General features: G+C 59.3%; 56 protein-coding genes (1 of these 56 running past the window's edge). 23 read left to right on the forward strand and 33 right to left on the reverse strand.

Annotation, left to right across the window (positions count from 1 at the left end; genetic code table 11):
- Positions 1-26: 26 nt before the first annotated feature.
- A complete protein-coding gene (pyrC, locus tag RT21_RS10635; RefSeq protein ID WP_046162736.1) occupies positions 27-1,070 on the forward strand; it encodes a dihydroorotase in 1,044 nt (347 codons plus the stop codon).
- Positions 1,067-1,741, forward strand: coding sequence for a ribonuclease T (rnt, locus tag RT21_RS10640; RefSeq protein WP_045429386.1), 675 nt, complete (start codon positions 1,067-1,069; stop codon positions 1,739-1,741). The genes pyrC and rnt overlap by 4 nt, the downstream gene beginning before the upstream one ends.
- A gap of 67 nt (positions 1,742-1,808) precedes the next feature.
- On the opposite strand, the gene thrC is transcribed toward rnt, so the two are convergent.
- The 5 genes from thrC to xerD form a co-directional block, all read right to left on the reverse strand.
- Complete coding sequence (gene thrC, locus RT21_RS10645) at positions 1,809-3,218, reverse strand: threonine synthase (protein ID WP_046162737.1); 1,410 nt, start codon at positions 3,216-3,218, stop codon at positions 1,809-1,811.
- A gap of 58 nt (positions 3,219-3,276) precedes the next feature.
- Positions 3,277-4,581 carry a homoserine dehydrogenase gene (locus RT21_RS10650; protein ID WP_045429392.1) on the reverse strand — a complete coding sequence of 435 codons (1,305 nt, stop codon included), beginning with the start codon at positions 4,579-4,581 and terminating at the stop codon, positions 3,277-3,279.
- Positions 4,582-4,695: 114 nt separating this feature from the next.
- Positions 4,696-5,193: a GFA family protein gene (locus RT21_RS10655; RefSeq protein WP_046162738.1), complete on the reverse strand. Its 498-nt coding sequence runs from the start codon at positions 5,191-5,193 to the stop codon at positions 4,696-4,698.
- A gap of 108 nt (positions 5,194-5,301) precedes the next feature.
- Positions 5,302-6,027: a thioredoxin fold domain-containing protein gene (locus tag RT21_RS10660; protein WP_046162855.1), complete on the reverse strand. Its 726-nt coding sequence runs from the start codon at positions 6,025-6,027 to the stop codon at positions 5,302-5,304.
- 127 nt (positions 6,028-6,154) lie between these two features.
- Positions 6,155-7,051 carry a site-specific tyrosine recombinase XerD gene (gene xerD / locus RT21_RS10665; RefSeq protein WP_046162739.1) on the reverse strand — a complete coding sequence of 299 codons (897 nt, stop codon included), beginning with the start codon at positions 7,049-7,051 and terminating at the stop codon, positions 6,155-6,157.
- Between the two features lie 177 nt (positions 7,052-7,228).
- Between xerD and RT21_RS10670 the strand changes: the two genes are divergently transcribed.
- Positions 7,229-9,076 carry a cation:proton antiporter gene (locus tag RT21_RS10670; protein ID WP_046162740.1) on the forward strand — a complete coding sequence of 616 codons (1,848 nt, stop codon included), beginning with the start codon at positions 7,229-7,231 and terminating at the stop codon, positions 9,074-9,076.
- 161 nt (positions 9,077-9,237) lie between these two features.
- Here RT21_RS10670 and rplS read toward each other — a convergent pair whose 3' ends face one another.
- From rplS to ffh, 5 genes are all read right to left on the reverse strand, one after another.
- Entirely contained in the window at positions 9,238-9,588 is a 351-nt protein-coding gene (rplS, locus tag RT21_RS10675; protein ID WP_021208319.1) for a 50S ribosomal protein L19, read from the reverse strand.
- 44 nt (positions 9,589-9,632) lie between these two features.
- Positions 9,633-10,409 carry a tRNA (guanosine(37)-N1)-methyltransferase TrmD gene (gene trmD / locus RT21_RS10680; RefSeq protein WP_177327082.1) on the reverse strand — a complete coding sequence of 259 codons (777 nt, stop codon included), beginning with the start codon at positions 10,407-10,409 and terminating at the stop codon, positions 9,633-9,635.
- Complete coding sequence (rimM, locus tag RT21_RS10685; RefSeq protein ID WP_046162741.1) at positions 10,391-10,927, reverse strand: ribosome maturation factor RimM; 537 nt, start codon at positions 10,925-10,927, stop codon at positions 10,391-10,393. The genes trmD and rimM overlap by 19 nt, the downstream gene beginning before the upstream one ends.
- A gap of 5 nt (positions 10,928-10,932) precedes the next feature.
- The gene (rpsP, locus tag RT21_RS10690; protein WP_045429408.1) at positions 10,933-11,184 is read right to left on the reverse strand and encodes a 30S ribosomal protein S16; all 252 of its coding nucleotides are present in this window, start codon (positions 11,182-11,184) and stop codon (positions 10,933-10,935) included.
- A 187-nt stretch (positions 11,185-11,371) separates the two neighbouring features.
- Entirely contained in the window at positions 11,372-12,751 is a 1,380-nt protein-coding gene (ffh, locus tag RT21_RS10695; RefSeq protein ID WP_045429411.1) for a signal recognition particle protein, read from the reverse strand.
- A 243-nt stretch (positions 12,752-12,994) separates the two neighbouring features.
- Between ffh and RT21_RS10700 the strand changes: the two genes are divergently transcribed.
- Positions 12,995-13,795, forward strand: coding sequence for a cytochrome C assembly family protein (locus tag RT21_RS10700; protein WP_045429414.1), 801 nt, complete (start codon positions 12,995-12,997; stop codon positions 13,793-13,795).
- Between the two features lie 9 nt (positions 13,796-13,804).
- The gene (locus RT21_RS10705) at positions 13,805-15,091 is read left to right on the forward strand and encodes an HlyC/CorC family transporter (RefSeq protein ID WP_045429416.1); all 1,287 of its coding nucleotides are present in this window, start codon (positions 13,805-13,807) and stop codon (positions 15,089-15,091) included.
- 28 nt (positions 15,092-15,119) lie between these two features.
- Here the strand turns inward: RT21_RS10705 and purT are convergent, their stop codons facing one another.
- Genes purT through RT21_RS10725 form a run of 4 tightly spaced genes read right to left on the reverse strand, consistent with a single transcriptional unit; the run spans position 15,120 to position 17,688 of the window.
- A complete protein-coding gene (purT, locus tag RT21_RS10710; protein WP_046162742.1) occupies positions 15,120-16,301 on the reverse strand; it encodes a formate-dependent phosphoribosylglycinamide formyltransferase in 1,182 nt (393 codons plus the stop codon).
- Positions 16,302-16,358: 57 nt separating this feature from the next.
- Positions 16,359-16,550 (reverse strand): DUF1289 domain-containing protein, encoded by a 192-nt coding sequence (locus RT21_RS23265; RefSeq protein WP_046162743.1) that lies wholly within the window; start codon positions 16,548-16,550, stop codon positions 16,359-16,361.
- Positions 16,547-17,071, reverse strand: a complete 525-nt coding sequence (locus RT21_RS10720) for a gamma carbonic anhydrase family protein (protein WP_045429426.1) — start codon at positions 17,069-17,071, stop codon at positions 16,547-16,549. The genes RT21_RS23265 and RT21_RS10720 overlap by 4 nt, the downstream gene beginning before the upstream one ends.
- 2 nt (positions 17,072-17,073) lie before the next feature.
- Complete coding sequence (locus RT21_RS10725; RefSeq protein WP_045429429.1) at positions 17,074-17,688, reverse strand: CoA pyrophosphatase; 615 nt, start codon at positions 17,686-17,688, stop codon at positions 17,074-17,076.
- A gap of 219 nt (positions 17,689-17,907) precedes the next feature.
- Between RT21_RS10725 and RT21_RS10730 the strand changes: the two genes are divergently transcribed.
- The 4 genes from RT21_RS10730 to RT21_RS10745 all read left to right on the forward strand — a co-directional run bounded on the left by RT21_RS10730 (position 17,908) and on the right by RT21_RS10745 (position 20,065).
- A complete protein-coding gene (locus tag RT21_RS10730; protein ID WP_046162744.1) occupies positions 17,908-18,462 on the forward strand; it encodes an NUDIX hydrolase in 555 nt (184 codons plus the stop codon).
- Positions 18,463-18,489: 27 nt separating this feature from the next.
- The gene (locus RT21_RS10735; protein ID WP_046162745.1) at positions 18,490-18,990 is read left to right on the forward strand and encodes a L,D-transpeptidase family protein; all 501 of its coding nucleotides are present in this window, start codon (positions 18,490-18,492) and stop codon (positions 18,988-18,990) included.
- 73 nt (positions 18,991-19,063) lie between these two features.
- On the forward strand, positions 19,064-19,513 hold the full coding sequence (locus RT21_RS10740; protein ID WP_046162857.1) for a MarR family winged helix-turn-helix transcriptional regulator: 450 nt from the start codon (positions 19,064-19,066) through the stop codon (positions 19,511-19,513).
- A gap of 123 nt (positions 19,514-19,636) precedes the next feature.
- Positions 19,637-20,065 carry an organic hydroperoxide resistance protein gene (locus RT21_RS10745; protein ID WP_046162746.1) on the forward strand — a complete coding sequence of 143 codons (429 nt, stop codon included), beginning with the start codon at positions 19,637-19,639 and terminating at the stop codon, positions 20,063-20,065.
- Positions 20,066-20,131: 66 nt separating this feature from the next.
- On the opposite strand, the gene RT21_RS10750 is transcribed toward RT21_RS10745, so the two are convergent.
- The 6 genes from RT21_RS10750 to RT21_RS10775 form a co-directional block, all read right to left on the reverse strand.
- Positions 20,132-20,449: a YqfO family protein gene (locus RT21_RS10750; protein ID WP_046162747.1), complete on the reverse strand. Its 318-nt coding sequence runs from the start codon at positions 20,447-20,449 to the stop codon at positions 20,132-20,134.
- A 202-nt stretch (positions 20,450-20,651) separates the two neighbouring features.
- Entirely contained in the window at positions 20,652-24,548 is a 3,897-nt protein-coding gene (gene purL / locus RT21_RS10755; protein WP_046162748.1) for a phosphoribosylformylglycinamidine synthase, read from the reverse strand.
- A gap of 154 nt (positions 24,549-24,702) precedes the next feature.
- Positions 24,703-25,479, reverse strand: a complete 777-nt coding sequence (locus RT21_RS10760; RefSeq protein ID WP_045429444.1) for an amino acid ABC transporter ATP-binding protein — start codon at positions 25,477-25,479, stop codon at positions 24,703-24,705.
- Between the two features lie 10 nt (positions 25,480-25,489).
- Positions 25,490-26,587 carry an amino acid ABC transporter permease gene (locus RT21_RS10765; RefSeq protein ID WP_046162749.1) on the reverse strand — a complete coding sequence of 366 codons (1,098 nt, stop codon included), beginning with the start codon at positions 26,585-26,587 and terminating at the stop codon, positions 25,490-25,492.
- Positions 26,588-26,597: 10 nt separating this feature from the next.
- Positions 26,598-27,782 (reverse strand): amino acid ABC transporter permease, encoded by a 1,185-nt coding sequence (locus RT21_RS10770; RefSeq protein WP_045429450.1) that lies wholly within the window; start codon positions 27,780-27,782, stop codon positions 26,598-26,600.
- 88 nt (positions 27,783-27,870) lie between these two features.
- Positions 27,871-28,899, reverse strand: a complete 1,029-nt coding sequence (locus tag RT21_RS10775; RefSeq protein ID WP_045429453.1) for an amino acid ABC transporter substrate-binding protein — start codon at positions 28,897-28,899, stop codon at positions 27,871-27,873.
- A gap of 343 nt (positions 28,900-29,242) precedes the next feature.
- On the opposite strand from RT21_RS10775, the gene RT21_RS10780 reads away from it, so the two are divergent.
- The 3 genes from RT21_RS10780 (at position 29,243) to rhlB (ending at position 32,571) form a co-directional block, all read left to right on the forward strand.
- A complete protein-coding gene (locus tag RT21_RS10780; RefSeq protein ID WP_046162750.1) occupies positions 29,243-29,899 on the forward strand; it encodes an alpha/beta hydrolase in 657 nt (218 codons plus the stop codon).
- A gap of 218 nt (positions 29,900-30,117) precedes the next feature.
- A complete protein-coding gene (locus RT21_RS10785) occupies positions 30,118-31,053 on the forward strand; it encodes a GGDEF domain-containing protein (RefSeq protein WP_046162751.1) in 936 nt (311 codons plus the stop codon).
- A gap of 99 nt (positions 31,054-31,152) precedes the next feature.
- Positions 31,153-32,571 (forward strand): ATP-dependent RNA helicase RhlB, encoded by a 1,419-nt coding sequence (gene rhlB, locus RT21_RS10790; protein ID WP_046162858.1) that lies wholly within the window; start codon positions 31,153-31,155, stop codon positions 32,569-32,571.
- Positions 32,572-32,740: 169 nt separating this feature from the next.
- Here rhlB and moaE read toward each other — a convergent pair whose 3' ends face one another.
- The 5 genes from moaE to dmeF form a co-directional block, all read right to left on the reverse strand.
- The gene (gene moaE / locus RT21_RS10795; RefSeq protein ID WP_046162752.1) at positions 32,741-33,205 is read right to left on the reverse strand and encodes a molybdopterin synthase catalytic subunit MoaE; all 465 of its coding nucleotides are present in this window, start codon (positions 33,203-33,205) and stop codon (positions 32,741-32,743) included.
- Positions 33,206-33,207: 2 nt separating this feature from the next.
- Positions 33,208-33,456, reverse strand: coding sequence for a MoaD/ThiS family protein (locus RT21_RS10800; protein ID WP_046162753.1), 249 nt, complete (start codon positions 33,454-33,456; stop codon positions 33,208-33,210).
- Entirely contained in the window at positions 33,453-33,923 is a 471-nt protein-coding gene (gene moaC / locus RT21_RS10805; RefSeq protein ID WP_046162754.1) for a cyclic pyranopterin monophosphate synthase MoaC, read from the reverse strand. The genes RT21_RS10800 and moaC overlap by 4 nt, the downstream gene beginning before the upstream one ends.
- A gap of 136 nt (positions 33,924-34,059) precedes the next feature.
- Positions 34,060-35,448, reverse strand: coding sequence for a PhoH family protein (locus RT21_RS10810; RefSeq protein WP_045429469.1), 1,389 nt, complete (start codon positions 35,446-35,448; stop codon positions 34,060-34,062).
- Between the two features lie 266 nt (positions 35,449-35,714).
- Entirely contained in the window at positions 35,715-36,665 is a 951-nt protein-coding gene (gene dmeF, locus RT21_RS10815; protein ID WP_046162755.1) for a CDF family Co(II)/Ni(II) efflux transporter DmeF, read from the reverse strand.
- Positions 36,666-36,799: 134 nt separating this feature from the next.
- Here dmeF and yaaA point away from each other — a divergent pair, with 134 nt between their 5' ends.
- The 3 genes from yaaA to RT21_RS10830 all read left to right on the forward strand — a co-directional run bounded on the left by yaaA (position 36,800) and on the right by RT21_RS10830 (position 40,319).
- Positions 36,800-37,576, forward strand: a complete 777-nt coding sequence (yaaA, locus tag RT21_RS10820) for a peroxide stress protein YaaA (protein WP_046162756.1) — start codon at positions 36,800-36,802, stop codon at positions 37,574-37,576.
- A 719-nt stretch (positions 37,577-38,295) separates the two neighbouring features.
- On the forward strand, positions 38,296-39,741 hold the full coding sequence (locus RT21_RS10825; RefSeq protein WP_045429475.1) for a mannose-1-phosphate guanylyltransferase/mannose-6-phosphate isomerase: 1,446 nt from the start codon (positions 38,296-38,298) through the stop codon (positions 39,739-39,741).
- Positions 39,742-40,109: 368 nt separating this feature from the next.
- Complete coding sequence (locus RT21_RS10830; protein WP_045429477.1) at positions 40,110-40,319, forward strand: hypothetical protein; 210 nt, start codon at positions 40,110-40,112, stop codon at positions 40,317-40,319.
- Positions 40,320-40,396: 77 nt separating this feature from the next.
- Here the strand turns inward: RT21_RS10830 and RT21_RS10835 are convergent, their stop codons facing one another.
- Genes RT21_RS10835 through purU form a run of 3 tightly spaced genes read right to left on the reverse strand, consistent with a single transcriptional unit; the run spans position 40,397 to position 42,999 of the window.
- The gene (locus RT21_RS10835; RefSeq protein WP_046162757.1) at positions 40,397-41,863 is read right to left on the reverse strand and encodes a helicase HerA-like domain-containing protein; all 1,467 of its coding nucleotides are present in this window, start codon (positions 41,861-41,863) and stop codon (positions 40,397-40,399) included.
- A gap of 38 nt (positions 41,864-41,901) precedes the next feature.
- Positions 41,902-42,120, reverse strand: a complete 219-nt coding sequence (locus RT21_RS10840; protein WP_046162758.1) for a hypothetical protein — start codon at positions 42,118-42,120, stop codon at positions 41,902-41,904.
- A gap of 27 nt (positions 42,121-42,147) precedes the next feature.
- Positions 42,148-42,999, reverse strand: a complete 852-nt coding sequence (gene purU, locus RT21_RS10845) for a formyltetrahydrofolate deformylase (protein WP_045429484.1) — start codon at positions 42,997-42,999, stop codon at positions 42,148-42,150.
- 466 nt (positions 43,000-43,465) lie between these two features.
- Here purU and mvaT point away from each other — a divergent pair, with 466 nt between their 5' ends.
- The gene (gene mvaT / locus RT21_RS10850; RefSeq protein ID WP_045429487.1) at positions 43,466-43,843 is read left to right on the forward strand and encodes a histone-like nucleoid-structuring protein MvaT; all 378 of its coding nucleotides are present in this window, start codon (positions 43,466-43,468) and stop codon (positions 43,841-43,843) included.
- 76 nt (positions 43,844-43,919) lie between these two features.
- On the opposite strand, the gene sbcB is transcribed toward mvaT, so the two are convergent.
- Positions 43,920-45,344, reverse strand: a complete 1,425-nt coding sequence (sbcB, locus tag RT21_RS10855; RefSeq protein ID WP_046162759.1) for an exodeoxyribonuclease I — start codon at positions 45,342-45,344, stop codon at positions 43,920-43,922.
- A 252-nt stretch (positions 45,345-45,596) separates the two neighbouring features.
- Between sbcB and RT21_RS10860 the strand changes: the two genes are divergently transcribed.
- From RT21_RS10860 to RT21_RS10885, 6 genes are read left to right on the forward strand one after another with little or no spacing between them, the layout of a single operon-like run.
- Complete coding sequence (locus tag RT21_RS10860) at positions 45,597-46,307, forward strand: RDD family protein (protein ID WP_046162760.1); 711 nt, start codon at positions 45,597-45,599, stop codon at positions 46,305-46,307.
- Positions 46,304-47,287 carry a stage II sporulation protein M gene (locus RT21_RS10865; protein WP_046162761.1) on the forward strand — a complete coding sequence of 328 codons (984 nt, stop codon included), beginning with the start codon at positions 46,304-46,306 and terminating at the stop codon, positions 47,285-47,287. The genes RT21_RS10860 and RT21_RS10865 overlap by 4 nt, the downstream gene beginning before the upstream one ends.
- On the forward strand, positions 47,274-48,839 hold the full coding sequence (locus tag RT21_RS10870) for a DUF4129 domain-containing protein (protein ID WP_046162762.1): 1,566 nt from the start codon (positions 47,274-47,276) through the stop codon (positions 48,837-48,839). The genes RT21_RS10865 and RT21_RS10870 overlap by 14 nt, the downstream gene beginning before the upstream one ends.
- Positions 48,832-50,007: a DUF4350 domain-containing protein gene (locus tag RT21_RS10875; protein ID WP_046162763.1), complete on the forward strand. Its 1,176-nt coding sequence runs from the start codon at positions 48,832-48,834 to the stop codon at positions 50,005-50,007. Before RT21_RS10870 ends, RT21_RS10875 begins: the two co-directional genes overlap by 8 nt.
- Positions 50,004-51,017, forward strand: coding sequence for an AAA family ATPase (locus RT21_RS10880; RefSeq protein ID WP_046162764.1), 1,014 nt, complete (start codon positions 50,004-50,006; stop codon positions 51,015-51,017). The genes RT21_RS10875 and RT21_RS10880 overlap by 4 nt, the downstream gene beginning before the upstream one ends.
- 25 nt (positions 51,018-51,042) lie before the next feature.
- Entirely contained in the window at positions 51,043-52,374 is a 1,332-nt protein-coding gene (locus RT21_RS10885) for a DUF58 domain-containing protein (protein ID WP_046162765.1), read from the forward strand.
- Between the two features lie 69 nt (positions 52,375-52,443).
- On the opposite strand, the gene RT21_RS10890 is transcribed toward RT21_RS10885, so the two are convergent.
- Genes RT21_RS10890 through RT21_RS10900 form a run of 3 tightly spaced genes read right to left on the reverse strand, consistent with a single transcriptional unit; the run spans position 52,444 to position 53,769 of the window.
- On the reverse strand, positions 52,444-52,878 hold the full coding sequence (locus tag RT21_RS10890) for a PilZ domain-containing protein (protein WP_045429504.1): 435 nt from the start codon (positions 52,876-52,878) through the stop codon (positions 52,444-52,446).
- A gap of 50 nt (positions 52,879-52,928) precedes the next feature.
- Entirely contained in the window at positions 52,929-53,354 is a 426-nt protein-coding gene (locus tag RT21_RS10895; protein WP_046162766.1) for a DUF4124 domain-containing protein, read from the reverse strand.
- A 37-nt stretch (positions 53,355-53,391) separates the two neighbouring features.
- Entirely contained in the window at positions 53,392-53,769 is a 378-nt protein-coding gene (locus RT21_RS10900; protein WP_045429510.1) for a tetratricopeptide repeat protein, read from the reverse strand.
- A 177-nt stretch (positions 53,770-53,946) separates the two neighbouring features.
- Here RT21_RS10900 and pyk point away from each other — a divergent pair, with 177 nt between their 5' ends.
- Positions 53,947-55,398, forward strand: a complete 1,452-nt coding sequence (gene pyk, locus RT21_RS10905) for a pyruvate kinase (RefSeq protein ID WP_045429512.1) — start codon at positions 53,947-53,949, stop codon at positions 55,396-55,398.
- Between the two features lie 68 nt (positions 55,399-55,466).
- Here the strand turns inward: pyk and RT21_RS10910 are convergent, their stop codons facing one another.
- Positions 55,467-56,375, reverse strand: the 3' portion of a protein-coding gene (locus RT21_RS10910) for an iron-sulfur-binding ferredoxin reductase (RefSeq protein WP_046162767.1). 33 nt of this gene lie beyond the right edge of the window; the window shows 909 of its 942 coding nt (coding positions 34-942); its start codon lies off the right edge, out of view; its stop codon occupies positions 55,467-55,469.

Genomic DNA, 56,375 nt, shown 5'->3' on the forward strand with positions numbered 1-56,375 from the left:
GCACGTTTTACCGCCTGGAAATCCGCATGTCCGACCGACTGACACTACTGCGCCCCGACGATTGGCACATTCACCTGCGCGACGGCGCAGCGCTGCCGCACACCGTGGCGGACGCCGCACGCCAGTTCGCACGAGCGATCATCATGCCGAACCTTGTACCTCCGGTTCGCAATGCAGCAGAGGCGGATAGCTATCGCCAGCGCATTCTTGCTGCCCGGCCGGACGGCAACCCGTTCGAGCCTTTGATGGTGCTTTACCTCACTGACGGTACGCAGCCCGAAGACGTGCGCGCCGCCAAGGCCTGTGGCTACGTATTTGCCGCCAAGCTGTATCCAGCCGGTGCCACGACTAACTCGGCATCCGGCGTCACCCGCATCGACAACATATTTCCAGTGCTCGAGACGATGGCCGAGGTCGGCTTGCCGCTACTGGTGCATGGCGAAGTGACACGTTCAGAAATCGATATCTTCGATCGTGAAAAATACTTCATCGACGAACAGCTTAGCCGAGTCACCGAGCGCTTCCCCACGCTCAAGGTGGTGTTCGAGCACATCACCACCCGGGATGCCGTGCAGTTCGTCGAGGCTGCCAGCAGCAACGTCGGCGCCACCATCACGGCCCACCATTTGCTCTACAACCGCAACCACATGCTGGTGGGCGGAATTCGCCCGCACTTCTTCTGCCTGCCAATCCTTAAGCGCAACGTCCATCAGGAAGCGCTGCTTGATGCGGCTACCAGCGGCAATCCGAAGTTCTTTCTCGGCACTGACTCGGCACCGCACGCCCAGCACGCCAAGGAAAACGCTTGCGGTTGCGCCGGCTGTTATACGGCGTTCGCTGCGATCGAGCTCTATGCTGAGGCGTTCGAACAGCGCGGCGCGCTTGACCGCCTGGAGGCCTTTGCCAGTCACTTCGGCGCCGACTTCTACGGTTTGCCGCGCAACACCGAGCACATCACCCTGGTACGTGAATCCTGGAGTGTCCCGGCCAACTTGCCGTTCGGGGAGCACAACGTCGTGCCCCTACGTGCAGGCGAAACCCTGCAATGGCGGTTGGAGACCAACGCATGAGCGACGATCAGTTTGACGACGAGCTGGAAGGCAACCAGCCAGGCAAGCCGCGCTCGCCCATGGCGAGACGCTTTCGAGGCTTCCTGCCAGTCGTTGTTGATGTTGAGTGCGGCGGATTCAACTGCGCGACCGACGCGCTGCTGGAAATTGCTGCCGTGACCATCGGCATGGACGAGCAGGGTTTGCTCTACCCGCAAGACACGCTCTTCTTCCGAGTCGAACCCTTCGCTGGCGCCAATATCGAAGCAGCCGCGCTGGAGTTCACCGGCATCAAGCTCGACCACCCGCTGCGCATGGCCGTTCCCGAATCACAGGCGATGAATGAGATCATTCGCGGCGTGCGCAAAGCGGTGAAATCAGCCGGCTGCAAACGTGCCATTCTCGTCGGCCACAACAGCAGCTTTGATCTCGGGTTCCTGAACGCAGCAATTGCCCGCTGCGATATCAAGCGCAACCCATTCCACCCCTTCTCCAGCTTCGACACTGCGACGCTGGCAGGCCTCGCCTACGGCCAGACCGTCCTCGCAAAAGCCTGCCAGGCAGCCGATATCGACTTTGACGGACGCGAAGCACACTCTGCGCGCTACGACACGGAAAAGACTGCTGAGCTGTTCTGCGGCATCGTCAATCGCTGGAGAGAAATGGGCGGCTGGGAAGAGTTCGACGAATAAGCTCAGGTCCTCCCTCAAACGAAAAAGGCCAGTCGTGAAACTGGCCTTTTTCGTTATTGATGGTCGCTTACAGCGGCTTACCTCTATTGCCATGCTCGCTGACAAACGCCTGCATCGCCTTGAGATCGTTCTTCAAAACAGTGCATCGCTCCGGGCGTTCAAACAAGTCCGCCAGATGCGCCGGCAACTCCAGCGCCTTGCCAACCCCGGCCTTTTCCACAGCCTCGGGGAATTTCACAGGATGGGCGGTACCCAGCGTTACCATCGGCGTAGCCAGACTGCGGCGGCACTCGCGTGCGGCATAAACCCCGATCGCCGTGTGCGGATCGAGCAACTCACCGGTCGCACTGAAGACATCAGCAATCGTCTTGCAGGTCTGCTCATCGTCTACGGCCAGCGAGTCGAAAAGCTTGCGTGCCTCAGTCCAGCGCTCCTCCTCGACCGACAGCTTGCCGCTGGCCTTGAATGCGCTCATCAATTCGGCAACCGCCGCGCCGTTGCGGCCATGCAGATCGAACAGCAACCGTTCGAAGTTGGACGACACCATGATGTCCATGGAGGGCGACAGCGACGGGTGCAGCGTGTCCTTGTCGTAACGGTTGCCACTCATGAATCGGTGCAGAATGTCGTTTCGGTTGGTTGCAACCACCAGCTGGCTGATTGGCAGGCCCATGTTGCGCGCCAAGTAACCCGCGAAAATGTCCCCAAAATTCCCTGTCGGTACGGAAAACGCCACCGAACGGGCCGGGCCGCCCAGCTGCAGCGCAGCATGGAAGTAGTACACGATCTGGGCCATGATCCGCGCCCAGTTGATCGAGTTGACCGCCACCAGCCGGGTGCCTTTAAGGAAACCCTGGTCGGCGAAGCTATCCTTCACCATCTCCTGACAGTCATCGAAGTTGCCTTCGATGGCCAGGTTGTGAATGTTGTCGCCGAAGATGGTGGTCATCTGCCGACGCTGAACTTCCGACACCCGGTTATGCGGGTGCAGGATGAAGATGTCGACGTTATCGCAGCGGCGGCAGCCTTCGATTGCTGCCGAGCCGGTATCGCCGGACGTCGCACCGATGATCACCACGCGCTCACCGCGCTTGGCCAGCACATAGTCAAGAAGCCGACCCAGCAGCTGCAAAGCGAAGTCTTTGAACGCCAGGGTCGGACCATGGAAGAGCTCGAGCACCCACTCGTTGCTGTCCAGCTGACGCAGCGGCGCCACTGCGCTGTGAGCAAACACGCCGTAGGTGTCCTGCAGAATCTGCTTGAAGTCAGCGTCTGGGATGCTCCCGGCCACAAAAGGACGCATTACCTTGAATGCCAGCTCGTGGTACGGCAGGCCGGACCAGGACGCGATTTCTTCAACGGTGAAGCGCGGCAGGTTTTCCGGAACGTATAGACCACCATCGCTGGCCAATCCGGCAAGCAGCACGTCTTCGAAATTCAGGGCGGGCGCCTGGCCACGGGTACTGATGTAGCGCATTGTTCAAACCTATGTTGGACGCTGACTGCGGGCCACTAGAGCAACCCGGCGTTGCTGGTTAGATCAGTTGCTCGACACGAATCCGCACGACGTTGCCCACCACGTCAGCAAGCGCTTCGAGTGCGGCGATGGCATCGTCGATCCTCTGCTCGACCACACGATGCGTGACCAGGATGACCGGCACCAAACCGTCTTGCTCCTCGGCTTCCTTCTGCATGATCGATTCGATATTGATTCCGCGCTCCGACAGGATAGTGGCGACCTGAGCCAATACGCCCGGACGGTCCTTGGCCTGGATGCGCAGGTAATAGGCGCTTTCGCAAGCGCCGATCGGCAAGATTGGATGAGCGGAGAGGGAGTCGGGCTGGAAAGCCAGGTGCGGTACCCGATTGTTCGGATCCGTCGTCAGCGCACGGGCCACATCCACGAGGTCCGCCACCACAGCCGAAGCCGTTGGCTCCATGCCTGCACCAGCACCGTAATAAAGAGTCGAGCCGACGGCGTCGCCGTTGACCATGACCGCATTCATCACGCCATTGACGTTAGCAATCAGGCGGTCCGCCGGAATCAGTGTCGGGTGCACTCGCAGCTCGATACCCGAAGCGGTGCTGCGGGCGACACCCAGGTGCTTGATGCGGTAGCCCAGCGCCTCGGCGTAGTTAACGTCAGCCGTGGTCAGCTTGGAGATGCCTTCGGTGTAGGCCTTGTCGAACTGCAGCGGCACGCCGAAGGCAATGGAAGCAAGGATGGTCAGCTTATGGGCGGCGTCTATGCCCTCAACGTCGAAGGTCGGATCGGTCTCGGCGTAGCCAAGCTCCTGAGCCTCCTTCAGCACATCCTCGAAGGTACGTCCCTTTTCCCGCATCTCGGTGAGAATGAAGTTACCGGTTCCGTTGATTATCCCCGCGAGCCAGTTGATCTGGTTGCCGGCCAGCCCCTCGCGAATGGCCTTGATGATCGGGATACCGCCGGCAACAGAGGCTTCGAAGGCGACGATAACGCCCTTCTCGCGCGCCTTGGCGAAGATTTCATTTCCGTGCACCGCGATCAGCGCCTTGTTGGCCGTAACCACATGCTTGCCGTTATCGATGGCTTTGAGCACCAGCTCGCGGGCTAAGGTGTACCCCCCAATCAGTTCGACCACAATGTCGATCTCAGGGTTGTTGGCGACATCGAAGATATCGTCAGTAATCGGGGTATCACCGGTGTTGCACTTGGGGTTCGCATGACGAGCCGCAATCTGTGCGACCTCAATTCCGCGCCCTGCACGGCGCGCGATTTCCGCAGCGTTGCGCTCGAGCACATTGAAGGTACCGCCACCGACGGTTCCCAGCCCACAGATGCCAACTTTCACCGGTTTCAAGTTGCACTCCCCATTGCCAACGAACGGCCCTGCACAGCGGCCGAACAAAAGAGTCGCACATTACGAAGCGCGCGAGCTTTAGTCAAATCGGCAGCGGCAAGGAGGAGCCCGCTGCTAGCTGGGCTTGCTCTGCAACCCCAGGCGCTGGTGCCACTGAGCGAGCGATTCATCCGGATACTCATCGAAGCAGCGATCATCAGGGCCCAACTGGGGCTCTACCCATGACGCCTTTGAAGCCAGCATGAGATGTGTCGACTCTGGCGGGCTTGGCAGCTCGTTATCGATTGCCGACGCATGCGGGTGCACAAGATCCGGCCAATTTGGGTCCCACAACCACAGTGCGCTGCCGCACAGCTTGCAGAAGTGACGCAGGCCATCGCTAATACGCACCGCGCCCGTTTCAGCATCGACCATCCTGGCTTGGTAGATACTGAGGTTCTCGCGACCCTCGACCGTCAGCGTCCGATGATCTCCGCCCAGGTTGATCGCATAACCACCCGCCCCGGCCGTTTTGCGACAGATCGAACAGTAACAGCGCATGAACGGAAAGGGCTCGGCCGATTCCAGAGAAAAACGAACGGCCTGGCAATGACAGGAACCTTCTAGCTTCATTTTTTCGCCTCCTCGATATGCCTTTTGGCTTTGAACACGAGGGGTGGAACAGTTCAGCCGCGGCCCAAACGGGCAGCCTCTTCGTGACCGAAGGCGCTGCCCCAGCGACTACTTGGCTTTTAGGGCAAGTTCGGCGAGCTGCGGAGCCGGCTGATAACCGGGGATGATCTGCCCGTCCGCGAGAATGATTGCCGGAGTGCCCTGAACACCGATCATCTGGCCTAACTCGTACTGCTCAGCGACCGGGTTCTCGCAGCTCGCGGCTGGCACTTCTTCACGCGCCTTGGCCTTGTTCATCGCCGCCTGCCGATCCTTCGCACACCATACGCTGGTCAGGGTGTTGGCTCCGTGGCTGCCCATACCCTGCCGCGGAAAAGCCATATAACGAACCTCGACGCCAAGACGGTTCAGCTCAGGCACTTCGCTGTGCAGCTTCTGGCAGTAGCCGCAGTCGGTGTCGGTAAACACGGTGATATGGGTCTTCGGTTTTTCAGGTGAGAAAACCACCATCTTACTGGTAGGGATCGCGTCGATTGTCTTCGCAACAGACCTGCTCTGGGCTTGCTCGGTCAGGTTCGTCGCCTGGCCGTCCTTGAACTGATACATATAGCCCTGAATCAGGAACTGACCGTCAGCGCTCGCGTAGAGCTGACGCCCACCCTTGAGTTGAACCTGATAAACACCGTTCATGGGGCTTTCCGCAATTGCCTCGATGGGCATATCGGGCTGGAGGGCATTAAGCGACTCACGGATCGCCTGTTCAGCGTCAGCGGCCAGGACAACGGAGCTGGCGAAACCGAGGGCTACGGCAGCGAAGATACGATTCACGCGCATGAAATCTCCTGGCGACTTCGATCGAGGGAAGGCCGGCAGATTACCATAGCCCCTGTCATCCAGTGCAGACGACGGGCCTTCGCTCATCGGCTTTGTGGCCTGCAGCGCATCTTCTAACGCCATCCGTTCAACCACGCGGATGATGCTGCGCGTGGAGTTCCTGCAGCCGCGCGCGGGCGATGTGCGTGTAGATCTGCGTAGTGGATAGATCACTGTGTCCGAGCAGCATTTGTACAGTTCGAAGATCCGCACCATGGTTGAGCAAGTGCGTAGCAAATGCATGACGCAGCGTGTGCGGCGAGATCGATGCAGCTATTCCTGCCTGCCGGGCATGCAGCTTGATTCGGTGCCAGAACGTCTGCCTTGTCATCTGGTCGCCACGCCGACTCGGAAAGACCACATCGCTGGCCTTGCCGGAGAGCAGCGCGTCGCGAGCCTCGCGAAGATAGCGCACCACCCAGTGCATGGACTCCTCGCCCAACGGCACCAGACGCTCCTTGTTACCCTTACCGAAAGTGCGCAAGACGCCCTGCCGAAGATTGATCTGCTCAAGACCCAGGCCGACCAGTTCGGTGACGCGCAAGCCAGTCGCGTAAAGAACTTCCAGCATCGCCCGGTCACGCAACCCCAGCGGATCGCCGACATCCGGCGCTGACAACAGCGCCTCCACATCCGCCTCGGACAACGCCTTGGGTAGTGGTCGTCCCAACTGCGGCAGATCGACTCGCAGCGTTGGATCGATCGTGATCACGCCTTCGCGCAGCAGGAAGCGATAAAACCCGCGAAGCCCTGACAACAACCGCGCGGTAGAACGAGCCTTGTAGCCATTAGCCAGACGCCAGCCAAGGTGATCGAGGATGGCGTCCCGACCTGCATCGACCAGTCGCACATCGCGCTCGTCCAACCAGCCGTTGAACAGCGCCAGATCACTGCGATAAGCGTCGCGGGTGTTGTCAGAAAGCCCTTTTTCGAGCCAAAGGGCATCAAGGAACCGATCGATAATGGGGTCGTATTGAGCCGACATGCAGGGGAACACTGGAAAGAAAGGCGGCCAGTGTTCCATAGACGGCTTATACCGGCCAGCCGCCTTGGTCACGCCGAACAGACCTGATTGGCCTGAGCAATGTCAGACTAGCCAGTAGATCCCACAACGAGCCCGCCGGAGCGGAAGCCCGGCCGCCACCCTGACCGCTTGGTAAACATGACCGAACAAGACATCCTTATCTCCGTCGCTGCGCTCGGCATTGCCTCGCTCGCCAGCCAATGGCTGGCATGGCGGTTACGACTGCCAGCAATTCTTTTCCTCCTGCTGAGTGGAATCCTCGCCGGCCCTGTGCTCGGCTGGCTGGATCCGACTCAGCTGTTCGGCCCCTTGCTCTTCCCTTTGGTTTCATTGGCAGTCGCGTTGATACTGTTCGAAGGCAGCCTGACATTGCGCGTCTCTGAGCTGCCTGGAATCGGCACGGTGGTGCGCCGCCTAATTGGCATCGGCGCGCTGACGACTTGGGGCGTGATCACCCTCTCCGCTCATTGGCTGCTTGGCTTCGATTGGGATCTGGCGTTGCTCTTAGGGAGCTTGACGCTTGTTACGGGCCCGACTGTGATCGTACCGATGCTGCGTGTGGTGCGACCCAACGCGGCGGTTGCCAATATCCTGCGCTGGGAAGGCATCATCATCGACCCAATCGGCGCTTTGCTTGCAGTAGTGGTTTACAGCTTCATCATTACGCGAGGCACCGAGGCCGCCTGGACTCAGAGCGTGCAGACGTTTGGCGGAGTTCTTCTGTGCGGAACTGTGCTTGGCATAGCAGGAGGATGGACCCTCGGCCAACTTGTGAAACGGCACTGGCTGCCGGAATATTTGCAGAACCTGGCGACACTGGCTTCAGTGCTCGGCATTTTCGTCACTGCCAATACCCTGGTCCATGAATCCGGCCTACTGGCCGTCACGCTGATGGGGATCTGGCTCGCCAACATGCGGGATGTCGACGTCCGGGACATCCTCCACTTCAAGGAGAACCTGAGCATTCTGCTCATCTCGGGACTCTTTATCCTGCTAGCAGCGATGCTCGACCTGACAGCACTGCTGGAGCTAGGGCCCGCAGTGTTGGTTCTTTTGCTAATTGTGCAATTCGTGGCCCGACCACTGGCGATCGCCCTGTGCACCTGGGGATCGCAGCTGAACTGGCGGGAGCGGCTGCTGCTCGCCTGGATTGCACCCCGCGGAATCGTTGCGGCTGCGGTCTCGGCAATCTTTGCCGTTCGCCTGGACGAAACGGGACACGAGGACGCCCTGCTGCTCGTGCCACTGACGTTCGCGATCATCATTGGCACCGTCGTACTGCAAAGCGCAACCGCACGCCCTTTAGCGAGGCTGCTAAAAGTCGCAGAACCGCCGCCCAGCGGTTTTCTGATTATTGGCGCAAATCCTGTCGCTCGTGCACTTGGATGCGCGCTGAGCGAGCAAGGCATCAGAGTGATGCTGACCGATTCCAGCTGGGACAACATTCACGCGGCAAGAATGGAAAATTTACCCACCTATTACGGAAATCCGGCCTCGCAGCACGCTGAAAACCACCTTGACCTAGTCGGTCTTGGCCATTTGCTGGCGCTGTCGCCTGTTGGCGAAATGAATACCCTCGCCGCGATGCGTTTTCGTCATGACTTCGGCGGCGATCGCCTGTTCAATCTGGCCAGTACTCAGGAGAGTCGACGCAGCGACAAACATCGGCCAAGTGACGAACACCGTGGCCGCCCACTAGGCACGCCCACGTTGACCTACTCGCAACTGGCCGGACGCCTGGCTCGTGGTGACTCAATCAAAAGCAACAAGCTGACCGAAACCTTTGGCTGGCCGGAATACCAGGCCCTGCATGGCTCGGGCGCTATCCTGTATTTCGCCATAGACAACCACGGGCATACCCATGTGTTTCACCCGGACGCACGGATCAAACCAGACGCGGGCTGGACATTGATTGCCTTGACCGAAGGCGCGGACAGCCACGCAACCGTGAACAAACCCGAACCTCGCCATTCTCCCTTACCTTGAGGGCAACGTTTCCAGCCATACGAGCAGCCCCGACGGCGAGCAAGACAAGACGCCGTGCACCTTTTGGACTACGACGGTTCGTACACCTCGAAAGTCTAGAAGCCAGACAATCCCCATAAAAAAAGCAGCCCGTAGGCTGCTTTTTCTTAAGGAAGCTTTCCTCAGGAAAGCTTTTCCTTGATGCGGGCTGCCTTGCCGGACAACGCGCGGAGGTAATACAGCTTGGCTTTGCGGACATCGCCACGGCGCTTAACGCTGAGGCTGTCGACCATCGGGCTGTAATACTGGAACGTACGCTCAACACCAACACCGTTGGAGATCTTGCGAACGGTGAAAGCGCTGTTCAGGCCACGGTTACGCTTGCCGATTACGACACCTTCAAATGCCTGCAGACGCTCACGCTCGCCTTCCTTCACCTTCACCTGGACAACCACGGTGTCACCAGGGGCGAACGGCGGCAGCTCTTTGGTCATCTGCTCTGCTTCGAGCGCCTGGATAATCTTGTTAGTCATGCTGTGCTCCTAAGACAGGCCGTCATGGCGTGCCATCGATACGTTTAACTATCGTCCCGCTGACGGATGTATTCCGTCAGCAGCTTTTGTTCTTCCCCAGAAAGCGAGCGGCTATCCAGAAGATCAGCGCGGCGTTCCCAGGTCCTTCCGAGGGACTGCTGCAAACGCCAGCGCCGGATGTGTTCGTGGTTGCCGCTGAGCAGCACCTCAGGAACACGTTTATCCGCATACACCTCCGGTCGCGTGTAATGCGGGCAGTCGAGCAGGCCGTCAGTAAACGAATCCTCCTCGGCCGAATCAGCATGACCCAATGCCCCAGGGAGCAGACGGGTCACTGCATCGATCAGCACCATGGCCGGCAATTCACCACCGGACAACACGTAATCGCCAATCGACCATTCTTCATCCACATGCGTTTCGATGAAACGCTCATCGATGCCTTCGTAGCGGCCAGCGATGAGGATAAGTCCACTCTCGTTCGCGAGATCACGAACATCAGCCTGCTTCAGCTGACGCCCCTGCGGCGACAGGTATATCACCTTCGCCTTTTCCCCAGCGGCCTGCCTGGCATCGGCCAGTGCGAGCTCCAAGGGCTTGATCTTCATCACCATGCCGGGGCCACCCCCAAAAGGGCGATCGTCGACTGTCTGATGGCGATTTTCCGTATAGCTCCGGGGATTCCAGCATTGCAGCTGCAATAGCCCCTGCTTCACCGCACGGCTAGTGATGCCGTATTCACCGATAGCAGCGAACATATCGGGGAACAGAGTAATCACATCGACACGCAAGCTGGATATGTTGCTCAGAAGTCCGCGTCCCATTCGACACGCATCTCGCCTGCGTCCAAATCGACCTTCAACACACAGGGGTCGGTATAGGGCAGCAAGCGCTCACGATCATCCAGACTGCCGTCGAACGGCTTGACCACCAGCACGTCGTTGGCGCCGGTTTCGAGCAGATGATCAACCCGACCGAGCACTTGCCCGAGCTGATTGATGACCGTCAGGCCCTGAAGCTGGAACCAGTAATAATCCTCACCGGTCAACGAAGGCAATTCGCTGCGGGGGATGCAGATCTCGAAATCGGCGTAGGTACGCGCCTCTTCACGATCAGCCAGCCCCTTCAGCGTCGCCACCAGTATCTTACCTTGCAGGCGACCCTTGACCAGTTCAACTTGCTTGACTTCTTCGCCTCGCCTCAGCGTCCAGCGACGATAGTCCAGCAGATTGTCAATCGGATCGGTAAAGGAGTAGATCTTTACGTCACCACGCACGCCATGCACCGAAACGATTTTGCCGATAACGATCAGGTCTTCGGCCGGGGCTGACGTGGCGTTCATGTGTTTCAGGCAGCAGCCTTGCCAGCTTCCTTCAGCAGCTGAGCAACACGCTCAGACGGCTGTGCGCCCTGGCTCAACCAATAGGCAGCACGCTCCTGGTTTACAGAGAGCTTCACTTCCGCACCCGAGGCGATCGGATTGAAGAAGCCGATACGCTCAACGAAGCGACCATCGCGCGGGTTGCGGCTGTTGGTCACGGTCAGGTGGTAGAAAGGGCGCTTCTTGGAGCCGCCACGGGCGAGACGAATAGTTACCATGTGAACATCGTTCCTGTAGTCGGTACAGCAAATCTGAATGCAGGGCTCAAGGCCCGAAAGGCCGCATATTCTAAGGATTATCCGGACTTTTGCAAATGGCTTTTTCAAAAACAATCTCAAGCCTCGACAGCAGGCCTGTCCAGCCTCAGCAGGCCCCGACGAAGAACCCGCTGAAACGCTCGAAACTTTAGAACTTGGGCATTCCGCCGCCGCCTGGAAACATGCCGCCCATGCCGCGCATCATCTTCGCCATGCCGCCTTTGCCGCTGACCTTTTTCATCATTTTCTGCATCTGCTTGTGCTGCTTGATCAGACGACCAATATCTTGCACTTGTGTGCCGGAACCCATGGCGATGCGTCGCTTGCGCGAACCGCTGATGATGTCCGGGTTGCGCCGCTCAACAGGCGTCATCGAGTTGATGATGGCCTCCATCTGCTTGAACTGCTTCTCCGCCGCGCCCTGCGCATTACCCATTTGCGACAGATTCACACCGCCGATCGATGGCAGCTTATCCATCAAGCCGCCTAGACCACCCATGTTTTTCATTTGCTGAAGCTGATCACGGAAATCTTCCAGATCGAAACCTTTGCCCTTCTTCAGCTTCTTGGTGAGCTTCTCGGCCTTTTCCCGGTCGAGCGTTTGCTCAGCCTGCTCGATCAGGCTGAGCACATCGCCCATGCCCAGGATTCGGGAGGCGATCCGGTCCGGATGAAACGGCTCGAGCGCGTCACTCTTCTCACCCATGCCGAGAAACTTGATCGGCTTACCTGTGATATGTCGCACCGACAGGGCAGCGCCACCGCGTGCGTCACCGTCAACCTTGGTCAGCACCACGCCGGTCAAAGGGAGCGCCTCACCGAACGCCTTAGCAGTGTTCGCAGCGTCCTGACCCGTCATGGCGTCAACCACGAACAATGTCTCGGCCGGCTTGATCGCCGCATGAACGGCCTGGATTTCGGCCATCATTTCAGCATCGATGGCCAGCCGGCCGGCCGTATCGACGAGCACTACATCGATGTATTTGAGCTTGGCCTCACGAATCGCCGCCAGTGCGATTTCCACGGGCTTCTGGCTGGTATCGGAAGGAAAAAAAGTCACCCCTACTTCCGTCGCGAGCATCTCCAGCTGTTTGATCGCTGCTGGGCGATAGACGTCGGCTGAAACCACCAGCACCGACTTCTTCTTGCGCTCTTTGAGGAACCTTGCCAGCTTGCCGACCGTCGTCGTCTTACCCGCACCCTGGAGGCCAGCCATCAGCACTACCGCAGGCGGCACCACACTAAGATCGAGGTCTTCGTTGGCCGCGCCCATCAGCTCTTCCAGCTCGGCGCGAACGATCTTCACAAAAGCCTGACCAGGCGTCAGGCTCTTGGAGACCTCCGTACCGACTGCCCTGTCCTTGACCCTGGCGACGAACTCCTTGACCACGGGTAGCGCGACATCGGCTTCTAGCAATGCCATGCGAACTTCGCGCAAGGTGTCCTTGATATTGTCCTCGGTCAGTTTGGCCTTGCCGGTAACATGGCGAAGCGTCTGCGAGAGGCGGTCGGTTAGGTTTTCAAACATGTGCCGTTTTCCACGCTGGGTGTGGTTAAGGCGCCGATTATAGAAGCTGCATGCCCCAGGCCGGTACCCCGCCACCCGTGCTTTTCATCGAGCAGGACAAATCCATACCTACCAGGGGCACCGCCACCTGTCGGTTGTCCGCCCATTGACCCGCACCACGGCAGTAACGGCAGCCAACCGTGTACTTTTGCGTACCCGGTGTTTATGCCACACTCAGCGCCTTTCGAGCCTACTAACAGACCTATGCACCCTTTGCTCCCGAGCCTAGCTGCCGCCTGCCTTTACGCCGGCGTCACCGGATACCAGGGCCTGCGCCTGGCGCAACGCACCGTGCCGGACAAGCGTCTGCTTCTTATCCTGGGCGCCTTGGCGCTCGTTGCACACGGGGTGAGTCTATTCATCCAGTTGTTGTCACCGAGCGGCCTGCACCTGGACTTCTTCACCGCCTCGAGCCTGATTGCTGCGGCCGTAATTCTGCTGATCCTGCTCGCGCTTTACCGAATGCCTGTCGAAAATCTGCTGCTGCTGCTCTTCCCCCTCGGCTGCCTGACGGTGCTGTTCGCCCAGTTTGCACCGTCCGGCACGGCACCCGCCATCGCCGAGCAACCGGGGATACTGGCGCACATTCTGTTTTCCATCCTTGCCTACGGGATGCTCACGATCGCCGTGTTTCAATCGTTGCTATTGCTGCTGCAGGATCATCATCTCAAGCACAAGCACCCGTCCGGCCTGATCAAGAACTTCCCTCCGCTGCAGACCATGGAAAGCCTGCTGTTCGGCTTCCTGCTAGCCGGCTGGCTACTGTTGTCAGCATCGCTCATTTCCGGCTGGATCTTCCTCGATAACCTGTTTGCCCAGCATCTGGTACACAAAACGCTGCTGTCGGTGGTCGCCTGGGTGGTCTTCGGCCTGCTGCTATGGGGCCGCCATCAGCTAGGCTGGCGCGGCTACAAGGCCATCCGCTGGACACTGGCAGGCTTCTGCTTGCTGATGCTGGCTTACTTCGGCAGCAAGCTGGTCCGCGAATTCATTCTGCACATCTAGGACCACTACGTGGAAAATCTACACCCCGGGTTTCTGCTCGGCATGCTGGTCTTCCTGCTGTTGTGCTCGGCTTTCTTTTCCAGCTCTGAAACCGGAATGCTCAGTCTCAACCGCTATCGCCTGCGCCACCAGGCCAAGGAAGGACACCGCGGAGCAAAACGAGCTAGCGCCCTGCTTGAGCGGCCAGACAGGCTGCTCGGGACCATCCTGGTCGGCAACAACTTCGTCAACATCCTCGCTTCTGCCATTGCCACCGTCCTAGCCATCAAGCTGTGGGGGGAGGCCGGGATTGCGATCGCAACCATCGGCCTGACGATAGTCCTACTGATTTTCGGGGAAATAACACCAAAAACCCTCGCAGCCCTGCGACCTGAAGCAGTTGCCTACCCCGTCAGCCTCCCGCTGCTGATGCTGCAAAAGGTACTGTATCCGCTGGTGGCGTTGCTCAACTGGATCAGCAATGGATTACTTAGGCTGCTCGGTGTTGATCTGACCAACAAAGGTAGTGACAGCCTGTCCACGGAAGAACTGCGTAGCGTGGTCCATGAATCGGGAAGTGACATGCCGATGAAACGGCAAAGCATGCTGCTCGGTATCCTCGACCTGGAACGGGTGACCGTCGACGACATCATGATTCCGCGTAACGAGGTCGCCGGCATAGACCTGGAAGATGACCTCGAAACCATCGTGACTCAATTGCGCACAACACCTCATACCCGCCTTCCCGTGTTTCGCAAGGACATCAACCAGATCGAAGGCATCGTGCACATGCGTCAGATCGCGCGCCTGCTCAGCCATGATCAGCTGACCCGAGAAAGCCTGCTGGAAGCATGCAACGACCCTTACTTCATTCCGGAGAACACCCCCCTCTCCACCCAATTGGTCAACTTCCAGAAGCAAAAACGCCGGATCGGCATCGTCGTCGACGAGTATGGTGATGTGCTGGGAATCGTGACCCTGGAAGACATTCTCGAAGAGATCGTCGGCGAGTTCAGCAATCAGGACGCGCTGCGCAGCCCGGACATACACCCGCAGGACGACGGCACCCTGGTAATCGACGGCGCCGCCTATTTGCGTGAAGTCAACCGCGCCCTGGGTTGGCAGCTACCCTGCGATGGCCCCAAGACGCTAAACGGGTTGATTACAGAGGCACTCGAACACATCCCGGATAGTGGGATATGCCTGCAGATCAACCAGTACCGACTCGAGATCCTGCAGGCTGCGGACAACCGCGTGAAAAGCGTGCGCGCCTGGGTAATCGAGGCGCCTGAGGAATCAAAAAGCGACACTCAATAGTCGGCGCCTCAATGGCGAGCCAGGGTAACTAAAGCTTTGCATCAATCGCCGAGGCCGCCCGCAACGCCTTACCACGCGCCGCTTCTATCGATGCGTCACGAGCCAGCGCAACACCCATACGCCGCTGCCCACTGACGCCCGGCTTGCCGAACAACCGCAGCGCGGTATCCGGCTCGGCCAACGCAGTAGCCAGATTGCCGAAGCTCACCTGATCGGATTCGCCCTCCACCAGCACCACGGCGGAGGCAGACGGGCCGAACTGGCGGATCGCCGGAATTGGCAGTCCAAGGATCGCTCGCGCATGCAAGGCGAACTCGGACAGGTCCTGTGATATCAGGGTTACCAGGCCCGTATCATGCGGTCTTGGTGAAACCTCGCAGAACCAGACCTGGTCGCCCTTGATAAACAGCTCGACACCAAAGATGCCGCGCCCGCCCAATGCGCCAGTGACCGCCAGGGCAATTCGCTCGGCCTCGACCATCGCTGCAGCCGTCATAGGTTGCGGCTGCCACGATTCCTGATAGTCACCCCTTTCCTGCCGATGTCCCACCGCAGGACAGAAGGTGGTCCCGCCCGCATGCCGAACGGTCAGCAGCGTAATTTCATAATCGAAATCGATGAAGCCTTCGACGATCACGCGCCCCTTCCCCGCTCGGCCACCGGCCTGGGCATATTCCCAGGCCTTGCGGAGATCAGCCTCACTGCGCAGAACCGATTGCCCCTTGCCCGAGGAGCTCATCACAGGCTTGATCAGACAGGGAAAGCCGAGCGCAGAGACCGCTGAACGGCACTCCTCCAGCGAATCAGCGAAACGGTATGGCGAGGTTGGTAGCGCGAGTTCCTCAGCGGCCAGCCGGCGGATACCTTCCCGGTTCATGGTGAGCTGTGCGGCCCGCGCCGTAGGAATAACGGTATAGCCTTCACGCTCCAGATCCACTAGCGTCGCAGTGGCGATCGCCTCGATTTCAGGAACGATAAAGTGCGGCTTTTCCTGTTCGATGACACCCCGCAACGCTGCACCATCGAGCATGTCGATCACATAGTGACGGTGCGCAACCTGCATGGCTGGGGCGTTGGCGTAACGGTCTACCGCGATGACCTCCACACCCAGACGTTGAAGCTCGATCGCCAGCTCCTTGCCGAGCTCACCAGAACCACAGAGCATCACGCGGGTAGCGCTGGCCGATAACGGCGTACCAATTCGGGGCATGACATTCCTCGTTGTACAAAAAGAAAAAGACGATCAGCAAGGTGCTGTGCTTCAGCGCTAGAACAGCAGACCACTTTGGAGCGCGCGCTCGTGACAACGCAGCAGTACCTGTCGCCGCTCGGGATTATCCATCCGCCCCCAGCGACGAATCTCGTCGATACTGCGCTGGCAGCCCGTGCAGATATCGTCGTCGTTCAATGCACAAACACTTACACAGGGTGATGCAACCGGCTTTTCGTCTGCAGTCAATCGTCCTGCTCCGCCAGATCACGCGCATAGCGCTGGGCGTTATGTACATAATGCGCCGCGCTCGCTTCTAGCATTTTCTTCTGCTGGTCGGTCAATTCACGCACCACCTTGCCTGGCGAACCAACCACCAAGGAACCGTCCGGAATTTCCTTGCCTTCAGCGATCAAGGTATTAGCGCCGATGATGCAATACTTGCCGATCTTCGCGCCGTTGAGGATAACGGCGTTGATCCCCACCAGGCTGTAGTCGCCGACGGTGCAGCCGTGCAGCATGGCGTTATGGCCGACGGTAACGCCGGTCCCCAGCGTCAGCGGATAGCCCATGTCGGTATGCATGACACTGCCGTCCTGCACGTTGCTGTTTTCACCGATATGGATCAGCTCGTTGTCACCCCGCAGCACCGCACCAAACCAGACGTTGGCACCAGCCTCCAGGCGAATCTTGCCGACCAGCGTTGCATTTGGCGCTACCCAGCTCTGCGGATGGGTTTCAACGAGGGAATCACCCAAGCGATATTTCACGGTTATGACCTCTTCTGACTCAGATCGATATAGGACGCGGGAGGCCGACGCATTTCGATCCCGGCGTCATATATCAGGTTGACCAACTCGACGATCATAATCGCTGTCAGCCCCCAGATTTTGTATTCGCCATATCGGTAAGACGGGACGTACCAAGCACCGCCCTGATAGTCGATCCGGTGGGTCACTTCACGCGCATCCTGGCAGAAGAAATCCAGCGGCACGGAGAACACGGAGGCAATCTCCGCATCATTGGCGCGATATTCGACGTAGTCCGGCACGATGCCGACAAAAGGCGTGACATGAATACCGTGCAGTGAAACCAGGCTGCTGAGAGGCCCAACGATTTCCACTATTCCAGGCGCTAGCCCAACCTCTTCTTCAGCTTCGCGCAGCGCGGTGTGGATCAGGTCACGATCCTCTGGGTCGCGCCGCCCTCCGGGGAACGCCACCTCGCCACCATGAGTAGAAAGACCACTGGCTCGCAGCGTCAGCACCAGTTCCGGCGAGCCACTGCGGGTAATGGGCATCAGTACGGCCGCCTCGGGCATCCTGCCCTCCGGCTCCAGAAGATGCGGAGAGTAATCACGCACCCGTTGGAGAATCTTGTCCAGCATGGAACTTCTCTTTCTGTCTTTGACTGGCATCATGGCATGAATCACCGAGGCGCCCAAGACAGGCCGAGCCAAAATCCAGCCGCCCTGGCGCAGCGAAAGTGGACAGGTTCGACCAAGCCAATCGTTGCTGGCAAACTTTTCGCAACAGGCCGGCTCTCAGCAATAGCCAGCTCGCTGATCGAACCGGGCCGAACGAAATACGCAAACGAAGGAGTCGTGATGAAATTCTGCAGCCAGTGCGGAGACTCGGTCATTGAGCGGGTGCCCGACGGAGACAACAGGTTGCGATTCGTCTGTGCGTCCTGCGATACGATTCACTACCAAAACCCACGCATCGTTGCTGGCTGCCTGCCCGTCTGGGATGAACATGTACTGCTTTGCCGACGCGCAATCGAACCACGACGCGGATACTGGACCCTGCCTGCAGGCTTCATGGAAAATGGCGAAACCGTTCAGCAGGCAGCAGCGCGGGAAACACTTGAGGAAGCCTGCGCCCGGGTCACCGATCTGCAGCTGTATACGCTGTTCGACTTGCCGCACATCAACCAGGTCTACATGTTCTTCCGCGCAGAGCTGGTCGACGAGCGATTTTCTCCAGGAGACGAAAGTCTGGAAGTCAGGCTTTTCCGACAAGCCGACATCCCTTGGTCAGAGCTGGCTTTTCCGACCGTGGGCCGTACCCTAGAATACTTCTTCGCCGACCGGGTGCAGCAGACCTTCCCGGTGCGCAACGAAGCCATCGAGGCAATGCGGGTGGCGCGCAGACAGGTCTGATGCAGTTTGGATTCAGGATTCGCCCCAATGCGCTGGCTGTTAGCGATTGTCTGCTTTAGTTTCGCCACCCTTTCCTTTGCAAACGCGGCCCCTGCCCTTGACGAGCCTTTCATCGACAAGGTCTTGGTGGTCAAGTCCGAGCGCAAGCTTCATTTGATCAGCCGCGGCGTCAGCATGAAGAGCTACCGCGTCTCCCTCGGCAAGCAAGCCGGGCCCAAACAACGCGAAGGTGACCAGCGTACCCCCGAAGGCCTTTACTGGATCGACTGGCGCAAAGCCTCTGACAAGTACAACCTGGCAATGCACATTTCCTACCCGAACGCGAAGGATCTGGCACGCGCGAGCAGCGAAGGCGCGAAACCGGGCAGCATGATCATGTTGCACGGCACACCGGTCGATGAGGAGTATCCCGAATGGTACTTCCACACGCTCGACTGGACTGAGGGCTGCATCGCCCTGAAGAACGATGACATGCGCGAAATCTGGAATCTGGTGAAAGACGGCACCCTGATAGAGATTCGTCCCTGAACGAGCGCCGAGCTTGGCAGCAAGCAAGGCTGCGCGTTACCGTGAAAGCCATTTCCTTGCCACTCGACCACCCATGACGAAGCCCTCTTCAGACGAGCAATTGCAGCTGGACCATCAGCTGTGTTTCGCCCTGTATTCTGCCTCGCTGCAGATGACCAAAGCCTACAAGCCGCTGCTACAAAGCATCGGCCTGACCTACCCGCAGTACCTGGCCATGCTCGTTCTCTGGGAGCGCGACGGCCTCACGGTCAGCGAGATCAGTGCTCGCCTCATGACGGAGCCGGGTTCCCTGACTCCGCTGCTCAAACGTTTGGAAGCAGAAGGCCTCATCAGCCGGACCCGCAGCAGCCGCGACGAGCGAGTGGTCGAATTGCGTCTCACGGATACTGGATGGGCCATGAAGGAGCAGGCTCGTGAGTTTCCCGCCTGCATGCTCGAATGCACCGGGCAATCACACGAAGCGTTGCTAGCACTTCGCGATCAACTCGTTTCCCTTCGAAGCGCATTATTAACACGCGACTGACGGCTATGGCCTTACCCTTCTGATGCCAGCCGCATAACAGCGAGAGACGCGGATATTTACCTTGCGCGCTAAATATTATCGCTATAAGTTAATCAGCCTACCCGTTCTCGAAGGAAGCGAATCATGCAAAGCATCAAGGCGCTCTATACAGCCACTGCCACCGCAACCGGAGGTCGCGACGGCCGAGCTGCGTCGTCCGACGGCCTGCTCGACGTGAAACTGTCCACTCCCCGCGAGCTCGGCGGACAAGGCGGCGATGGCACCAACCCAGAGCAACTCTTCGCCGCAGGATATTCGGCTTGCTTCATTGGCGCACTCAAGTTTGCCGCGAGCCAGCTAAAGCAACCGCTTCCCGCCGATACGTCAGTCGCAGCCCAGGTTGGCATAGGCCAGATTCCTGGAGGTTTCGGGCTTGAAGTAGAGCTGAACGTCAGCCTGCCAGGCCTGGAGCAGTCCACAGCCGAGCAGCTGGCCGAAGCCGCGCATAAGGTCTGCCCGTACTCCAACGCTACACGCGGGAACATCGAGGTTCGCCTCAACGTTAGCGTCTGATCGACCCCATGAAGCAAAAAAGCCGAGTCACTCATGGCGACTCGGCTTTCTTTGGACATCATTCAATCAGAACTGTAAATCGGATAGTCGCCACACCTCGAAGGCAGGCGTCTCATATGGATGAGTGTGCTTGAGCGCCTTGACGCTATCGTGGATCAGCTCATCAGCGACCACCAGCTCAACCTTCCACTCGGATACCGATTGAACCTGGCCATGCTGCCCTAGAAACGGCGTGCTGCCCTCCAGCGGGCGATACTGCCCGTGCCCTAGCACCTGCCAGCAACAACTATCGTAAGCGCCAATACGCCCGGCGCCCGCTGCGAAAACCGCTTTCTTGACTGCATCCAGATGGCTTTCTGGAACATAGAAACACAGCTTGTACATCAACATCTCCGCACAGAAACGGTTGGCGGAGCATGCGCTCCACCGAGTGGATTGTGTTCAGGTCCAGAGCGTATTGGGTGCCCCAGGTCAAGATCAGACGTTGGCGTCGTTGCTTGGTTCAGCAATGGCGGGGCGGCTCGTCTTCGGGCAAGAAAAAGCCCGAAACGCTTGCACGCTTCGGGCTCTCTACCCTAGTCCAACCTCAGTCTACCCAGACCCGGGCATTACGGAACATGCGCATCCAGCCGCCATCCTCCTGCCACTCGTCAGGACGCCAGGAGTTGGTCACGGCACGGAATACACGCTCCGGATGCGGCATCATGATCGTCACGCGTCCGTCCCGCGTGGTGAGCCCCGTAATGCCGCGCGGCGAGCCGCCAGGGTTGGCCGGGTAACGCTCGGTGACCTTGCCATGATTGTCGATGTAGCGCAGCGCTACCGTCCCAGACAAGTCCGCTTCAAGCAGCGCTTCTTCGCTTTCGAATTCCGCGTGACCCTCGCCGTGGGCAATGGCAATCGGCAGGCGCGACCCGGCCATTCCCTGAAGGAAGATCGACGGGGAATCCTGAATCTGTACCATCGCCACACGCGCTTCGAACTGCTCGGAACGGTTACGCACGAAGTGCGGCCAGGACTCGCTGCCGGGTACCAGTTCGTGAAGGTTCGACAACATCTGGCACCCGTTGCAGACGCCAAGGGCAAAGCTGTCCTTGCGTTCAAAGAACGCACTGAAATCTTCGCGAGCGCGGCCATTGAACAGAATCGATTTGGCCCAGCCTTCGCCAGCGCCTAACACGTCGCCGTAGGAGAAACCGCCACACGCAACCAGCCCCTTGAATCGCTCCAGACTGATGCGTCCCGACAGGATATCGCTCATGTGCACGTCGACGGCGGCGAAACCTGCACGGTCGAACGCAGCCGCCATTTCAGTCTGCCCATTGACGCCCTGCTCACGCAGTATCGCCACCTCGGGCCGCACGCCACGCTTGATGTACGGCGCGGCGATATTGTCGTTCACGTCGAAACCTAGGGTAACGCTCAAGCCAGGGTTGTCTTCTTCAAGCAGTGCGTCGAACTCCTGATCGGCACAGTCGACATTGTCCCGAAGACGCTGGATCTGATAGCTCGTCTCGGACCACTGCCGCTGAAGCAAGCGGCGATCACCAGCGAAAACCTCTGCGCCTTCAAACTTGATCGCCACATGGCTGTTGTTGACCGGCTGCCCGATGACCGAAACGCAATCCGCAAGGCCTGCCGCGCTGAACTGTGCGAGGACGATTTCCGTATCACCCTGGCGAACCTGGATCAGCGCACCCAACTCTTCGTTGAACAACGCTGCCGGGATGTGAGCGGCCGCTTCAACAAGGGAATCGAGATTGAGGTTGAGTCCGCAATGGCCGGCGAACGCCATTTCCAGCGCAGTGGTCAGCAAACCGCCGTCGGAACGGTCGTGGTAAGCCAACAACAACCCGTCTGCGTTCAACCCCTGGATTACGGCGAAGAAGGCTTGCAAATCCTCCGCATCGTCGACATCCGGCGCCTGACGCGCCATATGGCTGTAGACCTGCGCCAGGATGGACGCGCCCATACGGTTCTGGCCGCGACCCAGGTCGATGAGGATCAAATCAGTTTCGCCCTTGTCCAGACGCAGCTGCGGCGTCAGGGTCTGGCGGACATCAACAACCGGGGCAAAGCCGGACACAACCAGCGAGAGCGGCGAGGTCACGCACTTGTCTACGCCCTCTTCGGTCCAGCGGGTCTTCATCGACATGGAGTCCTTGCCGACCGGAATGGTGATGCCCAACTCCGGACACAGCTCCATGCCAACCGCCTTGACTGTGTCGAACAGGCGCGCATCCTCACCCGGATGCCCAGCAGCGGCCATCCAGTTGGCGGAAAGTTTGATGTTGGAAATCTTCTCGATACGTGCTGCAGCGAGGTTGGTCAGTGTTTCGCCGATGGCCATGCGGCCCGACGCGGGCGCATCGAGCAGAGCCAGCGGTGTACGCTCGCCCATGGCCATGGCTTCGCCGGTGTATACGTCATAGCTGGTAGCCGTGACTGCGCAATCAGCCACCGGGACCTGCCACGGCCCGACCATTTGATCACGCGCGACCATGCCGGTGATGCTGCGATCGCCGATGGTGATCAGGAAGCTCTTGCTGGCGACTGCTGGATGGTGAAGTACGCGATCGATCGCCTCGGACAGGTCGACCTGATCAGGCGAAAAGTCATCCCCCAGCTCGGCCTCGCGAACAGCGCTGCGATGCATGCGCGGCGCTTTGCCGAGCAGGACGTTGAGCGGCATATCAACCGGATTGTTGCCGAAATGGCTGTCAGCTACCGTCAGGTGCGGCTCAGCCGTGGCTTCGCCGACTACGGCGAAGGGGCAGCGCTCGCGCTTGCAGATGCCCTCGAAACGCTCCAGGTCCGCTGCATCGACTGACAGTACATATCGCTCTTGGGATTCGTTGCACCAGATCTCATGGGGCGCCATGCCAGGCTCATCGTTAGGCACGTTGCGCAGTTCGAAACGACCGCCACGACCGCCGTCATTGACCAGCTCCGGGAAGGCGTTGGACAGGCCGCCGGCACCGACGTCGTGAATGAACTTGATCGGGTTCTTGTCGCCGAGTTGCCAGCAGCGATCGATCACTTCCTGGCAGCGACGCTCCATCTCAGGGTTGTCACGCTGCACCGATGCGAAGTCGAGATCGGCCGAGCTGCTGCCGGTCGCCATGGATGAGGCTGCGCCGCCACCCAAACCGATGAGCATCGCCGGGCCACCGAGCACGATCAGTTTTCCGCCAACCGAGATCTCGGCTTTCTGAACATGATCTTCACGGATGTTGCCCATGCCGCCAGCCAGCATGATCGGCTTGTGGTAACCCCGCACTTCTTCGCCTCGCGGGGTGCTGATTGTCTGCTCGAAGGTCCGAAAATAACCGTTCAGGGCCGGACGGCCGAATTCGTTGTTGAACGCTGCGCCACCCAGCGGCCCCTCGATCATGATGTCGAGCGGCGTCACGATGCGCTCGGGTTTGCCGTACGGCACTTCCCAAGGCTGCTCGAAGCCAGGAATGTTGAGGTTGGAGACGGTGAATCCTGTGAGGCCGGCCTTGGGCTTGGCGCCGCGCCCGGTAGCGCCCTCGTCCCGGATCTCGCCACCCGAGCCAGTGGCCGCGCCTGGGAACGGCGCGATTGCGGTCGGATGGTTGTGCGTTTCCACTTTCATCAGGATGTGCACGGGCTGCTGGTTTGCCGCGTACTCGCCCGTTTCCGCGTCCGGGTAGAAACGTCCGGCCACGTTACCCACGATGACCGCGGCGTTGTCCTTGTAAGCGGACAGCACGCCTTCGCCGTGCATCTGAAAGGTGTTCTTGATCATGCCGAACAGCGACTTCTCCTGGCTTTCACCATCGATGTCCCAGCTGGCATTGAAAATCTTGTGACGGCAATGCTCCGAGTTGGCCTGCGCAAACATCATCAGCTCGATGTCGTGCGGGTTACGCCCAAGGCCGTTGAAACTGGTAACAAGGTAATCGATCTCGTCTTCGGCCAAAGCCAGACCCAACTCCACATTGGCCTGTTCCAGCGCGGCACGGCCGCCGCCCAGTACATCGATCGCGCGCAGCGGTTTGGGTTGTGCGTGGCTAAACAGATCCGCCGCACCCTCGAACTGCTCGAGCACCAGCTGGGTCATCCGGTCGTGCAGAGCCGCTGCGACCAAGCCAGCATCGGCCTCCGAGAAATCGCCTTCGACGTAGTAGGCAATGCCGCGCTCAATGCGCTGAATCTTTTCGAGGCCGCAGTTGCGCGCAATGTCGCTGGCCTTACTCGACCATGGCGAGATGGTGCCGAAGCGTGGAATGACCAGAAACAGCCTTCCTGCAGGTTCCTGAACCGGAACGCTTGGGCCGTACTTCAACAGCCGGGCCAGTACTTGCTGCTCATCCGCACCAAGCGTGCCGGATACCTCGGCGAAATGAGCAAACTCGGCGTACAACCCGCTGACAGCGGGGACCTTATCGGTCAATTGGGCCAGGAGCTTACCGTGACGGAAGGCGGAAAGAGCGGGGGCGCCGCGCAGGATCAACATCGTCGGAACAGCCTCGGAGGGGGGAGCAGTCGGGCCGCGTATTCTAGCCCATGACGACGTCCGAGGCTAAGGGGACGCCGCCGATTTAAGCTCAGTGACGGAACGTGAGCGTTCAGTCCGAGCTGATGACTCACGCCCCCTATGTAACGCTGAATCAGTGGAGGATCTGGCTGAGGAATAGCTTGGTGCGCTCGTTGTTCGGATTAGTGAAGAAGGTCTCGGGTTCCGCTTCCTCAACGATCTCCCCCTTGTCCATGAAGATCACCCGGTCAGCGACGGTGCGTGCAAAGCCCATCTCGTGGGTCACGCAGAGCATCGTCATGCCGCTTTCGGCGAGGCCAACCATGGTATCCAGCACTTCCTTGACCATCTCCGGGTCCAGCGCCGACGTGGGCTCGTCGAACAGCATGATCTTCGGCTTCATGCACAACGCCCGGGCAATCGCAACGCGCTGTTGTTGGCCCCCGGAAAGCTGCCCCGGAAACTTGTCAGCCTGCTCCGGAATCCGTACGCGTTCCAGATAGTGCATGGCCACTTCTTCGGCCTGGCGACGCGGCATCTTGCGCACCCACATGGGTGCCAGCGTGCAGTTCTGCAGCACGGTGAGGTGCGGGAACAAGTTGAAGTGCTGAAATACCATGCCCACTTCGCTGCGGATCGCTTCGATCTGCTTAAGATCGTTGGTCAGCTCAACACCATTGATCACGATGCGCCCTTGCTGGTGTTCCTCAAGGCGGTTGAGACAACGAATGGTCGTAGACTTTCCCGATCCCGAGGGCCCGCACAATACGATGCGCTCGCCTTGGGTCACGTTGAGATTGATGTCCTTGAGCACATGGAACTGGCCGAACCATTTGTGTACACCCTGCATTTGAATGACCGGTTCACCGGCCTGCTCAGGCTGTTCGGGTTGCAGAGATGTGTCGTTCATGTTGCCACTCCTAATTTCGATGACCGGTGTCGAGCTTGCGTTCCAGGTGCATGGAATAGCGCGACATGCCAAAACAGAAAATCCAGTAGACCAGCGCCGCAAATACGTAACCCTCAGTCGACATGCCTAGCCAGGCAGGGTCCGAGGTGGCGCGCTTGATGCTGTTAAGGAAATCGAACAGACCGATGATGATCACCAGACTGGTGTCCTTGAACAGAGCGATGAAGGTATTGACGATGCCGGGTATGACCATCTTCAGCGCTTGCGGCAGGATGACCAGAATCATGCTGCGCCAGTAACCCAAGCCCATCGCCGCGGCCGCTTCGTACTGTCCCTTGGGGATCGCCTGCAGGCCTCCACGAACCACTTCGGCGATATAAGCCGCCTCGAAGAACACCACCATCACCATGGCACGCATCAGCTTGTCGAGGTTCATGCCCTCGGGCAGGAACAACGGCAACATCACTGAGGACATGAACAGCACGGTGATCAGCGGCACGCCGCGCCAGAACTCGATGAAGGTGATGCACAGAACGCGGATGGCTGGCATATCCGAACGCCGACCCAGCGCCAGCAGAATCCCGAGCGGCAGTGCGCCGGCGATACCGACTGCGGCAATGACGATGGTCAGCATCAAACCACCCCAGCGGCTGGTCGGAACCGTCTCAAGGCCCAGAAAGCCGCCATGCAACAGCCAATAGGCAAGCAGTGGATAGATCACCAGAAAAGCGATGCCGTAGCTTGCCTTGTGTCGCATCTGCCGCAAGAACAGCGGCGCGGCACCAATGATGGCGAGCCAGGCCGTAGCATCCACCCGCCAACGCAGCTCCGGTGGGTAGAAGCCGTACATGAACTGGCTGAAACGCGTCTGCACGAACACCCAGCACGCGCCCTCACGCGAACAGTCCGCCCGGGTTTCGCCAGTCCAGTCGGCCTTGATGATCGCCCATTCGATGATGGGAGGCACTATCAACCAGATCAGATACAGGCCGACCAGGGTCAGCAACGTATTGATCCAGCTGGAGAACAGATTGGCCCGCATCCAGCCCACCACACCAATATTGGTAGAAGGCGCCGGCAGGTCCGGTTTGAAAGTATGGATCGTCATGCGCTCGTCCTTACCGCTCGATCAGCGCAATGCGCTTGTTGTACCAGTTCATCAGCAGCGAAATGCTGATGCTGATGGCGAGGTACACACTCATGGTGATGGCCATGGTTTCGATCGCCTGACCGGTCTGGTTGAGCACCGTCCCTGCAAACAGCGAAACCATGTCGGGATAACCGATCGCAGCCGCTAGCGAAGAGTTTTTCGCCAGGTTGAGGTATTGGCTGGTGAGTGGCGGAATGATCACCCGCATGGCCTGGGGGATAATCACCAGACGCAACACACGTCCCGGACGAAGGCCCAACGAAGCGGCCGCTTCAGTCTGCCCATGGCTGACCGACTGGATACCTGCACGGACTGTCTCACCGATAAAAGCCGCGGTGTAGATCGATAACGCAAGCACAATCGACACCAGCTCGGGGATCACAACCCAGCCGCCGCGAATATTGAAACGCTGAAGCTCGGGCACTTCCCAAAGAAAAGGCGCCCCCATCACCAGCGAGCAGATCGAAGGGATTGCGATAAACAATGCCAGGCTGGCTGAAAAGATGGGAAACGTCTGGCCGGTGGCATGACGCCGAGCACGTGCCCAGCGATTGAGCATGACGATCGCCACCAGCGCGACGAACATCGCCACCCAAAACGACCAGAAGCCTTCCCCAGCACTGGGCGCGGGCATCTGTACGCCTCGGTTGTTGATGAACACCACATCCCAAAGGCTCAGGCTTTCTCGCGGTCCTGGCAGCGGGCTGAGCACTGCGAAGTAGACGAAGAAAATTTGCAGCAATGGCGGGATGTTGCGAAACGTCTCTATATAGACAGTCGCGATCTTGCGTATCAGCCAATTGGGCGAAAGCCGCGCCACCCCGAGAATGAACCCGATAATAGTGGCCAGGATGATCCCTATGATGCTGACCAGCAGCGTATTGAGCAGGCCAACCCAGAAGACACGACCATAAGAGTCGCTCTCGCTGTAGTCGATCAGATGCTGGGAAATGCCGAAACCGGCAGCGTTATCGAGAAAACCGAAGCCTGACGTAATGCCTCGGTGGGCGAGGTTGGTCTGAGTGTTGTGAAACAGAAACCAGCCGATCGCTACTACTGTTATTACGGCGATGACTTGAAACAGAAAGGCACGCGCCTGCGGGTCCGTGAGCAACGAGCCGCGGGCGGCTCCTGCTTTGGCAATGGTTCGCATCAAGAAACCTCATACGGCGCTGCCGGTGCACAGGCACCGGCAGCGCTCATCCTTGAAACAAGGTCGGCAGAGCGCCGACCCAGCTCGGTCAACGCACTGGGGGTGCGTACTGCAGACCTCCATTGGTCCAAAGCGCGTTCAGGCCGCGCTCGATCTTCAGCTCGCTACCTGAACCGATATTGCGCTCGAACACTTCGCCATAGTTGCCGACTTGCTTGACGATCTGAACCGCCCAATCCTTAGGTAATTTCAGATCCTTGCCGTATTCACCTTCGGCGCCCAAGAGACGAGCCACGTCAGGATTCTTGGTGTTCTTCGCCTTCTCTTCGACATTGGCCGAAGTGATACCCAGCTCCTCCGCATTGATCATCCCGAACAATGCCCAGCGAACGATATCGAACCATTCTTCATCGCCTTGACGCACGGCCGGGCCGAGTGGCTCTTTGGAGATGACCTCAGGCAATACGATGTAGTCGTCCGGCTTGGCCAGCTTGATGCGCTGGGCATAGAGCTGGGACTGGTCAGAAGTGAGCACGTCGCAACGTCCGGACTCTAGCGACTTGGCGCTTTCATCGGAAGTGTCGTAGGTGATCGGGGTGTATTTGAGGTTGTTAGCGCGGAAGTAGTCGGAGAGGTTCAGTTCGGTGGTAGTGCCCGCCTGGATGCAGACGGTCGCGCCGTCGAGTTCCTTGGCGCTGGAAACACCGACCGCTTTGTTGACCAGAAAACCCTGCCCGTCGTAGTAGGTCACGCCGGTGAAGTTCAGCCCCATTGCAGCATCACGCGAACTGGTCCAGGTCGTGTTACGCGACAGCATGTCGACTTCACCGGACTGCAGCGCCGTGAAGCGCTCCTTGGCGGTCAGAGGGCTGTACTTGACCTTACTCGCATCGCCGAACACCGCAGCCGCAACGGCACGGCAGATATCCACGTCGATTCCCTTGTACTCACCCTTGGCATCGGTGTAGGAAAAGCCAGGTAGCCCGTCGCTGACGCCGCATTGCACAAAACCCTTGCTCTTCACCGCGTCCAGAGTCGCCCCTGCCTGAGCCAAGCCGCTTGCGCCCAAAAGTGTCGCGGCACCAAGCACGGCCAGCGTGGATTTAACCCTTATCATCGAAACCTCCAGTTTGCTTTTATTCTTGTGGTCAGAGTCTTCCGCCTGGATCACAGGCTGCCGCTCGATACCTTTCGAGGGGGCGAAGAAGAAACTGACCTCAGTCTAGCCGCCGTTTGATTATCAGCAACTCCTCCCTACACGCAGTTTGCAGAAGTGCCGTGACTTCCGGCGCATTGGGCAAATCAGACAAAGCAAGCGGCGTACCAGAACTCTGAAAGCCCCCCGGGCGCTTCCGTGCCCTTCATTGCCAAGCTCGGTACAGGTAACCTCGCCGCAGATTGCTGCATTTTTTCTCTGCGCCCGCACCAACCTGGCGCGTGCCGCCCGAACGGAGCCCAACATGAGTGACCCGCTGATCATCGAACCCGCAACTACCGCCGACGCATGCGTCATCTGGTTGCACGGCCTCGGCGCCGACCGCTACGACTTCCAGCCAGTCGCCGAAGCGTTACAGCAACGGCTGACGACGACACGCTTCGTGCTACCCCAGGCACCGACTCGCGCGGTCACTATTAACGGTGGCTGGGCCATGCCGAGCTGGTATGACATCCTCGCGATGAGCCCCGCTCGCGCCGTCGACCAGGCGCAACTGGAACGGTCAGCGCAAAGCGTGATCGACTTGATCGAGGCACAGCGCGACAGTGGCATCGATCCCGCTCGCATTTTTCTGGCCGGCTTCTCCCAAGGCGGTGCAGTCGTCTACCACACAGCCTTCCTGCGCTGGCCCGGCCCTCTGGGTGGCGTCATCGCCCTGTCCACCTACGCACCGACCTTCAATCCGGACCTGAAGCTGTCGCCATTGCAGGCCGCGCTTCCGGTACTGGCGCTACACGGTGCGAGGGATGATGTCGTGCTGCCGGCAATGGGGCGTGCCGCCTATGACTGCCTAATACAGAACCATGTGCAGGCACAATGGAAGGACTACCCGATGGCCCACGAGGTGGTGCTCGAGGAAATTCGTGATATCGGCGAATGGCTGGCCGCTCGGCTGGATTGATGTCCTCAGCGATAGTTGACCGACTGCAAAGAAAAAATGTGACGCTGCGCGCCTGTCTTGATTGGTGATTACAGCTACGCTTGGCATGGGTAGAACAAAACTCGATGCGCCTGCCGTTGTAGCGTTGCATCGCGGCCAGCAGAAGCCGACCTAGCCAGCCTTGAAGGGATGCGTGCGATAGTCATGACGAGGATGTCATCCGAGCGGATTGTGCAGCCATGAACCCGGCCAGCTGGCGGGTAGAAATGCAGCACCTCAGACAGGCGCGCCTGCTAGACCGAGTGGACGAACCCTGTCTGCGCCTGTTGCAGGAAGTCTTCGAGCCATGCACGGCCTTACCTGGCGAAATTCTGCTATCGCCGCACGTACATAACCACTATCTCTATCTGGTTCTTGGCGGCGAGCTAGCGGTCCATCTGGATTCGCTCGAAGGCAGCCCGGTTCGCTCAATCGGTCCCGGCGACTGCGCTGGTGAAATCAGCTTCATGGACGATCTGCCCCCATCGGCCTACGTACTGGCACTGGCGGATTCGGTCCTGCTGCGCGTGCATCGACGTTCGATGCAGTTGCTGACTCGCTCGCCACAGCTGATGCAGAACCTGGCCGAACTGCTTTGCCAGCGCGTGCGCCTGAGCGACCGCCTGATCATCAATAGCGAACAGAATGCCAATATCGACAAGCTGACCGGCTCGTTCAATCGCCGCTGGCTGGAGCATATCTACGGTCGCGAGAGCGCCCGTTGCGCGCTGGGCGGCCAACCACTCTCGCTCCTGATGCTCGACGTCGATCGCTTCAAAGAATACAACGACAAACTTGGGCATCTGGCGGGCGATCATGCGCTCTGCCTGGTGGTCAACACACTCGGCAAACTGCTGCGCCCAGCCGACAGCCTGGTGCGCTATGGTGGCGAAGAATTCGTGGTGCTGCTGCCCGAGATGACCATCGTAGATGCGCGAAACGTTGCAGAACGGCTACGTCGCAGCCTTGAAGATGTCGCCTCGTTCCATTCGCCCATCGGCTTACTGCCGGGTGTGACCATCTCGATTGGCGTTGCTCCGATGCGATTGAACGATGATCTGGACAGCCTCATCAACGTGGCTGATCGCGCGCTCTACCGAGCTAAGGAACAGGGCCGAAATCGCGTCTGCGGGTGAAACAGCGCTGCGACCGACCATCCCTGAGCAAGTCTTCGCCGTATCTGCTTCTTGCATTACACTGGCGAGCAAACCTTACAAGACAAAGACGAGAAGACCGTGCTCAAAGCACTAAAGAAGATGTTTGGCAAAGGCTCGAATCAGCCTGCGACCACCGAAGCTGAAAGCAGCACCTCAATACACCAGGGCGCCAGTGACCCGGCGTACTTCGAAAAGACCAAAACGCAACAGGATGATGCCCCCAAGGTCAGCCCCAAGCCGCGCCGTGAACGGGCAAGCAAGCCTGCCGCCCCGCCGGCGCCAGTCTGGAAGCTGGAAGATTTCGCAGTCGAGCCAGCCGAGGGCAAGACCCGGTTTCATGACTTCAAGCTCGCCCCCGAGCTTATGCACGCCATTCAAGACCTTGGCTTTCCTTATTGCACGCCGATCCAGGCTCAGGTTCTCGGCTTTACTCTAAAAGGCCGCGACGCTATCGGCCGGGCCCAGACCGGCACCGGCAAAACCGCCGCGTTCCTCATTTCGACCATCACTCAGCTGCTACAAACCCCACCACCTGCGGACCGATACATGGGCGAGCCACGTGCCCTGATTATCGCGCCCACTCGTGAGCTGGTCGTGCAAATCGCTAATGACGCGCTGAACCTGACCAAATACACCGGTTTGAACGTCATGAGTTTTGTCGGCGGTATGGACTTCGACAAGCAACTCAAGGCGCTCGAATCCCGCTATTGCGACATCCTGGTAGCAACGCCCGGACGCCTGCTGGACTTCAATCAGCGCGGCGAAGTGCACCTGGATATGGTTGAGGTGCTGGTGCTCGACGAAGCGGATCGCATGCTGGACATGGGCTTCATTCCTCAGGTCCGCCAGATCATTCGCCAGACGCCACCCAAGAGCGAACGCCAGACGTTGCTGTTCTCGGCCACTTTCACCGAAGACGTGATGAATCTGGCCAAGCAGTGGACCACGGACCCGGCCATCGTCGAGATCGAAGCGATCAACGTGGCCAGCGACACAGTCGAACAACACGTGTATGCCGTGGCAGGCAGCGACAAATACAAGTTGCTCTACAACCTCATTACCCAGAATGACTGGACCCGCGTGATGGTCTTCGCCAACCGCAAGGATGAGGTGCGTCGCATTGAGGAGCGCCTTACCCGCGATGGCATCAGCGCTGTTCAAATGTCAGGCGACGTTCCACAACACAAGCGCATCCGAGCACTGGAAGGTTTCCGCGAAGGCAAGATTCGGGTGATGGTTGCCACCGATGTCGCCGGCCGCGGGATTCATGTCGATGGCATCAGCCACGTGATCAATTTCACCCTGCCGGAAGTCCCCGACGACTACGTCCACCGCATCGGCCGTACCGGCCGGGCCGGAGCCAGCGGCACTTCGATCAGTTTTGCCGGGGAAGACGATTCGTTTGCCCTGCCGGCGATCGAGGCATTGCTGGGTCGAACGATCAGTTGCGAGATGCCGCCTGCTGAGCTGCTGGCAGCTGTCCCACCCAAGCGCTAAGGCTGAAAATGAAAAAGGCGAAGCTGTAACGGCTTCGCCTTCTTTTATCCGGTTTCGCCGCTGCGTCCAGGCTTTGATCTTCACGAGCAACGCTGTGGTCGTGCTGCGCTGAACGGGCATCATTCCGTGCTATCGACGCGCTGCTCTGCTAATTGCAGATCGCGCTCGGCTAGCTGCCCTCCCCCTGCTGCCAGCGATCGGCTGCAGCCTGATCGCTGCAGCGACCTTCGACCCAGCGCGTTCCCTCCGGGGTGTCTTCCTTTTTCCAGAAAGGCGCGCGGGTCTTCAGGTAATCCATGACGAATCGACACCCATCAAAAGCGGCCTCGCGGTGAGCGCTGGCGGCACCGACAAACACGATGGGCTCACCCGGTTCCAAGCGCCCTACTCGGTGCAGAATCTCCAACCTGAGCAGCGGCCAGCGCCCAGCAGCCTCGTCGATGATTTTCTGCAGCGCCTTCTCGGTCATTCCCGGGGCATGCTCGAGGAACATGCCGGCAACATCGCGACCCTCATTGAAATCACGTACGTAGCCGACGAAACCGGTGACCGCACCGATACCGAGATTGGCCGCATGCAAGGCATTGAGCTCGACGCCAGGGTCGAATGGACTCTGTTGGACTCGTACGCCCATGGTCAGCCTCCCGTCACGGTGGGAAAGAACGCTACTTCATCGCCGTCTGCGAGTGGCTCGTTGAGGCTGCACAGCTCCTGATTGCGCGCGCACATCAGATTCTGCTCACCAAGCACCGCCCACTCGGCCCCGCGTTCCAGCAGTCGCAAGCGCAGGTCGTCGATCTGTTGCCAGGAGGCGTCCCATTCCAACTGTTCGGAATCACGGCCCAGAGCCTCGCGATAACGCGCAAAAAACTGCACCTGGATCATGCTGGCACCTGCCAGTGACCACTCTTGCCGCCCAGTTTTTCCAACAGCCGAACACCCTCGATCACCATGCCCTTGTCGACCGCCTTGCACATGTCATAAATCGTCAGCGCTGCGACGCTCGCAGCGGTCAACGCTTCCATTTCCACACCGGTCTGGCCTGCCAGCTTGCAGCGCGCCTCGATCCTCACGCAATCGTCGCCTTCCGGCTGCAGGTCGATCCGGATGCTGGTCAACAATAAGGGATGGCAGAGGGGGATCAGTTCGTGAGTCTTTTTTGCTGCTTGAATGCCAGCGATACGGGCGACCGCGAAGACGTCGCCCTTCGGATGCCCGCCTTGCTGGATCATGTGCAGGGTTTCGGGAAGCATGCGAACTTTGGCTTCTGCAACCGCCTCGCGCGCCGTGACGGCCTTGGCAGTAACGTCGACCATGTTGGCCCGCCCTTGGGAATCGAGGTGCGTGAGCATTTCTAATCCTGCTGAGACTGTGAGGTCCCGCAGTTTAGCTCAGCTGGAAGCTGGAAGCTGGAAGCGAGCCCGTGCCATCGCTTCCTTCTACGCATTGATTGCTTGGAGCGGCTAACTCCAGCCTCCAGCAGTGTTACTACATATGGGCCTCGGCGTATTCGGCCAGGACCGAACGAGGAACGCCCTGCAAGGTGATGTGCATCCCGTGCGGGAAGTCCTTGAATCGTTCGGTGAGGTAGGTAAGCCCCGAGCTGGTCGCGGACAGGTACGGCGTATCGATCTGAGCCAGGTTACCGAGGCAGACCACCTTCGATCCGCTGCCGGCCCGGGTGATGATGGTCTTCATCTGATGCGGCGTCAGGTTCTGGCATTCATCAATGAGGATCAGGCTCTGCTGGAAGCTGCGCCCGCGGATGTAGTTGAGAGATTTGAACTGCAACGGCACCTTTTGCAGGATGTAGTCGACGCTGCCGTGAGTGCTCTCGTCGTCCATGTGCAGCGCTTCGAGGTTATCGGTGATCGCGCCCAGCCACGGCTCCATCTTTTCCGCCTCGGTGCCTGGAAGAAAGCCGATGTCTTCATCCAGGCCCTGCACGCTGCGCGTGGCGATGATGCGACGGTAACGCTTGCTCACCACTGTCTGCTCGATGGCGGCCGCCAGCGCCAGAATCGTCTTGCCCGAACCCGCAGCGCCCGACAGATTGACCAGATGAATATCCGGGTCGAGCAGTGCAAAGAGCGCCAATGCCTGATGAATATCACGCGGGCGCAGCCCCCAGGCCTCCTGATGGAGCAAGGGCTCCTGATGCATGTCGAGCAATAGCAATTCGTCGGCCTTGATGCCCTTGATCCAGCCAACGAAGCCTTGCTCATCGAGAATGAATTCGTTGACGTGCACGGCGGGCAAATTGTCGATCAACTGCACCCGATGCCAGGTGCGGCCATGTCCCTGATGAGTATCGACCTTGCTGACCCTGTCCCAGAACGACCCGCTGAGGCTGTGATACCCGCGGGACAGTTGCCCGACGTCGTCGACCAGTTTGTCAGTGTGGTAATCCTCCGAGGCGACGCCGCAGGCACGCGCCTTGAGCCGCATATTGATGTCGTTGGTGACCAACACCACCGGAACGTCCGCGCTGCGTCGCTGCAGATCGACGACCTGATTGATGATCTTGTTGTCGTTGAGGTCCTCTGGCAGCCCGTTTGAATCGGCGACTTTGCTCATCAGGATCGACAGGCTGCCGCAAGGGCCGCTTTTTTCACGCTGAATGGGGACGCCAAGTTCGACCTCTTCGGGGGTAGCGTCACCCAGCACCTTGTCGATCAGGCGGATCACCTGTCGACACTCTGCAGCCACGCTGTGCTTGCCGGTCTTGAGCTGGTCCAGCTCTTCGAGCACGGTCATCGGGATGGCGACCTGATGCTCCTGGAAGTTCAACAGCGCGTTGGGGTCGTGAATCAGAACGTTGGTATCAAGAACGTAAAGGGTGGGCTGAGTTGCGCGGGGTCTGCCGTAGTCATCCATACGCGATCACCTTTTCGGAGCCGGATCGACGGAGGGCCAAAGCGCTCCGCCGCAGAAAGAACCACCGTGCGCAAGGTGAGCGGACTTGGGTGGCAGGGGCTTGGGGCCACCCAGAGGCCGCCACCTGTGAGTGCAGGTTTCGGCGGTCTTGCATCAGGTAATACCGCAAAAAAGATGACAGGAAAAAGTCTTTTTCAAGCTGATGACGTTTTTTTATCGGAACGACGAATAGCGCTTGGCGCAGCCCGGAACCAGGATTAGTCTCGCTAATCAGCCTGCGCGTTTTCGCCGCACCTGCTCACCTCCGCCGTCACATGTACCAGTTCTGGAAACTCAGCCAGCTGAGCCTTGTAGCGATCGGCCGAATACGGCTGATGAGTAACAATACTGACGATGCAACTGTATTGCGCACGCCCGACTCGCCACAGATGCAGATCGGTCACGTCGGTATCCGGCAGTTGCTCCAACCGTTCCCGCACCCGCCGCACCAGTGGATCGTCCATTTCTCGATCCAGCAGCGCCTTTGTCGTTTCACGCAACAAGCCTTTGGCCCAGATCAGGATCACGATCGCACCGATGATGCCCATCAGCGGATCTAGCCAACCCCAACCGAAGTATTTGCCGCCCAGCAAGGCCACAATCGCAGCGACTGAGGTCAGGCCATCAGTCAACACATGGATGAAAGCCGCATGACGGTTCAAGTCCTTTCCTGGCGCGCTTGAATGATCGTGATCGTGATCGTGATCGTGGCCATGATGGTGGGGCTGGTCGCGTAGCAGCCAGGCGGACAGCATATTCACCAGCAAACCGATCACCGCAACCCATAGCGCCTCGTCAAAACCGATCCGGGCCGGTGACCAGAAGCGCATCAGCGACTCGCCAATCATCAGCAGGGCCACCATTACCAGCAATACAGCGCTGGCAAAGCCCGCCAACACTTCGATCTTCCAGGTTCCGAAGGCAAAACGCCGGTCGTACGCATAGCGTCGAGCGAGTAAGTAGGCGATCGCCGACATGCCGATCGCCACCATGTGCGATGCCATATGCCAGCCGTCCGCCAGCAAAGCCATCGAGTTGAACCAATAGCCAGCGACGATTTCGGCGACCATGGCCAAGCCTGTCAGCAGCACAACAGCCCAGGTCTGTTTTTCTGCGCCCGTCTCAAGAGGACGGTAATCGTGCGAGGGCTGCCAGTGCGAGTGGTTGCAGTCGGTCATGTGTCCTCCTTCGTCAGATCACAGAAGAGCGTGCCCCCTCGCCCCGAGTCAAGGTCAACAACTAATCGAGGCCATAGCTGGAGCGACAACGGCTATACCGCCTAGAATCCGCGGACATTAAAGGAGACCGTTGCATGCTGATGGTGATTTCCCCAGCCAAGACTCTGGACTACGACACCCCACCGACGACCCAACGCTTCACCCAGCCCGAACACCTGGACCACGCGCAGGCGCTGATCAGCCAGTTGCGCGACATGTCGCCCCAGCAAATTGGCGAACTGATGCACCTCTCCGACAAGCTCGCAGCGCTGAATGTGGCGCGCTATGGCAGTTGGGACGCGGCCTTCACACCGAACAATGCCAAGCAGGCGCTCCTCGCGTTCAAGGGCGATGTCTACACCGGCCTGAACGCCAACGACTTCACTGAAGAGGATCTCGATTTCGCTCAGCGCCACCTCCGCATGTTGTCCGGGCTCTACGGCGTCCTGCGACCGTTGGATCTGATGCAGCCCTATCGTCTGGAGATGGGCACGAAGCTGGCTAACCCACGCGGCAAGGATCTGTACGCCTTCTGGGGCGAAGGGATAAGCGAATGGCTCAACGAAGCACTGGCCGCACAGGGTGACGACGTCTTGCTCAACCTGGCTTCCAACGAGTACTTCGGCGCCGTGAAACGCAAGGCACTGAATGCGCGGGTGATCGATGTCGACTTCAAGGATATGAAGAACGGCCAATACAAGATCATCAGCTTCTACGCTAAGAAAGCCCGAGGTTTGATGAGCCGCTATGTGATCAAGGAACGCATCAAAAAACCCGAACAGCTGACTAGCTTTGACTACGACGGCTATCGCTATTGCCCTGACAGTTCATCGCCTGATCACCTGGTATTTCTGCGAGACGCTCAAGCCTGACTCCCTCCGCCGGGCCGTGCCCCCCTTCGCTTTCCTGGCGGGGGGAGCCCAGCCATCACGCCTCCAGACGCGATCTACCCTGCACACCAGAGCTGAACCCGCCCGCCAATCACAGCGTACAGCGCCAGCAGCCTGGCGCATTCTCTGCCCCCGTCAAAAACTCCCCGATCGACGGCACGCCAGCGGGGAACTATCCGAAGGCACCTGCAATCATAAGCGCGTACCGGCATTTCCAGGCGGAAAGGGACGTCGCACATGAACGTGCAGTGGAATTCAAAACAAGGTTTTCAGCGTGTCAGCCAAGGCAGACCCGTGAGGTCGCCGGGCGTGTTCAAGAGAGAACAGACTGGCCGGATCAGCGCTGTGTCGTTACTTATCAACGACTATCAGGCGCATCAGCCTCGGGCAGATAGAGCGCAGCCGAACGGCATGCCCACCTGCCTGCTCAAGATTGTTCAGACGCTCGCTGGCGTCGACCCCGGAACCGCTATCAGCTCCGCAATATCAAGTGCGGCGCCCATCAACTACCAGGCAGCACCTCCCACATTCAGGCTCGGAGCACGCAGTTCGCCCCGAAAACAGTGGTCCTGTAGGACAACTGAACTTGACGGCACGCGGCACCTGAAGGCCCGACCAAGAAGCGTATGGCGAGCACAGACCTCTGGCCGCCCACATGGACAAGAAGAACTTCCCCTTCTCAACGATTCAGGAGAAACAACATGATTCCGGTCATCCTCTCAGGCGGCAGCGGTTCTCGACTCTGGCCTCTTTCGCGGAAGGCATTCCCCAAACAGTTCCTCGCCCTTACGGCGGAGCAGACACTGTTTCAACAGACGATCGAGCGCCTGGCCTTCGAAGGCATGCAAGCGCCCCTGCTGGTCTGTAACAAGGAACACCGGTTCATCGTCAAAGAACAATTGGCGGCACGCAAGCTTCAAACTCAGGGCCTCATGCTTGAACCGTTCGGCCGCAACACTGCTCCGGCAATAGCCATTGCAGCGATGAAGTTGCTTGCCGATGACCGCGACGAGTTGCTTCTGGTGCTGCCGGCCGATCACGTCATCGAAGACCATAAAGCCTTCCAGCGCTCCCTCGCCCTGGCGACCAATGCAGCCGAAAATGGTGGCATGGTCCTGTTCGGTATCCCTGCCACCAGCCCGGAAACCGGCTACGGCTACATCAAATGCGATCATAAGGCACGTAACGGGCTGCCAGAAGGCGTCAACCGCGTCACACAGTTCGTTGAAAAGCCGGATGAAGTGCGCGCTCAGGAATACGTCGATTCCGGTGACTACTACTGGAACAGTGGCATGTTCCTGTTCCGTGCCAGCGTTTTCCTGGACGAGCTGAAGAAGCACGATCCGGATATCTATGACACCTGCTGGGTTGCACTGGAGCGCAGCATCAAGAACGGCGAAGAGCTGCTGATCGATCCAGCCACCTTTGCCTGCTGCCCGGACAACTCCATTGACTATGCGGTAATGGAAAAAACCGAACTGGCATGCGTCGTGCCCATGTCTGCGGGCTGGAGCGATGTTGGCTCCTGGTCATCGCTTTGGGATGTATTGGAAAAAGACGAAAACGGTAACGTGACCAGAGGCGACGTGATTGTCGAAGACAGCCGCAACTGCCTGGTTCACGGTAACGGCAAGCTGGTAACCGTAGTCGGCCTGGATAACATCGTTGTGGTCGAGACCAAAGACGCGACCATGATCGCTCACAAGGACAAGGTCCAGGACGTCAAGAAGCTGGTGAACAAGCTCGACGCCATGAACCGTTCCGAAACGCAGAACCACTGCGCCGTCTACCGCCCGTGGGGCTGGTACGACTCGGTCGATATGGGTGGTCGCTTCCAGGTCAAGCGGATCTGCGTCAATCCAGGTGCGCAGCTGTCGTTGCAGATGCACCACCATCGCGCCGAGCATTGGATCGTCGTCTCCGGCACCGCCCAGGTAACCTGCAACGACAAGACGTTCCTGCTAACCGAGAACCAGTCCACCTATATCCCGGTGACGTCCATCCACCGCCTGGCCAACCCTGGCAAAATCCCGCTGGAAATTATCGAGGTCCAGTCGGGCAGCTATCTGGGCGAGGATGATATCGAGCGTCTGGACGACGTATATGGCCGTGCGCCGAATGATGTGGCCAGCCAGTCGGCTCGCTAACTAGATGTGGCAAAAAAACCGCGCCCAATGAGGCGCGGTTTTTTTGTAAGCTTCTGCCGCGGATACTCATTGCTGAACTCGCTGGCTCCTCGAAATACTACCCCGACCGCAAAAACTTGTTCTTACAGCTCAAACCGCTAGCCCGCTTTTAGCGATAACTTGCGCGGGCATGCTTCATGATATGACTCAATACTGCATTACTACCGGATAGTTTTACGGGCACGCTTGTTTAGCCTAGCCCGCTTGCAGTAATGTTTCCCCTACCGCACACACACCCAACCCGAGCCGGGCCTCATTCGAGCCTATAGCTCGCACCCCTTAGCGCGCCGCGCTGCAAATAGACCTATAACAAAGAGGCAAAACAAGACGTGACAAAAGAAGAACTACGCGCCGAACTGGAGAAGCAAGCCAACCGTTTCCAGGCTGTGTATGGCGGGGAAATAACGACCTATGCCGCGCAGCCCGATCCCGAGCGGAAGCCATGGCGTAAAAAGCCGACCGTTCACGATCAGGTATTCAAGGCGGAGTTGCAGAAAATCGAAAAAGAGTTGTCAGAGCAAGCCGCTGAAGCCAAGTAACCCGCAGCGTTGTAAAAATATGCACCGCATGCCCTGCCGTCAGCAACAGCTTAGCCATCGCAACTGATCGCATCTGATCACCGCTTACCGCCCAACAAAGAGCCCAGAAGCCCCCGTGCCAACTGCCGGCCCAGCTGCGTCGCAGCCTGGCGCATTGCGCTCTTGAATACCCGCCCGGCAGCGTCACCTAGCGCATCGGTGACCTCGTTTCTTGACGTAGCGGCCTTCACTGGCGTTTGGTTGTCGGAAGCCTGCTTCGCCCGTTCGAGCAATATCTCATAAGCAGATTCGCGATCGACCGGCCTGTCGTAACGGCCTCGAAGGGGTGAACTGGCGATCAGGTCGTGTCGCTCGCGCTCAGTTAGCGGCCCGATCCGCGATTGAGGAGGCGCGACTGCAACACGTTGAGCCATCGACGGCGTGCCTCTGTCCTCGAGACCGCCGACCAGCGCTTCGCCGATCCCCAGCCCGGCCAAGGTGTCCAGAGACGAAAATGCCGGATTGGTGCGAAAACTTTCTGCTACCGCCCGCAGGGCTCTCTGTTCCTTGACCGTATAGGCCCTGAGCCCATGCTGCACGCGCAGGCCCAACTGAGCCAGCACATCGTCCGGCAGGTCCGTGGGGGACTGGGTGACGAAATACACGCCCACACCCTTCGAGCGAATCAGCCTGACCACTTGCAGCAACCTGTCCTGCAAGGCTTTCGGAGTGTCGTTGAAAAGGAGGTGCGCTTCATCGAAGAACAGCGCGAGCAGAGGTCGACCGGCATCGCCGCGCTCGGGAAGCTGTTCAAACAGCTCAGCCAGTAGCCACAGCAGGAACGTCGCATAGACTTTGGGCGCCTGATGCACGAGCTGGCTGGCGTCTAACAGATGGATCCGTCCGCGCCCGTCGTGCGCTGGCTGCAAGATGTCCTCAAGCGCCAGCGCCGGCTCACCGAAGAGCGCTTCGGCTCCCTGCTGCTCCAGTGTCGCCAGCCGCCGCAACAGCGCCTGAGACGATGCGCTCGTAAACAAGGCTGCATCGTCCCCGAGCACTTCAGGATGCAGTTTCAAATGAGCAAGCAACGACTTGAGATCTTTCAGATCGAGCAACAGCAGCGCTTCGCGATCGGCCACCTTGAATGCCGCATAGAGCGCCGCTTGCTGGCTATCGCTCAGCTCCAGCAGATTGCCTAGCAACAACGGTCCCATCTCGGTAAGCGTCGTCCGCAGTGGATGGCCACTCACGCCGTGCACGTCCCACAAGACCACCGGGTACGCTTGGGGTCGATGGTCGAGCCAGGGCATGCTGGCGATCCGCTCGGCGATCTTTCCTTGCGGATTGCCAGCGGCACCCAGGCCACACAAGTCGCCTTTGATATCCGCCGCGAAAACAGCGACGCCAGCCTCGCTGAACTGTTCCGCGAGGCGCTGCAAGGTCACCGTTTTGCCAGTACCCGTCGCACCGGCGACAAGACCGTGACGATTGGCCAGATGCAACGGGTGGACACTGGGTTCGCCCGTCGCGTCAGCACCTAATACCAGGCGGCCTGTCTGTTTCATCGCAGCCTCACAAGCAGTGGATTGGCCTGCAGCCCTCGCTAGCCCGCCAGCATCGAGCTGCTGGGTTCAGCATCGTCAATCGGAGTGTCACCGGCTGCGCCATCGAGCGCATTCAGATAACGCTTCCAGAGTGTTTCGGCATCCGGAAAGTCAGTCCCCAGCTCAGGGCCCATCTGGTCAGGGTCGTAGCGCTGGGTACAACCACTACCGATAATCGGTGGCGCCTTCGCGCCAGCCTTGTCCAGTGGGTTGCTCATCTCGCCTCCGGCGCCAGTCGTGATGGATCAGTTGAATACCAGCGTCTTGTTGCTATGCACCAGTACTCGGTCTTCCAGGTGATAGCGCAAACCACGCGACAGCACCATCTTTTCCACGTCCTTACCCAGCCGAACCATGTCCTCGATGCTGTCACGATGGCTGACGCGCACCACGTCCTGCTCGATGATCGGTCCGGCATCGAGCTCTTCGGTCACGTAATGGCAAGTCGCACCGATAAGCTTGACACCCCGCAACGAGGCCTGGTGGTAAGGCTTTGCCCCGACGAACGATGGCAGAAAGCTGTGATGGATATTGATCACCCGCTGCCCATATTCCTCGCAGAGCTCGGCCGGCAGAATCTGCATGTAGCGCGCCAGTACAATGGCGTCGGCGCGTTGCTCGCGAACCAGGCGCGACACCTCGGCAAAAGCCTCGTCCTTGCGCCCCGGCTGGACAGGCACATGGAAATACGGAATGCCATGCCACTCGACCATGCTGCGCAGGTCGTCATGATTGGAGATCACACAAGGAATGTCGCAATCCAGTTCCCCACTGTGCCAACGATGCAGCAAATCAGCGAGGCAGTGCGACTCGCGGCTGGCCATCAGCACTACCCGCTTGCGCTGAGCTGAGTCGGTAATGCGCCATTCCATGGAAAACTCGCGCGCGATTGGTGCAAAGGCTTGGCGAAACCCATCAAGATCGAACGGCAGCGAGTCGGCCCGAATCTCGTGCCGCATGAAGAACCAACCACTCTGATGATCGGAATGGTGATTGGCTTCGGTGATCCAGCCATTGTAGGTCGCCAGGAAATTACCGACCTTGGCCACAATGCCGACGCCGTCGGGACAGGCGATAACCAGCCTGAATGTGCGCATTTTTAAGTTAACTCCGGCTTACCCATAAAGACCGGGCATTCTAGCGCAGCGAAGAAAACCACCACCATATTATTCAGCCGGACCAAAGCATGGCACGGACTGCCGCCCGCGCGCGGATCGAGTCGTTCCTGTAGAGCGAAAAGAAACACTGCGATTAAAACCGTAATAATCGGAGGGCCAAGTTGCCGTTGGCCCCCAGTGGGCAAGGGAAACACAACACCACCAAAAGATAGGGAGCCGATTTTTATCAAATATCGAGACGGCATATTAAGCGTGACGGGATCCGTCGCGACCTTCGATTATGTGCAGTACTTCACCGATGCCGGGTTTAACTAGGCACTTCGAATCGCCCTGCACCGCGATGAAACAAAGTAAGCAAAACTTTACCCAGGCCAACATTTACTTGTCCGCGGCAGCTGTCTATGATTGCTGTCACTTGCGTTCAAACCTATACCAAGGAAGTGACATGTCGCTGATCAATGAATACCGCGCTACTGAAGAAGCTATCAAGGAACTACAGGAACGCCTGAAGTCCCTGTCAGAAGATGACAAGCTGAAAAAGGAACTTGAGTTTGAAGGCAAACTGCGCGAGCTGATGGGCGAATATCAAAAGTCGCTTCGCGACATTATCGCTCTACTCGATCCGGATGCCCGCAGCAACAAGCCGCAGCGTGCATCCAAGGCGCCTGCCACAACCAAGCGCGCCCGCCGCGTCAAGCAGTACAAGAATCCGCACAACGGTGAAGTGATTGAAACCAAAGGTGGCAATCACAAAACGTTGAAAGAGTGGAAAGCACAATGGGGCTCCGACGAGGTTGAAAGCTGGGCCACTCTGTTGGGCTAAGTTTTACGCCACACCCCTAAAAGCCATCTGACGCAGCCTTGCTCAGATGGCTTTTTTGTTCTCTGACCAAGCATCTTCAGAGCATGTAACGTTCACGCAAGCTGCGAGCATGGAGCGACCATTGCTGCAGTAGACGTGCTTGTTCGGCTGTTGCCGACGGCAATAAAGCCAGCAACGCTTGCTCAAAGTGTTCCAAGGTATTCGGTGCGCCAAATTCGGGCACCATCAGGCGCTGCCTACAAAAGGCTTGCCATTGCTGGGCTTCGGCCGGCGATAGACACTCGGGAAAGTTACGTGCGCGGTAGCGAAAATGCAGCTCTGGCAAGCGCGGATCATCAAACGGCGGCGCGCCGTCACTCGCAATCGGCGGAGCGTTTCGTACTTGCTCGCACAAACGCCGGTCACGCTCACTGAAGAATCCGTCATATAACTGCTGCTCCGGATCCGACGACGCCACAAACGCATCCTCCTGATAGATGTCGGCAAGCTTCCAGCGCCATTCGGGTTCCCGCCCGCGTAATTCGGCAGCTCTCGCCTCATAACATTGGATATCCAGTCCTAGCCGCTCGATATCTGAGTGGCGCAGCACGCTCATTGGCGCCAGCACTGGGCAACGGTTCATGTGAACGAGTTTCAAGGGGATCGGAAGTTTCTCGCCCAAGTCCTCCCGACGAGTATAAAGCCGCTCGCGAATAGCCTCGGCCTGCTCCTCCCAAAGGGGCGCACATTCGGCGTTCAGGTCGCAGACAATCAACGCGTTACGGTTGCGAGGATGCCAGGCCAGCGGTAGTACCACCGATAGAAAATGACGCGCCGCGGAAAACCGACCCGATATGTGCACCATTGGTTTGAGCAGCTGGACTTGCTCGATCACTGCATGTTTACGACGTAGCTTGTAGAGATAGTCGTAAAGCCGCGGTTGACGCTCACGGAGCAGCCGAGCCAAGGCAATCGTCGCCCGCACATCGGACAATGCATCGTGTGCATTCAAATGTTCAAGACCGTTGGCTGCACTGAGCCGCTCCAATTTTAACGTGACCCTTCCCTCCTCTTCAGGCCAAACAATCCCTTCCGGCCGCAACGCGTAGGCGGTGCGCACTAGGTCAATGATGTCCCAGCGGCTATTACCGCCCTGCCATTCGCGGGCATAGGGGTCGAAAAAGTTGCGATATAGGCTGTAGCGCAGCACTTCATCATCAAAACGAAGGCTGTTGTATCCCGCGCCACAGGTACCCGGCACAGCCAGTTCATGGTGCAGCCGGGCCACGAACTCCGCCTCGCACAGGCCTTTTTCCGCTAGCGTGGCGGGCGTTATGCCCGTGACCAGGCACGCGGCTGGATGCGGGAGAATGTCGTCACCCAAACGACAGTAAATGTTCAGCGGCTCGCCAATCTCTTCCAACGCCTCGTTGGTGCGAATACCGGCCACTTGCACAGGCCGATCGCAGCGAGGGGAGATACCGGTTGTTTCGAAGTCGTACCAGAAGATGCTGGAGGTCAAGGGAGCTTCCTTCTCGATTGTCGCGCCCAGTCTAGCGCGCCAGACCGCCCTCAACGAATGGTCGGGGCTCTGGTTCGAGTGGAGTTTCGACACAGACCTGAGCAATCTGCCCGCATATCAATCGGAACTGCCAAACCGGTTATGGCCGTAGATGCTATTCGATGGTTTCATTCGCCGGGCGCGGCATCGCGGGCCGTTGCTCGATGCGCGATGTGCGCATAGCATCCAGTCCCCCACTAGCGAGCCTACGCCGTGACATCCGCCCTTTCAGCCACTACTGCATTGCTGGATAACACGCTCCGCGTCGAAACGCCGGAAGGTATAGATTTGCTGCTCCATCCAGCAGGCCTGGTCCCTCGCGCGCTGGCGTTTGCACTGGACCTGCTGATAAGAGGCGCGATACTCGCGATTCTGGGCTTTGCATTCGCTTCGTTGGGCAAATTTGGCATGGGTGTCGGTGCGCTGCTGCTGTTTCTGGTGCAATGGTGGTACATGGTGCTCTTCGAAGTGTTGAATCAGGGGCGCACACCGGGCAAGCAATGGCTAGGGCTGCGCGTCATCCATGACGACGGCACGCCGGTCGGCTGGGCCTCTTCCCTGACCCGCAACCTATTGCGTTTCGTCGACATGCTGCCTTTCGGCTACTTTCTCGGGTCGCTCTGCTGCCTCTGGCATCCATCGTTCAAACGATTGGGCGACCTCGCCGCAGGAACGGTGGTCGTGTACGGCGAGCGCAACATCAGCGCGCCCGCACTACCCGCGGCTGAAGCAGTCGCGTCGCCGTTGCCCCTTACGCTGGCTGAGCAGCACGCCCTGATCGCCTTTGCCGAGCGCCATTCGACGCTGTCTGCGGAAAGGCGCCTGGAACTGGCCTCAATCCTGGCCGAAGCGCTGCAGGTTGCGCCAGCGCAGGCAGAGACTCGAATTCACAGCATTGCTCGCAGTCTGGTGGGGCCGGCATGAAGCAGAGCCAGTTCGAAACCCGGCACCAGGCCGAATGGCAAACGTTCGATGAAACCCTCGCAGCATTGGAGCGAGGCAAAGGCAACCAACCAAGCTTGATCGCTGACTTTCCAGCGGCCTATCGGAGGCTCTGCCAGCAGCTGGCATTGGCGCAGGCGCGCGGCTACAGCATGCGCTTCGTTGAGCGCCTGCAGCTGCTGGTTCAACGCGGACACCATCAACTGTATCGCCACCGTAGCCCGCTAGGTGGTCGCCTGCTCGGCTTCTTTCTGGGCGGTTTCGGCAGGCTGGTTCGCGCAGAGTGGCGCTATCTGGCAGCCGCGAGTCTGATTTTCTACGGCAGCCTGCTGGGCATGGCCGGGTTGGTGCTGGCATTTCCGGAACTGGTCTATAGCCTGATCAGCCCCGAGCAGGTCGCTGAAATGGAAGCCATGTACGACCCCGACGCCAGCCGTCTCGGTCGCTTCGGCGAGCGTGGGTCAGCTGACGACTGGGTGATGTTCGGCTATTACGTGATGCACAACATTGGCATTGCGTTCCAGACCTTTGCCGGTGGCCTGCTGTTCGGCATTGGCAGCCTGTTCTATCTGCTATTCAACGGATTGATCATCGGCGCGATTGCCGGCCATTTGACCGAAATCGGCTACGACCAGCCGTTCTGGTCATTTGTCATCGGCCATGGGGCTTTCGAACTGACAGCGATCACTTTGGCGGGTGCGGCGGGGTTGAAGTTGGGTGCAGCCCTCGTTGCACCTGGTCGCCACACACGCAGCGAGGCATTGCGCCTGGCGGCCGCTACGGCAGTCCGATTGATCACGGGAGCCATATTATTCCTGTTGATTGCTGCCTTTATCGAGGCGTACTGGTCTTCGATGACTTATCCCTCAGCCCCGGTCAAATACGCCGTGGGCGCGCTATTGTGGCTGCTGGTCGGCGCCTATCTGACACAAAGCGGACGGCGGTTCCATGCAGCTGAATGATGCCAGCATGGCGATTCGTCCTCGCACCGCCTGGGAGGCGCTGGATCTCGGCGTTCTCCTGGCACGCCGTCATGTCGCACTGCTGATGCTCAGCTGGGCGCTGGTGACACTGCCGATATTCGCCCTGTTCAGCCTGTTGTTCTGGCAATACCCGACGCTTGCTTTGTTGCTGTTCTGGTGGCTCAAGCCGCTCTATGAACGACTACCACTGTTCATCCTGTCGAGGGCGCTGTTCGGCGACACACCGACCCTGCGCCAATGCCTCAGGGCGCTGCCGCAACTGCTGCGCTCCCAGTGGTTTGCCAGCGTGACCTGGCGCCGTTTCAGCGTGACTCGAAGTTTCGATCTTCCAGTGCTCCAGCTCGAGCAACTGAGTGGCTCGGCCCGCCAGCAGCGCCTCGCTGTGCTGGGGCAACGAGACAGCCGGGCCGCATCCTGGTTGACCCTGGTCGGCATGCACCTGGAGATGGGGTTGTGGCTAGGTGCCCTCGCGCTGATGTACATGCTCATCCCACAGCAAATGCTGGCCGACTGGAACTGGCAGGACCTGCTCGGCATGAGCGGCGACTGGCTATGGTTCGAACACTTGTCCAACTTGATGTATGCGCTTGTGCTGGCGGTCTGGGAGCCGATCTATGTCGCCAGCGGTTTCAGCCTGTATCTGAACCGCCGAACCACGCTTGAGGCCTGGGATGTCGAACTGACGTTTCGCCGCCTGCAGGCTCGCGTGAAGACGGTGATGTCGGTACTGCTAGTGGGGATGGGGCTGTGGTTGCTGCCGGTGCCCAACGCGGCACTGGCTGCGCCTGATGCAGACGAAACAGTTCAGACGAAAGAGGCCTCCGGCCCACAAAGTGATCGCCTGCTCAAGCAGCCCTTGACCAGCAGGGCAGCCAGTGAGCGGATCAGTGAGTTACTCGACCAGCCACCTTTCCGAAACCGCGAGACCGTTACCCGCTGGCGCTTCACTGATGAGACAGATGGCGAGCCGGGCTGGTTCGCGCGCCTGCTTGAACGGCTGCTACGTAGCGAGCTGGCGGCACAGCGCCCCGACCGCCTGGCAAGCGTGATCGAAGTATTCCTCTGGGCCGCATTGTTCGGCCTGACCGGGTGGCTGCTATGGCGCTATCGGGACTGGATCAAGCTGTACGTGAACCCGCGTCAGACGTTGCGATTCAGGCAAAGGCAACCTGCGCCCTCCGCACTGTTCGGACTGGACGTGCAACCCGAAAGTCTTCCGCCGGACGTGATCGCCGAGGTGCAGCGGCTTTGGCACGATCATCCACGCGAAGCGCTCGGCCTGCTCTACCGGGCTTTTCTCAGCCGCCTATTGCACGAGCGGCAACTGCCATTAAAAAGCTCACATACCGAGGGTGAAATACTCGAACTGCTGCGACACGAGGCTCAGCCACAGCTGCTCGACTACGCCGAGGCCTTGACCCGCCACTGGCTTGGCCTGGCCTACGGGAATCAACTGCCTCCCGATGCGACTCGAGACGAGCTTTGCCAGCGCTGGCTCACTGTGTTTGGCAGTGAGGCCTCGCATGACTAGGCCGCGTCGTCTTTTGCTGCTAATAGCGGGCGCGCTGCTGCTTGGCCTGATGCTGTTTTTTGCAATCAGCAGGGCAACCCCCTACGAAGAAACGATCGAGCATGGACCGGCACCGGAAGTGCGCAGCAATCCGTATCTCGCTGCAGAGCGCTTCCTGACCGACCAGGGGCGCGCCGTCGATCATGCGCAAGGCCTCGGCGGGCTTACCGAAACCAAGGACAGTCGGCAGGTGCTTTTATTGCTCGGAGAGCGCAGCACCATGACGCCCGCCCAGGCCGAACGCCTGTTGCACTGGGTTGATAAGGGTGGCCACCTGGTGTTTGTCGCAGAGCGGATCTGGGACGAAAACGCAGGCAACAGCGGCGACTTGCTACTCGATGCGCTGAACCTGCAGCAGCACGAAGCCAGCGAGAAACCCGACGACAGCCACGTCGCCGATGGTGCTGCCAACGTAGAGAAGCGCCCCGTGCTGACCCGCCTCTATCTGGAGAACGAGAACGCCCCCGCCTATCTGGCTTTCGACACCAACTATCACCTTTACGACGCCGGTGGCGGTGCGCATGCATGGGCCAACAGCGCCAGCGCGACGCACATGCTGCAACTGCGGCACGGGAGCGGCCTGATCACCGCACTCACCGACAGCTGGATCTGGCAGAACGATGCGATTGCCCAGTACGACCATGCCTGGCTGCTGTGGTATCTCACCCAGGACCGCGACGTGACGCTGATCTATCGCACCGACCATGACGGTCTGCTGCAACGTTTGCTGCGTTATTTTCCTGAGGCCTTGTCCGCCGCACTTTTGTTACTGCTGCTGGGCTGCTGGCACGCAGCGCAGCGCCAAGGCCCGCTATTGGAACCCGCCGACCGAGGTCGCCGACAGCTTCGAGAGCATTTGCGAGGCAGCGCAGATTTTCTCTACCGGCGCGCCGGACAGCGGCACCTGATCGCCACCCTGCAGAACGACATTCTCCGTCAGGCTCAGCACCGTCATCCCAACCTGATGGCGCTCGACCATGCGGACTTGTGCAAGGTCCTCGCGCAACTAAGCCGAACTCCCATTGAAGCCGTTACCCATGCCATGCGGTCGTCGCTGGATAAAAAGATGAGTAATGCCGATTTCACCCGTCAGGTTGCCCGCCTGCAAAGCCTCAGGAATGCGTTATGAGCGATACAACACCGGAACCGAACGACGTGGCTCCGAATACGAGCCCGAACACGCAGCGCCAGCGCGCCAGCCAACTTGCACAGGCGCTACGCCAAGAGCTGCATAAAGCCGTCATTGGTCAACAGGACGTGGTAGACGGCGTGCTTACAGCGCTGATTGCGGGCGGTCACGTGCTGGTTGAAGGCGTCCCGGGGCTTGGCAAAACGCTACTGGTGCGGGCACTGGCACGGTGCTTTGGTGGCGACTTTGCGCGTATCCAGTTTACGCCGGACCTGATGCCCAGCGACATCACCGGCCATGCGGTGTATGACTTGGCCAGCGAACAGTTCAAGTTGCGCAAGGGCCCTGTGTTCACCAACCTGCTGCTGGCCGATGAGATCAATCGCGCACCTGCCAAGACCCAGGCGGCGCTGCTGGAAGTCATGCAGGAGCGTCAGGTCACCCTCGAAGGCCGCGCGCTCGCCGCGCCGCAGCCGTTCCTGGTGATGGCCACGCAGAACCCCATCGAGCAGGAAGGCACCTATCCGTTGCCGGAGGCCGAGCTCGACCGCTTCATGTTGATGCTGCGCATGGACTATCCCCAGGCGGACGAAGAGTTGGCCCTGGTTAGTCAGGTCACTCGATCAGTTCGCACCGACATTCTCGATGTCAGTGGGTTGCGGGTTTTGCTACAGGCAAAGGATGTCCAGGCGCTACAGAAAATTGCCAGTGACCTGCCATTGGACGATCAGGTGCTCGACTATGCCGTCCGGCTGGCCCGAGCCACCCGCAGCTGGCCGGGACTTTCTCTGGGCGCAGGACCACGAGCATCGATCGCGCTGGTGCGCTGCGCCCGCGCACGCGCCTTGTTGCGCGGCGGCGATTTCGTCGTTCCGGACGATGTAAAAGGCTGCGCCCTGGCGGTTTTGCGGCATCGCGTCAGGCTTTCACCTGAACTCGACATCGAAGGCACTTCGGTGGACCAACTGCTCCAGCAGCTGCTTGAGCAGATCGCGGCCCCGCGCCTGTGACACCAACCGGCCTGCGAGCCCTTCAATGAATCCGTCACGTCGATTGCTCTACGCCTTCGCCGCCCTGCTCTGCCTAGGACTGTTGCTAGGTATCGCAGCGGCGCTCGGCAGTCCCCTGCTCTCGGGTGCTCATACGGCTTGGTGGGGGTTGTTGCTGTGCCTGGGATTGGTGGCCATTGTCGACGCCTTGCGCCTGCGCCGCCTGCCCTCGCCTGAGCTGCGACGTGTACTGGCTGGCAATCTCGCCTTGGGCCGTTGGCATGACGTTCAGCTCGAGATTCGACATCCGCAGGCGCAAGCCATGGATGCCGAGATTTTCGACCATGCGCCGGCCGGGCTCGACGTGCAGGAGTTGCCACAGCAGGTGCAGCTACCAGCGGGGCAGCACTGCCAGCTCAGTTACCGCCTGCAACCGATGCGGCGCGGCCACTTCCATTTCCAGCACTGCGAGATTCGCTTGTTCAGCCCACTGGGGCTGTGGCGAGAACGCCGTTTGCTGCCGCTGCAATCGCAGACTAAGGTTTATCCCGACTTCACCCAGCTGCACGGTGCGCCCTTGATGGCAGTGGACCGCTGGCTGAGCCGCCTGGGTGTGCGCCAGCAGCCAAGGCGGGGGCTTGGCATGGACTTCCACCAACTGCGCGAATTTCGGGAAGGCGACACCCTGCGCCAGATCGACTGGAAGGCAACAGCCCGTAAACGCGCACCCATCGTTCGCGAATATCAGGACGACCGCGACCAGCAGATTCTGCTCATGCTTGACTGTGGCAGACGCATGCGTAGCCAGGACGGTTCGCTCACGCACTTCGATCATGCGCTCAATGCCAGTCTGCTATTGGGGTATGTCGCCTTACGCCAGGGTGACGCGTTGGGTCTTTACACCTTCGCCACCGAGCAACGGCGCTTCTTCGCCCCAGCCAAAGGCCAGACGCAACTCAACGCGTTGCTCAATGGCGTTTATGACCTGGCCAACACGCAGCGACCGGCTGATTTCACGTTTGCCGCCAACGATGTGCTGACGCTGCAGAAACGCCGCGCGCTGGTGATCATCCTGAGTAACCTGCGCGACGAGGACGACGAGACACTGCTCGGCGCCGTCCGGCGGCTTTCCCGTCGCCATCGTGTACTGGTCGTGAGCCTGCGCGAGCCGGTTCTAGACAACCTACGCCAGCAGCCTGTCCGCAGCTTTCAGGACGCCCTCGATTATTGCGGCACGCTCGACTACCTAAGCGCTCGGGGCCGGCTTCATGAACAGCTTCTCGCCCACGGCGTGCCAGTGCTCGATGCCCGCCCGCACGAGCTGGGACCAGAGCTGATCAGCCGCTATCTGGCGTGGAAGAAAGGTGGTGTGCTGTAACCGATGTGTGCTCACTTTCAAGCAGAAAGCGCTTGTGCCTCGCACAGCTGGCCGTAGTGCAGATGGCGTTCAGGTACCTTGGCAGCAATCCTGATCGGCGGCCTTGTTACCGGCTGACTCGATACGCGGCAGTCGCGCCGGTGGAATGTGCTGCATGGGCCGAAAGCTGAAGTAGTGGTGCAGCGCATCGATCATTTCGCGAATCTCACGGGGCGGTGAGACAAATACGAAACCTGAATCGAAGCTGCCGGGCGTAACGTCTTCGCGTGACCAACGACAGATCGCACTGAAATCGACGTAACGCAGCTGGCTATGCTGGCCTGGAATTTTCAGACGCATATCGAAACGTATGTCAGTCATCATCGGGTAGGGGCTGATGAGCATCAGCCCGGACTCGGACAGGTTGCCAATGAAACCCAACGGCTTGTCCGTGAAATGGTTGAACACGTTGAGGTAATACGGCAATTGATGCCGTTGAATACTGCGTTGATTGTGCATGTCCATCGATTGCGGGCCTGCCGCCAAGTTTTATCGCTGCCGCCGTCTCCGGCCACTCAGCTGCAGTTCTGACTGATACGACTGGCCAACTGCCGCCGCGCCGCCCCTATTTCTTCATCACTGTAGTAGACGCGCTCACCCTTTGCATCGGCACTGAAATAGCGCCCTCCATGAGACAGGCGTGACAAACGGTTTTGCAGCTGCTGGCACTCGCGCTCTCGTTGCGCCTGCCTAGCGCTCGCCGCCACATTGGCCGCCTCCTGCTCCTCGCGACGAGCCTCGAAGAAGCGCTCCGTGCGCGCCTGCCGCTCGCGGGTCGCGTCGTCTCTATCGATCACCTGCGGCCGAACCTCGACCGGCTCCGCACCCGGCTGCGGCTTCGCGCTGAAATGCACATTGCCCCCGGAATCAACCCAGCGGTAGATATCGGCGGCCGCCAGAGGGGCGAAGAAAATGCTGACTATCAGTACTGCGATACGCATGGGGTCCTTCCCTGCCGGTCTGTTGGCCGGCCTTGTGTCAGGGTTTGACGGCGTGGATCACCACCCGTTCCTCCGGCTGATAGTGCCCCAACTGACGCAGCGTCTCCAGCCTGGCACGACTGCGAAAGGCGTATTCGCTGGCTGGATAGCGCGACTGAATGAATTGATAGGTCTGTGCCGCGTCGACAAACAGGCCCTGACGCTCCAGGCACTGACCGCGCAACAGCGATATTTCCGGTTGCAGATTATCCCGTGGTCGACTGCGCCGCTCGGCCTGGGAGAGTTCGAGCATGACTTTGTCGCAATCACCCAACTCGTATTGCGTATAGGCCGCGTCGAGATGGCGATCAAGGGCATTTCTGCTGCTGCAGCCTACGCTGAGGGTGGCCAGAACAAGGATAAACAGGGTGCGCATGGGTGACTCCTCCAATGCCGAATTATCGACCGTCGTTGCGAAAACTGCAGTCCATCCGTCCAGCTAAATGTCCATTGCGCGCCTCTCCAAGCTCTGCCGAAAGAGTAGTGCAGCCCAACGATGACTACAGCCGCCCGGCATAGTAGCCTCGCGGCCATTCTGAAAAAGGAGCATTGAATGACTTCGCGCCGTACCAAAATCGTCGCCACGCTGGGTCCAGCCAGCAGTTCACCTGAGGTGCTGGAAAAAATGATCGTCGCCGGGCTCGATGTGGCCCGCCTGAACTTTTCCCACGGGACGCCAGATGAGCACCGCGCCCGGGCGCAGCTGGTACGGGATATCGCCGCGAAGCATGGTCGCTTCGTTGCGCTGCTGGGTGACCTGCAAGGACCGAAGATCCGTATCGCCAAGTTTGCCAACAAGCGCATCGAACTGGCCGAAGGCGACAGCTTTCGCTTCTCCGTCACCCACCCCCGCGATGCTGGCACCCAGGAAGTGGTCGGCATCGATTATCCGGATCTGGTGAAGGACTGCAGTGTTGGCGACGAACTGCTGCTGGACGACGGTCGCGTGGTCATGCGCGTGGACAGCAGCACAGCAGATGAGCTGCACTGCACCGTACTGATTGGCGGGCCGCTGTCTGACAACAAGGGCATTAACCGTCGCGGTGGCGGCCTGACCGCGCCGGCATTGACTGCCAAGGACAAGGCCGACATCAAGCTGGCAGCCGACATGAACTTGGACTATCTCGCCGTCTCTTTCCCGCGTGACGCGGCTGACATGGAACTGGCTCGGCGGTTGCGTGACGAAGCCGGCTCGAGCGCCTGGCTGATCGCCAAGATCGAGCGCGCCGAAGCCGTGGCCGATGACGAAGCGCTGGATGGTCTGATCCGTGCAAGTGACGGCGTGATGGTCGCGCGTGGCGACCTTGGTGTGGAAATCGGTGATGCCGAGTTGGTGGGCATCCAGAAAAAGATCATTCTGCACGCGCGCCGCAACAATAAGCTGGTGATCACCGCGACCCAGATGATGGAGTCGATGATCCAGAACCCAATGCCGACCCGCGCCGAAGTGTCCGATGTAGCCAATGCCGTGCTCGACTACACCGACGCGGTGATGCTTTCAGCTGAAAGCGCCGCTGGCGAGTATCCGGTCGAAGCGATCAAGGCCATGGCGCGGGTGTGTGTCGGTGCCGAGAAGCATCCGACCAGTACCAAATCCGGCCATCGCCTGGGTCAGCGCTTCGAGCGCAGCGACGAAAGCACTGCGCTGGCGGCCATGTACACGGCGAACCACTTCCCAGGGGTCAAGGCGATCATCAGCCTGACCGAAAGTGGCTACACCCCGTTGATCATGTCGCGGATTCGTTCGTCGGTACCGATCTTTGCCTTCTCGCCCCATCGCGAAACCCAGGCCCGAGTCGCCATGATCCGCGGCGTGCAAACCATCCCCTTCGACCCAGCTGCGCTACCGGCCGACAAGGTCAGCCAGTCGGCAGTGGACGAGCTACTCAAGCGCAACATCGTCAATGTTGGCGACTGGGTGATCCTGACCAAGGGCGACACCTATCACGGAACGGGTGGCACCAACACCATGAAAATCTTGCGTGTAGGCGATTCCCTGACCTGATCGGCGCGGCGCGCCAGGTACCGCCTGGCGCACCTTTTCCCTAGCGAGGTCAATGCCTCCGAACCCTTTTAAACTCCGGACTGACGCGTAAGAAAAGCGTCACTCAGTATCTGCCCCCGCGGCAATCCCGCCAGAAACATGCGCTTGGCGCAATCTTCGACAAAAGCCCTTCCACCACAGATCAGCGCAATCTCCTGGCGTGACGTGGCCTGCAGCGACTGAAGGCGGCTGCCTGCCTGCTCCCAATCGACGCATTCAACGCCCAGGTTGCCATTTAGCTCCGCAAGATTCTCAAGCGGTTCTCGCAGATAGGACCCGCCCCGGCAGAAGTGCAACAGCCTAATCGGCCCCTGGTGCCCTTGCTGCAGTGCTTCGCGCACTAAGCTCCAAAGCGGGGCAAGTCCCGTACCGGCAGCCAACAACAATAAAGGTCTCATCTGCCACTCGGGCTCGTAACGCAGCGCGCCCGTATGCAGTTGGCCCAGGCGCAGACTGTCTCCAACGGTCAAGGTGCGAGCGGAGTCGCAGAACGCACCGCTGTGCCGGCAATCGAGGTGAAACTCAAGCCAGTGCTCTTCCCAAGGCACGCTCGCCAGCGAATAGGGCCGGGCGACTCCATGGTTGCTCCACAACAGCACGTGCTGGCCTGGGTGGTAGCGCAGCGGCCGCTCGGGGATCAAGCGCAATCTCAGAACCCGATCATCTAGCCAGTCGAATCCTTCTACCCGTGCCGGAAGCCCCTCGCGCGCAGGATCGAACGTCGCTACATCGAGATTTCCGGTCACGCTGCACTGGCACGCGAGCCTCCAACCTTCCGATCGCCGGGCCGAGTCGAGTGCCTGCGGACGTGCATCCTGCGGTTCGCCCTCCAGGCAGCGCACCAGGCAGGCATGGCAACTGCCCGCACGGCAACTGAACGGCACGTTCAAGCCGGCATCATTGAGCGCATCGAGCAGATTGCTGCCCTCCGCCACTCG

Origin of the sequence: Pseudomonas sp. 10B238, from assembly GCF_000970615.1 — a bacterium.
GTDB lineage: Bacteria > Pseudomonadota > Gammaproteobacteria > Pseudomonadales > Pseudomonadaceae > Stutzerimonas.

Coding starts and splice junctions, on each gene's coding strand:
- mvaT (WP_045429487.1), top strand. CDS start 43,466: ATGTCGCTGATCAATGAATACCGCGCTACTGAAGAAGCTATCAAGGAA.
- rpsP (WP_045429408.1), bottom strand. CDS start 11,184: ATGGTAACTATTCGTCTCGCCCGTGGCGGCTCCAAGAAGCGCCCTTTC.
- purT (WP_046162742.1), bottom strand. CDS start 16,301: ATGCCCCGAATTGGTACGCCGTTATCGGCCAGCGCTACCCGCGTGATG.
- RT21_RS10890 (WP_045429504.1), bottom strand. CDS start 52,878: ATGGACATGCACAATCAACGCAGTATTCAACGGCATCAATTGCCGTAT.
- moaE (WP_046162752.1), bottom strand. CDS start 33,205: ATGGGCGTACGAGTCCAACAGAGTCCATTCGACCCTGGCGTCGAGCTC.
- RT21_RS10750 (WP_046162747.1), bottom strand. CDS start 20,449: ATGTACAAGCTGTGTTTCTATGTTCCAGAAAGCCATCTGGATGCAGTC.
- RT21_RS10880 (WP_046162764.1), top strand. CDS start 50,004: ATGAGCGATACAACACCGGAACCGAACGACGTGGCTCCGAATACGAGC.
- RT21_RS10660 (WP_046162855.1), bottom strand. CDS start 6,027: ATGCGCGTGAATCGTATCTTCGCTGCCGTAGCCCTCGGTTTCGCCAGC.
- purL (WP_046162748.1), bottom strand. CDS start 24,548: ATGTTGATCCTGCGCGGCGCCCCCGCTCTTTCCGCCTTCCGTCACGGT.
- yaaA (WP_046162756.1), top strand. CDS start 36,800: ATGCTGATGGTGATTTCCCCAGCCAAGACTCTGGACTACGACACCCCA.
- RT21_RS10670 (WP_046162740.1), top strand. CDS start 7,229: ATGACCGAACAAGACATCCTTATCTCCGTCGCTGCGCTCGGCATTGCC.
- RT21_RS10765 (WP_046162749.1), bottom strand. CDS start 26,587: ATGACGATCCATACTTTCAAACCGGACCTGCCGGCGCCTTCTACCAAT.
- trmD (WP_177327082.1), bottom strand. CDS start 10,409: ATGGGACGCGGACTTCTGAGCAACATATCCAGCTTGCGTGTCGATGTG.
- moaC (WP_046162754.1), bottom strand. CDS start 33,923: ATGCTCACGCACCTCGATTCCCAAGGGCGGGCCAACATGGTCGACGTT.
- RT21_RS10900 (WP_045429510.1), bottom strand. CDS start 53,769: ATGCGCACCCTGTTTATCCTTGTTCTGGCCACCCTCAGCGTAGGCTGC.
- ffh (WP_045429411.1), bottom strand. CDS start 12,751: ATGTTTGAAAACCTAACCGACCGCCTCTCGCAGACGCTTCGCCATGTT.
- RT21_RS10810 (WP_045429469.1), bottom strand. CDS start 35,448: ATGGATGACTACGGCAGACCCCGCGCAACTCAGCCCACCCTTTACGTT.
- RT21_RS10865 (WP_046162761.1), top strand. CDS start 46,304: ATGAAGCAGAGCCAGTTCGAAACCCGGCACCAGGCCGAATGGCAAACG.
- RT21_RS10725 (WP_045429429.1), bottom strand. CDS start 17,688: ATGCTGGACAAGATTCTCCAACGGGTGCGTGATTACTCTCCGCATCTT.
- RT21_RS10885 (WP_046162765.1), top strand. CDS start 51,043: ATGAATCCGTCACGTCGATTGCTCTACGCCTTCGCCGCCCTGCTCTGC.
- dmeF (WP_046162755.1), bottom strand. CDS start 36,665: ATGACCGACTGCAACCACTCGCACTGGCAGCCCTCGCACGATTACCGT.
- pyk (WP_045429512.1), top strand. CDS start 53,947: ATGACTTCGCGCCGTACCAAAATCGTCGCCACGCTGGGTCCAGCCAGC.
- rnt (WP_045429386.1), top strand. CDS start 1,067: ATGAGCGACGATCAGTTTGACGACGAGCTGGAAGGCAACCAGCCAGGC.
- RT21_RS10655 (WP_046162738.1), bottom strand. CDS start 5,193: ATGAAGCTAGAAGGTTCCTGTCATTGCCAGGCCGTTCGTTTTTCTCTG.
- thrC (WP_046162737.1), bottom strand. CDS start 3,218: ATGCGCTACATCAGTACCCGTGGCCAGGCGCCCGCCCTGAATTTCGAA.
- xerD (WP_046162739.1), bottom strand. CDS start 7,051: ATGTCGGCTCAATACGACCCCATTATCGATCGGTTCCTTGATGCCCTT.
- RT21_RS10785 (WP_046162751.1), top strand. CDS start 30,118: ATGAACCCGGCCAGCTGGCGGGTAGAAATGCAGCACCTCAGACAGGCG.
- RT21_RS10730 (WP_046162744.1), top strand. CDS start 17,908: ATGAAATTCTGCAGCCAGTGCGGAGACTCGGTCATTGAGCGGGTGCCC.
- RT21_RS10875 (WP_046162763.1), top strand. CDS start 48,832: ATGACTAGGCCGCGTCGTCTTTTGCTGCTAATAGCGGGCGCGCTGCTG.
- RT21_RS10840 (WP_046162758.1), bottom strand. CDS start 42,120: ATGAGCAACCCACTGGACAAGGCTGGCGCGAAGGCGCCACCGATTATC.
- rplS (WP_021208319.1), bottom strand. CDS start 9,588: ATGACTAACAAGATTATCCAGGCGCTCGAAGCAGAGCAGATGACCAAA.
- RT21_RS10700 (WP_045429414.1), top strand. CDS start 12,995: ATGCACCCTTTGCTCCCGAGCCTAGCTGCCGCCTGCCTTTACGCCGGC.
- RT21_RS10870 (WP_046162762.1), top strand. CDS start 47,274: ATGCAGCTGAATGATGCCAGCATGGCGATTCGTCCTCGCACCGCCTGG.
- RT21_RS10735 (WP_046162745.1), top strand. CDS start 18,490: ATGCGCTGGCTGTTAGCGATTGTCTGCTTTAGTTTCGCCACCCTTTCC.
- RT21_RS10760 (WP_045429444.1), bottom strand. CDS start 25,479: ATGAACGACACATCTCTGCAACCCGAACAGCCTGAGCAGGCCGGTGAA.
- RT21_RS10835 (WP_046162757.1), bottom strand. CDS start 41,863: ATGAAACAGACAGGCCGCCTGGTATTAGGTGCTGACGCGACGGGCGAA.
- RT21_RS10800 (WP_046162753.1), bottom strand. CDS start 33,456: ATGATCCAGGTGCAGTTTTTTGCGCGTTATCGCGAGGCTCTGGGCCGT.
- RT21_RS10745 (WP_046162746.1), top strand. CDS start 19,637: ATGCAAAGCATCAAGGCGCTCTATACAGCCACTGCCACCGCAACCGGA.
- RT21_RS10780 (WP_046162750.1), top strand. CDS start 29,243: ATGAGTGACCCGCTGATCATCGAACCCGCAACTACCGCCGACGCATGC.
- pyrC (WP_046162736.1), top strand. CDS start 27: ATGTCCGACCGACTGACACTACTGCGCCCCGACGATTGGCACATTCAC.
- RT21_RS10770 (WP_045429450.1), bottom strand. CDS start 27,782: ATGCGAACCATTGCCAAAGCAGGAGCCGCCCGCGGCTCGTTGCTCACG.
- RT21_RS10825 (WP_045429475.1), top strand. CDS start 38,296: ATGATTCCGGTCATCCTCTCAGGCGGCAGCGGTTCTCGACTCTGGCCT.
- RT21_RS10775 (WP_045429453.1), bottom strand. CDS start 28,899: ATGATAAGGGTTAAATCCACGCTGGCCGTGCTTGGTGCCGCGACACTT.
- RT21_RS10740 (WP_046162857.1), top strand. CDS start 19,064: ATGACGAAGCCCTCTTCAGACGAGCAATTGCAGCTGGACCATCAGCTG.
- RT21_RS10895 (WP_046162766.1), bottom strand. CDS start 53,354: ATGCGTATCGCAGTACTGATAGTCAGCATTTTCTTCGCCCCTCTGGCG.
- rimM (WP_046162741.1), bottom strand. CDS start 10,927: ATGAACGCCACGTCAGCCCCGGCCGAAGACCTGATCGTTATCGGCAAA.
- purU (WP_045429484.1), bottom strand. CDS start 42,999: ATGCGCACATTCAGGCTGGTTATCGCCTGTCCCGACGGCGTCGGCATT.